Source organism: Nostoc sp. CmiVER01, assembly GCF_034531135.2.
Taxonomy (GTDB): Bacteria; Cyanobacteriota; Cyanobacteriia; order Cyanobacteriales; family Nostocaceae; genus Nostoc.
In genome coordinates this window covers 1-57671 of record NZ_JAVRBU020000024.1, presented here as the reverse complement: position 1 = coordinate 57671, position 57671 = coordinate 1, and the positions used below count along the sequence as shown (strand labels likewise).

Annotated in this window: 48 protein-coding genes and 1 pseudogene (1 of these 49 running past the window's edge); 13 read left to right on the top strand and 36 right to left on the bottom strand. The window is 40.9% G+C overall.

Annotation, left to right across the window (positions count from 1 at the left end; all coding sequences use genetic code 11):
- The 8 genes from RMZ43_RS31625 to ppsA form a co-directional block, all read right to left on the bottom strand.
- Positions 1-1002: the 5' portion of a hybrid sensor histidine kinase/response regulator gene (locus RMZ43_RS31625; RefSeq protein ID WP_322655634.1), read on the bottom strand. 162 nt of this gene lie to the left of the window's left edge; the window shows 1002 of its 1164 coding nt (coding positions 1-1002); it begins with the start codon at positions 1000-1002; its stop codon lies off the left edge, out of view.
- A gap of 118 nt (positions 1003-1120) precedes the next feature.
- Positions 1121-1567 (bottom strand): response regulator, encoded by a 447-nt coding sequence (locus RMZ43_RS31620; protein WP_100900409.1) that lies wholly within the window; start codon positions 1565-1567, stop codon positions 1121-1123.
- Positions 1512-3818 (bottom strand): ATP-binding protein, encoded by a 2307-nt coding sequence (locus RMZ43_RS31615; protein WP_322655633.1) that lies wholly within the window; start codon positions 3816-3818, stop codon positions 1512-1514. The genes RMZ43_RS31620 and RMZ43_RS31615 overlap by 56 nt, the downstream gene beginning before the upstream one ends.
- A 387-nt stretch (positions 3819-4205) precedes the next feature.
- Positions 4206-5744: a dolichyl-phosphate-mannose--protein mannosyltransferase gene (locus tag RMZ43_RS31610; protein WP_322651143.1), complete on the bottom strand. Its 1539-nt coding sequence runs from the start codon at positions 5742-5744 to the stop codon at positions 4206-4208.
- A 331-nt stretch (positions 5745-6075) separates the two neighbouring features.
- On the bottom strand, positions 6076-6627 hold the full coding sequence (locus RMZ43_RS31605) for a GNAT family N-acetyltransferase (RefSeq protein ID WP_322651144.1): 552 nt from the start codon (positions 6625-6627) through the stop codon (positions 6076-6078).
- 147 nt (positions 6628-6774) lie between these two features.
- A complete protein-coding gene (locus RMZ43_RS31600; RefSeq protein ID WP_322651145.1) occupies positions 6775-7134 on the bottom strand; it encodes a XisI protein in 360 nt (119 codons plus the stop codon).
- Entirely contained in the window at positions 7104-7541 is a 438-nt protein-coding gene (locus RMZ43_RS31595) for an element excision factor XisH family protein (protein ID WP_322651146.1), read from the bottom strand. Before RMZ43_RS31595 ends, RMZ43_RS31600 begins: the two co-directional genes overlap by 31 nt.
- 33 nt (positions 7542-7574) lie before the next feature.
- Positions 7575-10055: a phosphoenolpyruvate synthase gene (gene ppsA / locus RMZ43_RS31590; protein WP_322655632.1), complete on the bottom strand. Its 2481-nt coding sequence runs from the start codon at positions 10053-10055 to the stop codon at positions 7575-7577.
- A gap of 189 nt (positions 10056-10244) precedes the next feature.
- Here ppsA and RMZ43_RS31585 point away from each other — a divergent pair, with 189 nt between their 5' ends.
- Complete coding sequence (locus RMZ43_RS31585; protein ID WP_322651148.1) at positions 10245-10652, top strand: hypothetical protein; 408 nt, start codon at positions 10245-10247, stop codon at positions 10650-10652.
- Between the two features lie 158 nt (positions 10653-10810).
- Here RMZ43_RS31585 and RMZ43_RS31580 read toward each other — a convergent pair whose 3' ends face one another.
- The 3 genes from RMZ43_RS31580 to RMZ43_RS31570 form a co-directional block, all read right to left on the bottom strand.
- The gene (locus RMZ43_RS31580) at positions 10811-11545 is read right to left on the bottom strand and encodes a class I SAM-dependent methyltransferase (RefSeq protein ID WP_322655631.1); all 735 of its coding nucleotides are present in this window, start codon (positions 11543-11545) and stop codon (positions 10811-10813) included.
- A 133-nt stretch (positions 11546-11678) separates the two neighbouring features.
- Positions 11679-12419 carry a hypothetical protein gene (locus RMZ43_RS31575; RefSeq protein ID WP_428850947.1) on the bottom strand — a complete coding sequence of 247 codons (741 nt, stop codon included), beginning with the start codon at positions 12417-12419 and terminating at the stop codon, positions 11679-11681.
- 511 nt (positions 12420-12930) lie between these two features.
- Positions 12931-14859 (bottom strand): alpha-amylase family glycosyl hydrolase, encoded by a 1929-nt coding sequence (locus tag RMZ43_RS31570; protein WP_322655629.1) that lies wholly within the window; start codon positions 14857-14859, stop codon positions 12931-12933.
- Between the two features lie 477 nt (positions 14860-15336).
- Here RMZ43_RS31570 and RMZ43_RS31565 point away from each other — a divergent pair, with 477 nt between their 5' ends.
- Positions 15337-16386 carry a hypothetical protein gene (locus tag RMZ43_RS31565; protein ID WP_322651152.1) on the top strand — a complete coding sequence of 350 codons (1050 nt, stop codon included), beginning with the start codon at positions 15337-15339 and terminating at the stop codon, positions 16384-16386.
- Between the two features lie 206 nt (positions 16387-16592).
- On the opposite strand, the gene RMZ43_RS31560 is transcribed toward RMZ43_RS31565, so the two are convergent.
- Positions 16593-16943, bottom strand: coding sequence for a hypothetical protein (locus tag RMZ43_RS31560; RefSeq protein ID WP_322655628.1), 351 nt, complete (start codon positions 16941-16943; stop codon positions 16593-16595).
- Positions 16944-17234: 291 nt separating this feature from the next.
- On the opposite strand from RMZ43_RS31560, the gene RMZ43_RS31555 reads away from it, so the two are divergent.
- Together RMZ43_RS31555 and RMZ43_RS31550 are read left to right on the top strand one after the other, a co-directional pair.
- A complete protein-coding gene (locus RMZ43_RS31555; RefSeq protein WP_322655627.1) occupies positions 17235-19076 on the top strand; it encodes a protein kinase domain-containing protein in 1842 nt (613 codons plus the stop codon).
- Positions 19077-19519: 443 nt separating this feature from the next.
- On the top strand, positions 19520-19738 hold the full coding sequence (locus RMZ43_RS31550; protein ID WP_109012126.1) for a hypothetical protein: 219 nt from the start codon (positions 19520-19522) through the stop codon (positions 19736-19738).
- A gap of 29 nt (positions 19739-19767) precedes the next feature.
- Here RMZ43_RS31550 and ribD read toward each other — a convergent pair whose 3' ends face one another.
- Entirely contained in the window at positions 19768-20991 is a 1224-nt protein-coding gene (gene ribD / locus RMZ43_RS31545) for a bifunctional diaminohydroxyphosphoribosylaminopyrimidine deaminase/5-amino-6-(5-phosphoribosylamino)uracil reductase RibD (protein WP_322651155.1), read from the bottom strand.
- A 225-nt stretch (positions 20992-21216) separates the two neighbouring features.
- Positions 21217-21816 carry an MBL fold metallo-hydrolase gene (locus tag RMZ43_RS31540; protein WP_322655626.1) on the bottom strand — a complete coding sequence of 200 codons (600 nt, stop codon included), beginning with the start codon at positions 21814-21816 and terminating at the stop codon, positions 21217-21219.
- A 188-nt stretch (positions 21817-22004) separates the two neighbouring features.
- Here RMZ43_RS31540 and RMZ43_RS31535 point away from each other — a divergent pair, with 188 nt between their 5' ends.
- Complete coding sequence (locus tag RMZ43_RS31535; RefSeq protein ID WP_322655625.1) at positions 22005-23201, top strand: pyridoxal phosphate-dependent aminotransferase; 1197 nt, start codon at positions 22005-22007, stop codon at positions 23199-23201.
- A 28-nt stretch (positions 23202-23229) separates the two neighbouring features.
- Positions 23230-23428, top strand: a pseudogene (locus RMZ43_RS31530) (hypothetical protein); the annotation flags it as partial.
- 92 nt (positions 23429-23520) lie between these two features.
- Here RMZ43_RS31530 and RMZ43_RS31525 read toward each other — a convergent pair.
- The 6 genes from RMZ43_RS31525 to RMZ43_RS31500 all read right to left on the bottom strand — a co-directional run bounded on the left by RMZ43_RS31525 (position 23521) and on the right by RMZ43_RS31500 (position 34415).
- Positions 23521-26529, bottom strand: coding sequence for a type I restriction endonuclease subunit R (locus RMZ43_RS31525; RefSeq protein ID WP_322655624.1), 3009 nt, complete (start codon positions 26527-26529; stop codon positions 23521-23523).
- A gap of 93 nt (positions 26530-26622) precedes the next feature.
- On the bottom strand, positions 26623-27030 hold the full coding sequence (locus RMZ43_RS31520) for an endonuclease domain-containing protein (RefSeq protein WP_322655623.1): 408 nt from the start codon (positions 27028-27030) through the stop codon (positions 26623-26625).
- Positions 27031-27177: 147 nt separating this feature from the next.
- Positions 27178-28527: a restriction endonuclease subunit S gene (locus RMZ43_RS31515; protein ID WP_322655622.1), complete on the bottom strand. Its 1350-nt coding sequence runs from the start codon at positions 28525-28527 to the stop codon at positions 27178-27180.
- Positions 28524-30599, bottom strand: coding sequence for a type I restriction-modification system subunit M (locus RMZ43_RS31510; protein WP_322655621.1), 2076 nt, complete (start codon positions 30597-30599; stop codon positions 28524-28526). Before RMZ43_RS31510 ends, RMZ43_RS31515 begins: the two co-directional genes overlap by 4 nt.
- 841 nt (positions 30600-31440) lie before the next feature.
- On the bottom strand, positions 31441-33240 hold the full coding sequence (gene modB, locus RMZ43_RS31505) for a molybdate ABC transporter permease subunit (RefSeq protein ID WP_322655474.1): 1800 nt from the start codon (positions 33238-33240) through the stop codon (positions 31441-31443).
- A 272-nt stretch (positions 33241-33512) separates the two neighbouring features.
- Entirely contained in the window at positions 33513-34415 is a 903-nt protein-coding gene (locus tag RMZ43_RS31500; RefSeq protein WP_428850946.1) for a class I SAM-dependent methyltransferase, read from the bottom strand.
- 257 nt (positions 34416-34672) lie between these two features.
- Between RMZ43_RS31500 and RMZ43_RS31495 the strand changes: the two genes are divergently transcribed.
- Together RMZ43_RS31495 and RMZ43_RS31490 are read left to right on the top strand one after the other, a co-directional pair.
- Positions 34673-36184, top strand: coding sequence for a hydroxysqualene dehydroxylase (locus RMZ43_RS31495; protein ID WP_322655487.1), 1512 nt, complete (start codon positions 34673-34675; stop codon positions 36182-36184).
- A gap of 107 nt (positions 36185-36291) precedes the next feature.
- The gene (locus RMZ43_RS31490) at positions 36292-36654 is read left to right on the top strand and encodes a DUF6464 family protein (RefSeq protein ID WP_322655476.1); all 363 of its coding nucleotides are present in this window, start codon (positions 36292-36294) and stop codon (positions 36652-36654) included.
- 105 nt (positions 36655-36759) lie between these two features.
- Here RMZ43_RS31490 and fmt read toward each other — a convergent pair whose 3' ends face one another.
- Positions 36760-37791: a methionyl-tRNA formyltransferase gene (fmt, locus tag RMZ43_RS31485; protein WP_322655477.1), complete on the bottom strand. Its 1032-nt coding sequence runs from the start codon at positions 37789-37791 to the stop codon at positions 36760-36762.
- An 850-nt stretch (positions 37792-38641) separates the two neighbouring features.
- On the opposite strand from fmt, the gene RMZ43_RS31480 reads away from it, so the two are divergent.
- Positions 38642-39967 (top strand): hypothetical protein, encoded by a 1326-nt coding sequence (locus RMZ43_RS31480; protein ID WP_322655478.1) that lies wholly within the window; start codon positions 38642-38644, stop codon positions 39965-39967.
- A 227-nt stretch (positions 39968-40194) separates the two neighbouring features.
- On the opposite strand, the gene RMZ43_RS31475 is transcribed toward RMZ43_RS31480, so the two are convergent.
- From RMZ43_RS31475 to RMZ43_RS31440, 8 genes are all read right to left on the bottom strand, one after another.
- Complete coding sequence (locus RMZ43_RS31475; protein ID WP_322651165.1) at positions 40195-40617, bottom strand: type II toxin-antitoxin system VapC family toxin; 423 nt, start codon at positions 40615-40617, stop codon at positions 40195-40197.
- The gene (locus RMZ43_RS31470) at positions 40614-40889 is read right to left on the bottom strand and encodes a hypothetical protein (RefSeq protein WP_322651166.1); all 276 of its coding nucleotides are present in this window, start codon (positions 40887-40889) and stop codon (positions 40614-40616) included. The genes RMZ43_RS31475 and RMZ43_RS31470 overlap by 4 nt, the downstream gene beginning before the upstream one ends.
- A gap of 289 nt (positions 40890-41178) precedes the next feature.
- Positions 41179-41466 (bottom strand): cell division topological specificity factor MinE, encoded by a 288-nt coding sequence (minE, locus tag RMZ43_RS31465; protein WP_109012000.1) that lies wholly within the window; start codon positions 41464-41466, stop codon positions 41179-41181.
- A 36-nt stretch (positions 41467-41502) separates the two neighbouring features.
- On the bottom strand, positions 41503-42309 hold the full coding sequence (gene minD / locus RMZ43_RS31460; RefSeq protein WP_109012001.1) for a septum site-determining protein MinD: 807 nt from the start codon (positions 42307-42309) through the stop codon (positions 41503-41505).
- Positions 42310-42476: 167 nt separating this feature from the next.
- Positions 42477-43517, bottom strand: coding sequence for a septum site-determining protein MinC (gene minC / locus RMZ43_RS31455; protein ID WP_322655479.1), 1041 nt, complete (start codon positions 43515-43517; stop codon positions 42477-42479).
- 141 nt (positions 43518-43658) lie between these two features.
- Entirely contained in the window at positions 43659-44981 is a 1323-nt protein-coding gene (locus tag RMZ43_RS31450; RefSeq protein ID WP_322655480.1) for a four-carbon acid sugar kinase family protein, read from the bottom strand.
- Between the two features lie 56 nt (positions 44982-45037).
- Positions 45038-45700 (bottom strand): hypothetical protein, encoded by a 663-nt coding sequence (locus RMZ43_RS31445; RefSeq protein WP_322651169.1) that lies wholly within the window; start codon positions 45698-45700, stop codon positions 45038-45040.
- A 205-nt stretch (positions 45701-45905) separates the two neighbouring features.
- A complete protein-coding gene (locus RMZ43_RS31440; RefSeq protein ID WP_322651170.1) occupies positions 45906-46385 on the bottom strand; it encodes a DUF29 domain-containing protein in 480 nt (159 codons plus the stop codon).
- Between the two features lie 396 nt (positions 46386-46781).
- Here RMZ43_RS31440 and RMZ43_RS31435 point away from each other — a divergent pair, with 396 nt between their 5' ends.
- Both RMZ43_RS31435 and RMZ43_RS31430 read left to right on the top strand, forming a co-directional pair.
- A complete protein-coding gene (locus RMZ43_RS31435; protein ID WP_322651171.1) occupies positions 46782-47255 on the top strand; it encodes a hemerythrin domain-containing protein in 474 nt (157 codons plus the stop codon).
- A gap of 103 nt (positions 47256-47358) precedes the next feature.
- Positions 47359-48477 carry a Gfo/Idh/MocA family oxidoreductase gene (locus tag RMZ43_RS31430; protein WP_322651172.1) on the top strand — a complete coding sequence of 373 codons (1119 nt, stop codon included), beginning with the start codon at positions 47359-47361 and terminating at the stop codon, positions 48475-48477.
- A 358-nt stretch (positions 48478-48835) separates the two neighbouring features.
- Here the strand turns inward: RMZ43_RS31430 and RMZ43_RS31425 are convergent, their stop codons facing one another.
- The 3 genes from RMZ43_RS31425 to RMZ43_RS31415 all read right to left on the bottom strand — a co-directional run bounded on the left by RMZ43_RS31425 (position 48836) and on the right by RMZ43_RS31415 (position 51047).
- Entirely contained in the window at positions 48836-49681 is an 846-nt protein-coding gene (locus tag RMZ43_RS31425) for a hypothetical protein (protein ID WP_322655481.1), read from the bottom strand.
- 110 nt (positions 49682-49791) lie between these two features.
- On the bottom strand, positions 49792-50082 hold the full coding sequence (locus tag RMZ43_RS31420; protein WP_322655482.1) for a hypothetical protein: 291 nt from the start codon (positions 50080-50082) through the stop codon (positions 49792-49794).
- A 74-nt stretch (positions 50083-50156) separates the two neighbouring features.
- Positions 50157-51047, bottom strand: coding sequence for an aspartoacylase (locus RMZ43_RS31415; protein WP_322655483.1), 891 nt, complete (start codon positions 51045-51047; stop codon positions 50157-50159).
- A gap of 109 nt (positions 51048-51156) precedes the next feature.
- On the opposite strand from RMZ43_RS31415, the gene RMZ43_RS31410 reads away from it, so the two are divergent.
- Positions 51157-52053: a LysR family transcriptional regulator gene (locus RMZ43_RS31410; RefSeq protein WP_322655484.1), complete on the top strand. Its 897-nt coding sequence runs from the start codon at positions 51157-51159 to the stop codon at positions 52051-52053.
- Between the two features lie 138 nt (positions 52054-52191).
- Positions 52192-52371, top strand: coding sequence for a hypothetical protein (locus tag RMZ43_RS31405; protein WP_322655485.1), 180 nt, complete (start codon positions 52192-52194; stop codon positions 52369-52371).
- Positions 52372-52416: 45 nt separating this feature from the next.
- Here RMZ43_RS31405 and RMZ43_RS31400 read toward each other — a convergent pair whose 3' ends face one another.
- The 4 genes from RMZ43_RS31400 to RMZ43_RS31385 all read right to left on the bottom strand — a co-directional run bounded on the left by RMZ43_RS31400 (position 52417) and on the right by RMZ43_RS31385 (position 56648).
- The gene (locus tag RMZ43_RS31400; protein ID WP_322651178.1) at positions 52417-53706 is read right to left on the bottom strand and encodes a Glu/Leu/Phe/Val family dehydrogenase; all 1290 of its coding nucleotides are present in this window, start codon (positions 53704-53706) and stop codon (positions 52417-52419) included.
- A gap of 216 nt (positions 53707-53922) precedes the next feature.
- Positions 53923-55068: a beta-ketoacyl-ACP synthase gene (locus RMZ43_RS31395; protein ID WP_322651179.1), complete on the bottom strand. Its 1146-nt coding sequence runs from the start codon at positions 55066-55068 to the stop codon at positions 53923-53925.
- A gap of 46 nt (positions 55069-55114) precedes the next feature.
- Positions 55115-55915: a peptidylprolyl isomerase gene (locus RMZ43_RS31390; RefSeq protein WP_322655486.1), complete on the bottom strand. Its 801-nt coding sequence runs from the start codon at positions 55913-55915 to the stop codon at positions 55115-55117.
- A gap of 163 nt (positions 55916-56078) precedes the next feature.
- Positions 56079-56648, bottom strand: coding sequence for a photosystem I assembly protein Ycf4 (locus RMZ43_RS31385; protein ID WP_109012010.1), 570 nt, complete (start codon positions 56646-56648; stop codon positions 56079-56081).
- Between the last annotated feature and the right edge of the window lie 1023 nt (positions 56649-57671).

Genomic DNA, 57671 nt, shown 5'->3' with positions numbered 1-57671 from the left:
CTGAAATAGTCGCTTTTGGTTTTCTTGAGGAATGCCAATTCCCCAATCTTGAACTCGGAAAATTATCACTTTTTCCTGACCAATTAATTCAAAACGCACTATGCCGCCCGGTAATGAATACTTAATAGCATTGCTAAGTAAATTGCCCAAAATGTGCCGCAGTAAGCTTTCATCCCATAGTGTTTCGCCTAATTGCCCAAAACTGGCGAATACCAAAGTTAGATGCTTCTCATTTGCAAGCAATCGAACTTCTTCGACCATTTGGCGGCAAAAAGCTTCTAAATCTAAGCAGATGAGGTCATACCCCAGCCTACCGGAATCAGCTTTGCCAATGAATGTAACTTCATCCAATAGCTTTGCCATGTTTTTGATTGCCGAGCGAATCATTTGTAAATGATTCAGTTTTTTCTCTTTGGTCAATCTTTCATCTTGGTTTTGTAGCAAACCAGCAGCCAAGAGAATAGTATTTAGGGGATTGCGAATGTCATGGGAGAGCATCGAGACAAATTCAGATTTGAACTGGTTAAGTTCATTGGCTTTTACCAGTTCAGCAGTTCGTTCTTCAACCCGGGTTTGTAACGTTTCATTGACTGTGCGTAATGATTCTAAAACCTGCTTACGCTCGATCGCATAGCGTAGCGATCGCACTAACACATCTACATTTACCTGGCGCTTGACTAGATAATCTTGCGCCCCCTGTCGCACTGCTTCAATTGCCAGTTCTTCATCATTTGTATTTGTTAAAACAACAATCGGTATACTTGGCGCTTGACCAATCAGAGGAGGTAGAGATGACAATCCTTGACTGTCAGGTAGAGTTAAATCTAATAAAATCACATCATAATTACATTTACTTAGTTCCTGAAGTGCTTCCCCCAATCGCGTCACATGAACCAGAGTAAACTCTTGGGACTGCGCTTGTGTTAGAAACTCTTGTAACAACCTAGCAGAAGCTAGGTTATCCTCAATTAACAAGATTTTTACTGAGTAGCTCACAACCATAATCTTCGGGTTTCACCCCCTATTGCTCCTCTATCTTGTAATTAATCATTAGTCATTAGTCATTTTTCCCCTTGTCCCCTTGTCCCCTTGTCCCCTTGTCCCCTTATCTCCCACTGCCTCACTCCGATGGTAGCGTCACAGTAGAGAGCCAAAAATCTTCAATACTCTTGACGATTTGAAATAATTGGTTGAGGTTGCGAGATTTAGTGATATAGCAATTCACATGTAAATCGTAGCTGTGAAAAATATCATCCTCATTTTTTGAGGTTGTTAGCACAACAACTGGAATGCGTTTTAGTACTGGGTCAGCTTTAATTTCCGCCAGCACTTCTCGACCATCTTTTTTAGGCAAATTCAAATCCAACAGAATGAGGTCAGGGCGTGATGCATCAGCATATTCACCTTCTTGGCGTAAATAAGCCATAGCATCTATACCATCCCTGACCGTTACCACTTGGTAGGGCACTGAACTATTTTTTAACGCTTCTTGGATTAAGCGAATGTCAGCTTTATTGTCCTCGACCAAAAAGATGGTTTTGTGTCTTTCTCCCGTTTCTACGCTCAAGTTCGCGTCCTCCAACTGGAATCGTAAAGTAGAAGGTTGCGCCTTCACCTAGTTCTGACTCTACCCAGATCCGCCCCCGGTGACATTCGACAATCTTCTTACAGATGGCTAAACCCATACCTGTACCAGTATATTCATCCCGCGTGTGTAAGCGCTGAAAAATGACGAAAATGCGATCACTAAATTTTGGGTCAATGCCAATTCCATTATCCCGAACTGAGAACAACCATGCATCTTCTATTCTTTCTGCTCCCACATGGATTTGTGGCGGCTGGTCACTGTGGAACTTGATGGCGTTACCGATGAGGTTTTGGAATAACTGCATCAGTTGGGTGCTGTCAGCCATGACTACTGGTAAGGGATCGTGGGTGATAGTAGCCCCAGTTTCATTAATGCGTTGACGCAAATTGCCCAACCCCCGCATTAAGGATGTCTCTACATCGTTCATTTGAAATGCGATCGCCTGCATATCTACTTTCGAGTATGCCAGCACATCATCAATCAACGTCTGCATGAGGCTAACTCCCTGCACAGCGTAGCTAATAAACTCCTGGGCATCTTCGTCAAGTTCTTCGCTATAGCGCATCTCTAATAGTTGCACGTAATTCACAACTTGATTGAGCGGTTCTTGCAAGTCATGGGAGGCGACGTAGGCAAACTTTTTCAATTCGGCGTTAGAACGTTCTAAATCTTGTGCTAACTGGGCTAGTTCATCGGCTTGACGCAGCACAATATTAACAATTGCTTTCCGCAGTTCCAATGCTGCTTTAACTTCTACATCTTTCCAAGGTAAAGATGTTAAGCGAACCGTTTCTTTCCACAGTTCAAATGATTTGCGTGGACACAGACGAACATTTCCTTCTGACTGGTTAACTTCAAACGCCTTAGTAGGATCGCCACCCCAATTTACAGTTTGAATTACTTCTGGCCGGAACCACAGAACATAATTGCGCTTGGCAATGGGAATTGCTAACAAACCACTGGCAACATTTTTAAAACCTTCGGCATCTGGATAAATTTGTGGTAGGGAATCTGTACAGAATACTTCTTCTTCAACATTATTCTTGAGCCATTGAACTAGAAAATTCAGGTCTTCTTCTCTAGGCGTTTCACCAACTACCGTGCAATTTCCCCCAAAACACACGGCTGCGCCTTGAGCGTTACCAAAATCTAAAAGATGCTGCGGATTTTTAACTAAACCATCAATAAAGTTTTCTTCTTGAGACATATATTCAATCAAGATTGATTGAAGGTGTGTCAAATTTATCCGGTGATAGTAGTCTTGGGTTTCTTCTCTGGCTGAGATTTCTGCAAATATTACTCGTCCCAAAAATTCGCAAGCTTTCCGCAATTCGTAGGAAACATATTTAGGGGATTGATGGTGACAAGCAATTAGTCCCCAGAGTTTTTGGTCTTTAATTAAAGAGATAGTAAGTGAAGCACCAACACCCATATTATGCAAGTACTCCATGTGACAGGAAGCAGCACTTCTAAGAATGGAGTTGGTTAAATTAATCGGGCGATCGCTAATTGGATTATTGGCGGGGAAAAGTTTTACTGGCTGAGAATAAGCATCCGGGATGATTCTGATCGAATTGGCCGCAAATAATTTTCTCGCTGGTTTGGGAATATCTGACTCTGGGTAATGCAACCCTAAGTAAGGTTCTAGGCTTTCTAGTTTTTCTTCAGCGATAACGGAACCATGCCCATCATCATCGAATTTATATAGCATTACTCTGTCAAATTCCGTTATTTTCCGAACTTCTTGAACGATAACTTGACAAAAGTCCCGGAGATTTGCTGTTTTTTCTAGTTGATTTATAGAGGCTCTAGCTAGATGATAAAAGCTTAAAAACGGAATATTTTCTTGAGTAAGAGCAGGTTCTAACTCCAGGATTAAAAATCCTTCGGTATTACGGTGAAATACTGCATCAAATACTACGTATTCATCACCTTTTTTTCGCACCCAAACTTTGGTGGGATTGATGAAATCAAGATTTTCACCGGATAGCCCTGTTTTAATTCTCTCTATTTGAAAGGGGTCTAGTAAATCTTCTAGTTTTTTGTGCAACATATTTTCGGGAGTAATTCCGAAAATCTTTAATGTGTTAGTGCTAACTTGTAATATTTTTAGCTCAGGCTCCTCTAAGACTAACAGGACACCATGAGGCTGAATTTGGCTAGAAATATGAATCGGTGCCTCTTTCAAGCTAATTAAATTAATACCTGGGAATTGTAAATTTATTTCCATGACGATCCTCCTCTGTTGTCTGGGAGCATCAAAACTAGAGTATCTATAATAACGAAGACTGATGAATATAAAGAAATTATAAATTTTTTAATTCATCACTTTTACTTAGTATCTAATTTCCCATGCCCTAATGTTGCGTTTTGCAGCCTTAGTCTCATCTGCTTGCGCTTTAAAAGTCTAACAGCCGTTAAAGTTACATAGCGATAAGAAATGTAAAAAATATCTGATTAAACAATTCTGTATATGTGTAGCTATGTTAAGATATAGAATTCAGGAGTCAGGAGCCAGAATTCAGAATTGAGTTCGTATAAATGGCGAATAACACAGCGATCACATCGAGCATCTTGATTCTGACTTCTGAATTCAGACTCCTGAATTCTTCTTCAATCAAATCCAAGAGTTGAACCACATTCGCAGCTTATAATCGTGAGGTGAGAGGGGTAAACCCAAATAAATGGGCATCCAGAAAATAAAAGCAGCGAGAATGATAAAAGTAATGGTGACACCTAGCGCCCGGAGTTGTTGATAATAACTGCGAAGGCACTGATCGACAAACCAAGCGATCGCTAAAAATACAAATACTACTGCACACATGTAATGATAGATAAAAACGCACCTTGTCACCTCCACCCAAGGTAATAAATTGGCAGCGTAATTTATAACTAGATATAAGGCAATCCAAGTATCAACACTAAGAGTTTCAGGTACTGAAAAACGCTTTTCTTTCAGCCAAAAAATTACGGGTTGTGACACCAGCATTCCTACTAAAAACAACATAGCAGCAACACCAAACCACCACAAAAATGGATTGCCCATTGCATGGACATCATAAATAACTTGTCCAGCACCAGCAGGCAAAGGCGGGCCCATCACAGGTAAAGGTTCGGTGGTACTTTCAGCCGTTTGATAATAATATGCCATTGGTCGAGTCATCAACGGCCATTTGTACCAGGCAGCACAATAAGGATGCACGTTAGGACTATTACCACCTAGATGTAAATGAAACTTTAAAATTTGCTGATGTACTGCAATAAATCCATAAGTTTTATCTAATTGAAGGTGAGGAATCCAGATGAGGCTGTAAATCAAAGCTGGGATAATTCCTAGATAAAACAGCATCTGAAAAATATTTAGCTGAGTTAGGTTTTGTAGTGGTGTTTGAGATGAGGGGGATGAAGGAGAATAAGTACTAACTCCTACCTCCCCAGCTTCCCCAGATCCTCTACTCTCCCTGTCTCCTGCGTCCTTTAATGAAGAAGATGTAAAAAAGAGTTTTGAGTTAAGAAAAGAATATATTAAATCAATTATCCAAGCTACTATCCAAATGATATAAGCACCTGAAAGGAACCATAAACCGTTCCACTTAGTACCGACTGACGCACCAAAAGCAATGCCAGCAAAAACTAACCAAAAAGAACGTCGCCGATTTTGATTATCTAATGCCAATAATAAAAACCAGTGTCCTAACAAACCGAAAATGACAATATAAATATTACTTAAAGCATAGCGAGATTCAACTAGAAAGATGCCATCACAAGCTGTGAAGAAACCTGCAAGCAGAGCAAAGCTACGCCGATAACTCAATTGATAAGCGATCGCAGCTACAACTAAAGGGATAAATGAGCCAGTCAGGGCATTGAACCAGCGATAAGTCCAAGGCGATCGCAATGATCCTGTCAATCCATTTACTGTATCGTGCCAAAAAGGAATGTGACTGCCAATCCAAATGCCGATGCCGATCATATATTGACTCAACGGCGGATGAGCATTAAAAAATGGCGTATGCGTGAGATAATTATTACCAAATTTTGCAAAGTAAACTTCATCAAATACTAGAGTGTTGAATCGCTCCAGCCCCCAAAACCTTAAGGCGAGTGAGAAAAGAAATACACTCACCATTCCAATTCGGAACCATTTTTTAGTCATTTGTCATTTGTCATTTGTCATTGGGCATGGGGGATTGGGCATTGGGCATAGGGAATAGACAATGAGCCTTTGATACTCGCCGATGAGTCTTTGATACTCGCCGATGAGTCTTTAATACTCGCTGACGAGTCTTTGATACTCATGAATGAGTCTTTAATACTCGCCGACGAGTCTTTGATACTCGTGAATGAGTCTTTAATACTCGCTGACGAGTCTTTGATACTCGTGAATGAGTCTTTAATACTCGTGAATGAGTCTTTGATACTCACCGACGAGTCTTTGAACTCCACTGCTTTGCCCTCCTACCCTCTACTCAAGAACTGCTCCCTTGTTACTCCCTCCATTCTTCAAGTGCATCTAGTTGAAACAGGAGTAGTTCAATACCGTAATACTTGTTTGTTCGCCCCACTGGTTTCATACCCAATCGTTCTGTTACACGGATTGAGGCATGATTTTCTGGCTTCACTACGGCATAAATCACTGGCAAGGTCAAAACACTAAATCCGTAGTTGAGCATAACTCGTCCTGCTTCCGTTGCATACCCTTTACCCCAAGAAGCTCGCCGTAAGTGCCAGCCTACCTCATAATCTTGAGTAGTTAAACCATCTTTGTCGGGCAATTGTTTGAGAAGGATAGTTCCCACAATTGTTGTACTTTCCTTTTCAACAATTGCCCAAGATCCAGTACCATTATTGCGTTGATGCATTCGCTCTATACCTTCAATCAAGCGCTGACGCTGTGACTCAACACTTGCGGGGCGAGAAGATTTACCAAGAAAGTGCGTAACTTCAGGGTCATTATAAATTGCAAACGCTTGTTCGGCATCGCTTTCGGGTATCCAACTGCGAATGAGCAAGCGTTCGGTTTCCAAAAGATTTGTCATTTTGCTTTTGGCTAAACTAAATTGCCATTCTGCAAAATACTAAGATACTTATGGTTGAGCAGTCAAAAGTTTTCTAGAGAGTTACACAAACAAAATATGGCGATCGCTATCCTATAGGCAATTATCCAGAAGTTTAACTACCGTTGGCTATGCAATCGCAAATTCTGAATTTTTCCGCAGTTCTTCAGACCGAAATCCTAATACAATCCGATCCTTCGGCACACCAGCCTTAACTAGTTCCGTTGCTAACCCCTCTTCAGTGCCATCACGTTGAATCCAAATTTTGTCATCTATAATATCTATGTGAATTAGACAGCCGTGAACACGACGCGTTGCAGTTGGAGAGAGTTCTGGCACTGGCTCTCGACCAAGAATCATTACCAAATATCGATCCTGTTCTTTATCAAAAATAGTTTCATGCTGAATATTGCCGTAAGAGTAAGGAATCTTTGTATGTTCAGTAAGAATGCTGCAAATTAGCTGCCTGTATTGCTCCAGATTAGCCATCGGACAATAACCTCTTGCTTTGCATTAAAAACGATCAGAGGAATTTTGTAGTCTTCCAATATAAGTTTACCAAGCGGCTCTTCCTCAAAAATATCAGTAAAAACATCCTCATGAACAGCGATATACAAAACCCTATCTGGATAATTGCGGGACATTACAGCAAGGTAGGTAAAGTACTGACCAATCGCCTGTTCTAGGTCTGCTACTTCTGAGTCACCACTGAAGGTTTTGATTTCTACAGCAATCTTCTGCGTTCCTTTTTCGGCGATGAGCAATTTTTCGGCTGCCAAATCCACGTAAAGATCCTTTTTTCCCCACTTCAAATGAAATGGATCGTCGGTAATCCCCCAGCCATCTTTGATTAGGGCATTTTTGACGTTCTGATGGTAGCGGTCTTTAGCTGGCATAAATTACTCAAATTACGAATTACGAATTACGAATTACGAATTACTACTCTCGACTTTTGCCACTTCCAGCATTGTCTTTAAAACCGAATCTGGATTGAGACTAATCGAGTCAATTCCTTGTTCGACCAAAAACTGGGCAAATTCTGGATAGTCGCTGGGTGCTTGTCCACAAATGCCGATTTTGCGATCGCATTTTTTCGCTGTTTCTATGACCATTTTTACCATTCCTTTCACAGCTGGACTGCGTTCATCAAACAATCTGGCTACCAACGCCGAATCTCTATCTATCCCCAATGTCAACTGAGTTAAATCATTAGAACCAATCGAGAAGCCATCAAATACCTCAGCAAATTCCTCAGCCAGAATAACATTACTAGGCAACTCGCACATCACATAAACCTGCAAGCCGTTAACACCCTGCTTTAAACCATTTTTTGCCATCTCTGCTAAAACCAACCGCCCTTCATCGGGAGTACGACAAAACGGAATCATCGGGATAACATTTGTCAAACCCATTTCTTCCCGTACCCGCTTGATAGCATCACATTCTAGGGCAAAAGCTTCTCTGTAGCCTTCATCATAGTAACGCGCTGCCCCCCGCCAACCCAGCATCGGGTTTTCTTCGTGGGGTTCAAACTGTCGTCCACCTAACAAATTGGCATATTCATTACTTTTGAAATCTGACATTCGCACAATTACTGGCTTGGGATAAAATGCCGCCGCAATTCTACCAATGCCTTGGGCTAATCTATCTACAAAATACTGGGGTTTATCGTCGTAAAGTGCAGTAATTTCAGCAATTTTAGCTTTGGCAAATTCATCTTTTAATAAATCATAGTGAATCAATGCCATTGGATGAATTTGAATTTGGTTAGCGATGATAAATTCTGTGCGTGCTAAACCTACCCCATCGTTAGGTATTACCGATAAACTCAATGCTTCTTGAGGATTACCCACATTCATTAAAATTTGAGTGTGGGTACGGGGTAAGTTTTCTAAAGGAACTTCTTCTACTTCAAAAGGTAATAAGCCTGCATAAACTTTTCCTTCTTCCCCTTCAGCACAAGAAATTGTTACCTCTTGACCAGGTTTTAAAATTTCTGTAGCATTGCCGCATCCCACGATCGCAGGTACACCCAATTCTCGCGCAATAATTGCTGCATGGCATGTCCTACCACCAGAATTAGTAACAATTGCACTGGCGCGTTTCATAATTGGTTCCCAATCGGGGTCAGTTCTCTCTGTCACCAAAACTTCCCCAACTTGGAACTGTTCGAGTTTCTGAACATCTAAAATTAGGCGGGCTTTCCCTTGACTAATCGCTTCCCCAATCGCGCGTCCGGTAACAAGGGGGAGTGGGGATTGGGAAGATTTTTCCCCATTTCCTATTCCCCATTCCTTATTCCCCAATACCAACCGATAACTCCGCAACACATTTCCCGTCTTCTGCGACTGCACGGTTTCGGGACGCGCTTGCACAATAAAAAGTTGATTAGTAATTCCATCTTTTGCCCACTCGATATCCATTGGAGTGGAAATACCGTGGACTTGGGAATAATGGTCTTCAATTAAACATGCCCAATTTGCTAGTTGTAAAATCTCTTCATCATTTAGGGCAAATTTACCTCTTTCTCTGGGCGGAACAGAAACATTTTTCGTAAATTTTGAGCCGTCATCATAAATCATTTTTAGTTCTTTACTACCCAATTTTTTATCAATAATTGGGCGGAAACCAGCTTTTAAAGTTGGTTTAAAAACATAATATTCATCAGGATTTACAGACCCTTGGACAACGTTTTCGCCTAAACCGTAGGCGGCTGTAATCAGTGCAGCATCCTTAAATCCGGTTTCTGTATCAATGGAGAACATCACCCCAGAGGTTGCTAAGTCTGAGCGCACCATTTTTTGCACACCCACAGCCAGAGCAATGCTAAAGTGATCAAATCCTTTGGTGTGACGATAAGAAATGGCGCGATCGGTAAATATGGAAGCAAAGCACTTGTGACAAGCTGCTAAAACTCCTTCAACGCCGACAACGTTGAGGTAAGTTTCCTGCTGTCCAGCAAAACTAGCATCTGGAAGGTCTTCGGCGGTGGCGCTAGAACGGACTGCAACATCTGTCTCTGCGTTGTATCGTTCACAAAGACTTTGGTATGCTGTAGCGATCGCCTCTCGCAATTCTACAGGAAATGGAGTGTGGATTAATAGCGATCGCGCTTTTTTCCCCCGTTCTCGTAAATTTTTGACATCTTCAACATCCAAGTCAGCGAAGAGTTTGCGTAGTTTTGCTTCTAAACCTGCTGATTTGATGAAATAACGATAAGCGTAAGCAGTAGTGGCGAATCCAGTAGGAACATTAATACCTTTGGGCGTTAGCTGTTGAATCATTTCGCCCAATGAGGCATTTTTACCACCAACTATGGGGATATCAGCAATACCAACTTCATCAAACCACAAGATGAGCGATCGCTCTTGGGAAGATAGAGATAATGTGCTTTTAGATACTGTAGCCATTAGTATTACCTTTTAAGTTTATACTGAGTTTGTTAGTACGTAAGCGCTAGTATATTTTTTCTATATTCAATTTTAGATATTACAGCTACTAGCGTGATTTTGTATTGTGCAATTAAATGCCAAACTATAGTCTATAAATAACAATTATTCGGGATAATAGCTGTATCGTAATATCGGATGCAATGCACAATGGCACAACTAGAACGACTGCTGAAAATGGCAGAAGATGAGCTAACAGAGTACAGCACTGATGCTCGTAAAATAGAAAAACTACGGCGCAAAATAGGTTTGTCAGTGTCCGCAGCTGAACAGAGGCAAATCAAAGAGGCATTACTCGCTAGTAAGCAATCTTCTAATATGATTACTCAAATTGTGGAAGAACAAAGACAAGCAGCAGCTTTACCATTTTGGGGAATTGCTGGATTGGGTTTGTTATTCGGAATTTCTTTAAATCAACCTATAGGTTTGTTAGCTGCTATAGTTGGAACTGTATTAGCTTTTAGAATTCAGAAATGGGGTTGGCAATTACAGGCAAGTCGTCTATTGTTACAAACATTGGAAGACATTGAAGCGCGTATTGCCCAACCGAATAAGTAACAAAACAGATACATTTTATAAAGACATTTCTCTATAATTATGTATTTTAATATACAAAATTATCGACTAGTTACTTGATTGACACCTCGCAATTACTTAACAATTCCTTTGGGATCACCATAGCAAAAAAAATTAGATATTAGATTTAATTCAGATATTTATTCATATAATTTGCGTGCAATAAATGCTACATGACCCTTTGACAGTAGGTATTTACCATAACTATGGGTTGTTTCAACTTCAAAGCCCACGCGCTGGAGTTCACTTTCAACAGTTGTCGCTTCGTATAACCGCAAGTAGTGTACTTCGTCAGATCGTCTATAGTGTTCCCCTAGCTTGCGGAAACTGATAATTCGACGAGTCAAAGTTATTTGTTGATCCTCTTCCTTTTCAACGAGTACTACCCAATCATCTCCTTCAGTGAACCCTTTACTTGTGGTTCCCTGTGCGACTTGTCCTGTTGTTGCAATGTCGAAAATGAACACACCCCCAGGAGTTAAGGCATTATATATGCGGTGGAAGAGTTGAACAAGAATTTGGCGATCGTTGTCTGAATCAAACAGGTAGCTGAGACATTCACCAATCGATGTGACAGCATTACACGGTGGAATATCTGTTTTGAATAGTGAATCGATTCGAAATTCGGCGTCCGGCACTCTTGGTCGTGCAATATTAATCATTGACTCAGAAATATCAACTCCGAGAACATGATAATCAGCCTTGATGAGTTCTTGCGCCCATAAGCCGCTACCGCAACCCAAGTCAACTACTAGTCCATTATGTATTTTATTTTCAGTCAAGATTTCTAAGATACTGGGAGCGGATTTGAGAGCGAAGTCACGGAAACCGTCATCATGAATAAATGCGAGGTCTTCTTTGTACCACTCATTCATAAAATTTATATCTGTATTCAAGAAACTATTTTTTTAACAAATAGTAAAATTTTTGGTTATGCTTCTTTTTAGATTGAGGGCTATTTTTAGCATGTACAAAAATTGTTTGGATTACAAAAATTATTATCCTTACTTATTGCCTCTTCACAGCAATTGTATAACTAGGTAAATGTGAGGCATCTGTTTGAGTTTTCACAAGTCGTAAGTCATTATCTATATATAAATGCTCAAACACTTGAGAAGCTACTAAGGATGTTTTTGGAAATCCATTAGCATGATTTATTTCTATATTTTCTAATTTTAGAGCTTTAGGCGAAACCCCTTTCGAGGCGTTCAGTTGGACTTTATTGTTAACTACATGAGTAAACCAGTTGTAGACTGATTCTAAAGTTAAAGGAATTTCTCTATTTGTAAAAGCCTGAAATCTATCAATATTTTGAAGATACCATTTACCATTTTGAACTTCATATTTTTGGATCAGCATGAAATCATAAGCTGGTAATCTTGATTGAAAATTATCGGATAAAGACTGCTCTTTTCCCATTATATAACGAGCTACACTGGCACAGTAACCATCATGCTGAAAAATTTGGAAGGACTGCTCTTGTATTCTTTGTGGTAAACTTTCATGAAACGATATTGTAGACCAGATTGGTGTCCAAACACCTACTAAAAGCCGTAATTGCTCTGTAACACTAAAAACAGGATTCTGTTGGCTCAACTTTATAAAATAGGGAAGCAATTCAGTTTTATAAAATTTTATTTCGTCATTTAAAGCTTTTGAATTTCGACCTTGAACCCGTGCCAATATTTCATTTTTAAATTTTAGTTTTTTTGGAGCACTTAATTGATTTTTCAGTAAGAGGTCGAACATTACCATTTACCTTTTTCTCATTTTTTTTAGATAACTTGGTTGCTAAGTATTAAAAACTGCTGAGTTTAGCGCTCATAAAGCTATCATCTATTCTTTTATCCTGTAAAAGCTAAAGCCTTTTTACCCCTCTTTTTAACAGTTTTTGGGTGCTTATCTGCTTGATATTAGTTATTTTAACTCACAAAGTGGTGTGATCCAGATCACTGTAAACTAAAATATAAGAATTCAGGAGTCAGAATTCAGAAGTCAGAATAGTTAAAGAGTCAACAGAATATTTGAGAATGAAGAAAAAATAAATTTCCAATCAGATTAAATTTCTTACCCATTCTGGCTTCTGACTCCTGGGTGCTGAATTCTGACACTAAAATATATATTGAAACTACTACACTATGGCGCACAGTGCAGTTTTATGCGCTTATTTGTGTATTTTTTGTTACTTAAAATTTGTAAATAATAAAAAGTGAAGAATCAAAATTTTAATCCTTCACTCTTCATACTTTATTTGATATTTCTACGATTCTCTTCCCGAAGCCCAGGTATCACGCCATTTTACAGTGCCTTCTTTGGCAATCACCCAACGACGATTTACCAGATTTTCGCGCAGAGGCGATCGCCCTTCCCGCCACATGGCATATTTATAAGCAATTAGCTTACCAGTACTCTCATCAAAGGGAATCTCAGCAGACCAAGTATTGGTGTTGATGTACTCTAAGGGATATGCTTTGCTGATATCCCAATTACCCAACTCTGGGCAATCTCCTGTCACCACAATGATTTCACCAGGTTGAGTCTGCACACCATTAAGTTGAACGCGCACAATTGTTTGTGCTTTAATCCGTTCGCCAACGTGGCTGAAAACAAGCACTCCGCGTTCTTCTAATACCAGATCATAAATCTTGCCGTCTTTCACCTCATACTTGTTGCGAGTTACCACGCAAGTATGTTCTCCATCGGGCAATTCTGTTTCTACTTCTGGTAGAGTAACTTCTCCTCCCCGGTTTAAAGCTACAAAACACACAGAGTCACGATAGCGGCGTACATAACAGTAAATATCTGCTGTTAAGTATTTTTGCCAGTGGCTACCCATTGACACGGCTGGATTTAGTCGCCGTAAGCCAGACAACAGTCTGATGCAACGATAAATCTCACTATCAGTATCCCAATTTTCCATCATCGGGCGGTTATACGGATCGTTACCGCCATCGGTGTCGTTATGCAGATATTGTTCTGTACCGTAATAGATACAGGGAATACCGCGACAGGTCATAATTAAGGCGATCGCAACTTTCAACATCGCTGGATCGGGGTTCAGCGATTGAAAGCGGGACATATCATGATTATCGATGAAGGTAATTAGTTCTGTTGCCCCTTTGTAGCGATAATCTTGGTCAAAAATGTATTGAATTGTCTGGAATCCCATTTCTGAACCTTGCGCTAGTGCGGCTCGAATTGCTACGCACAACCCAAAGTCTAGAAGTGTCATGCCTGAGTGGTTAGCAAATTCCACCGAGCGATCGTCAGTAGGATTACTATAAATCCATTCACCAAAAATGAATACATCTGGTTTGTGATTCGTCATATCACCAGTGAATTCTTGCCAAAACCAGATAGGCATGTGCTTGACAGTATCCACCCGCAGTGAATCTACACCCCGGTCTAGCCATTGTTTAATGGCTGATTTGATATACTGACGATATTCAGTATTGTTTTCATTAAAGGTTGCTAAACCAGATAGTTCACAGTTCTGTACTTGCCAATCGTCTTCCCAGTTTTGCACTTCGCCATAGTGGTGATACCAATGATTCACATCATCATTGAAATCAGCAATTTTAACACCATCATCATACAATTCACCTTTACTACCGCTAGTATCAGGGCTGCTATGGTTGCAGACAATATCTAGCACCAGCTTCATATTCCGCTTGTGCAGTTCTGTAACTAACCGATCAAAAGTCGTATTTTTTTCTTCTTGCGTAGCATTTAAAGAAGGATTTTCTCCATCAGCAATGTAGCGAGGATTAATCCGCTTAAAGTCTTTTGTCCAATAGCCATGTAGAGCGGCATTTCCAACAAATAACTCTTCAACCTGCTCAAACAGTGGAGTTAACCAAATGGCTGTCACTCCCATGTTTTTGAGATAATCTAATTTATCGATGACACCTTGCAAGTCACCACCCCAGTACTTACCCCAATCTTGTCTAGTTGGATCGTACAGTTCTGAGTTTGCACCTTCGCTGTTATCTGGATCGCCATCATAAAAGCGATCGACCACAAGAAAGTAAATGGTTTCCTGACGAAATTCAATATCTCTGGTGTAAAGAAACTCTAAATCAATCTCAGTGTCTGTTGTTGGTGTTTCTATAATAGCTTCTACTTTTTCTTGTGCAGAATCAACTTTATATTGATCTGGTGAAAACTGAGATGGAGGAGTTTTTACCATAAAAGAACTCAAAATTTAATGTGATTCATACTTGTAGACTAACAGTACAACGTTTTGAGTATTGTGTGTTGCTACAAACTTTGGTATTGTGACATCTGTCCCACGGTGTAAGTATCTATCATTAGCTAGTTTATAATTCTATCGATAGATATAATTCATCTGCTAGAGGATCAAAATAAAGGAATATAGCAGTTATTAACGATAACTGCTTGATAACAAAAATTTACAATATTTGATTAAGTTGACTTGCGGTAAATATTAAGCCTAACTTGTGTTTAAGTGTATATTCGATAACAGATTTTAGAAGACCTTACTCTTTGAAGATTAACTGTAAATAAGATTTTGTTATACCTGACCAATAGTGAGTAAACTACCTGTTAGCTAACTTTTTGTCTAGAAGATTCGCTCCATTGGTACACTGACCATTGTCACTTTCAATCTGTTATTACTATCAAGGAACTAATTCAGGTAGCATTTATGACCAAATATGACAAGGTTTTTAACTCACCAAAGACATCAGAGGAATCACTGAGTCCAGAGGAAGCGGTGGCAGCGATCGCAACTGTCACTGCGATCGCTGATTCATTGATTGAAGATGTTGATGCAGATAGTCTAGCGGGTATCCTTTGGGAATTCGAGGTTTTTGAGGAATACTCAGAAGATGAAATCACAGAAATAGTTGATAGACTCATCTCCATTGCAGAAGAAGAGGGAATTGGGCCTTTGTTTAATGTCGCCAAAGTATCTCTCTCAGATGAATTAGTGCTAGATGGTTTTGCTGCTGGGGTAATAGTACTTTTAGACGATGATCTCGCCATCCCGAAATCGAAACAAGCTTACCTCAAAAAGCTACAAGCAGCCTTGGAACTTGAAGATGAAGAAGCAGAGGAAATCATTAAGGAGGTAATTGCAGCCTTTAAGGAAGCAGAAAATGAAGAATATGCAGACGACGAAGATGAGACAGTAGTCATAGAAGATTTTAGCGAACAGATATATCAATCTCCTTTAGGTAATTTTGCTGTGCCAATTCCGGTTGAGCCGGAGCAGGGAGGTAGAATCCAAAGTCAGGAAGGAGTCGTTGGTTTTTCTGATGACATTGGTACTCTATTGAGAATCGATTATTATCCTTTCCCTCTAGAACAGTTAGAGGAACTGGAGTCTGTTGGACAAGAAGAATATTTACAAACAATTTTAGTAGACAAGTATGTACCCCAGGCGATTTTTGCCAATGTCCCAGATGCTTCTGTGGAGTATACCGAATATTTAGAAAATACTTTGCGAGGCGCTTACTATGCATTAATCGATATGCCCAAAGGTTCAACGATTTCTAAGCAAGAAAATAATGGAACTGCGATCAGATTAGACGCTTACCGGGGGCTGCTCACCTTTATCAGTGGTGAATTTTTGTATATAGTTAGTAGTCAGCACAGCTTTATGAACGGCGAAACTCCGAATTCCGTTGAAGAAGAAGCTGAAGACATTAAGGAGAGTATTTTAGAGTTTGTTGAAACTATAGAGTTTACTTAGCGCATAAAGGGTTGGCTTTGTCACCCGCCTGGAACTAAACTTCAAGGCTACAAGCTAAAGTCTACTTCAGTAGACTAAGGAATGTGAATTAAATAACATCTAAATATAGTTTTTAACTTCACCCTGCTTTTGACAAAAGTCAAATCCCCTCTCCTTAGTAAGGCTACGGTGTACACACAAGTCTAATTACCCCCCTTAATCCCCCCTTATAAAGGGGGGAAACCGGAAAATCCATCCAGTTCCCTCCCCTTTATAAGGGGAGGGTTAGGGTGGGGTAAAACCTTGGTCAATAAACTATTTCGTTTTCGGATGAACGCAACAAGCAAATGCGATCGCTCAACAAGCAAATTCTGTCGCTCAACAAGTAAATGCCATTGCTCAACAAGCAAATTCTGTCGCTCAACAAGTAAATGCCATTGCTCAACAAGTAAATGCCATCGCTCAACAAGCAAATGCGATCGCTTAACAAGCAAATTCTGTCGCTCAACAAGCAAATTCTGTCGCTCAACAAGCAAATGTGATCGCTCAATAAGCAAATGCTGTCGCTCAACAAGCACGGGACTTACGCATTGAAAACCTGAAATCTCGATCCCCCCTAACCCCCCTTAAAAAGGGGGAATCTTAAAAGCCCCCAATTTATCGAGGTTGGGGGATCTCTTGTGCGTAAGTTCTAAAGCAAATGCGATCGCTCAACCTAACTTTTCACGGATGTGGAAAAGGGGATAGACTTTTGCAAGAGGTTTAGTATCCATAACTCATTAACTCATGTGATGTACATTTGAAAAGGGCGATGTCTGACGACAAGCCCAGAGGCAAAATGTCTCCGGCGTTTACGCTTGTGATTTTTCATGACTTTAACCCTGCTAAACAATCGCTATCAAGTTATTCAGGTAATCGGTGCTGGTGGGTTTGGCGAAACCTTTCTGGCAGAAGATGTCCACATGCCTTCTCGCCGTCGTTGTGTAATCAAGCAACTAAAACCGATAACCAATAATGACCCGCAAACTTACAAAATTATCCAACAACGGTTTGAACGGGAAGCAGCAACCTTGGAGTTTTTGGGTGAAAGTAGTAACCAAATTCCGAAACTCTACGCCTACTTTTCTGAGAATGGGCAGTTTTACCTCGTCCAAGAATGGATTCACGGGCAAACCCTAACAAAAATTGTCGAAGCCAAAGGATTTGAGAGTGAAACTGCTGTTCGCCAAATTCTTTTGAGTCTGCTTTTAGTTTTAGATTATGTTCACAGCAAAGGCATTATTCACCGGGATATCAAGCCTGAGAATATTATTCTCCGTTCTGTTGATGGCAAGCCAGTTTTGATTGATTTTGGTGCAGTCAAAGAAACAATCCGTTCAGTGGTGAATTCTCCAGGATACCCCACGCGATCGCTTGTGATTGGTACACCTGGTTATATGCCTAGCGAACAAGCCGTTGGCCGCCCAGTTTATGCCACTGATATCTACAGTTTAGGCTTAACGGCGGTTTATCTGCTGGCTGGCAAACACCCGCAAGAACTACAAACTGATCTCAAAACTGGAGAAATACTTTGGCAAGATCACGCTCCTCATGTCTCTTCCCAATTGGCTCAGGTACTCAATCAAGCAATTAAGCCTCATGCTGGCGATCGCTACAGCACCGCTAGTAAAATGCTACACGCTTTGCAGTCTGCTAGTAATATACCTACTGAGTTAATTGCAAATACTCCCACAGTTGGTTTTTCTTCCACGACATCAAGACAAACTCAAGCCTTATATTCACCGCAAAAAAATTCTGCGACTGCACCGTCTTCTTCTGGTGGAAACTGGCAAAAACCTGCTGTGATTGTTGGTAGTTTACTCATAGGCGGTTTGCTTGGTGCAATGGCAATTTCTAACATCACTCGTCAGCCACAACCAGAAACAACCACTGCCACAAATCCCACCCCCTCGCCAGAATCTTTGCCAACTCCTGCATCTAGTGAAACGCCCGTTTCTTCCCAAACTTCTCCAGTCCCAGCGGCCTCACAACCAAAACGGCGAGTAATTCCCGATCTTTTGCCTACCTTTAATCCTCCAGTTGTATCCACACCACAGCCAGAAAAGGAACCTATAACTTCAGATACTCCAGCACCAGTTGTATCCACACCACAGCCAGAACCAGAGAATCAAGCGATGCCTACTTTGGGCAATTCCAGCCCAGTTTCCACACCAGAAATGCGTTCCACGCCACAGAAGAAGCCGCGTAGTAAATTAGCTGCCACTACCAGCAAGCAAAGTGTTCCCGCATTTCCTACAGGTACACCAAGGAACATCGTAGAAGCTACCCTCGGCAAACCAAATCAAGATTTAAGAGGCGCATGGGGCAAGACTCGTGCTGTCGTTTACAAACTAGTGCCAGACAAAATTGACCTTGGCTACTTATTTGATCGTAATTCTAAAGTACTGCGTCAAACTGAGGTATCTTTTGCCGAATCAGTAGACCCCCAAGTAATGGAGACTACCTTGAATGGAATGTTAGGTGGACAAGCCACTGAAGATATAAAGCAGGGACTCAAACAAGTACAACAGCGTCAATCTGATAATTTTAGTTTTAAAAATGGCTCAGTTAAGGGTCAGATTATCCGCCAACAATGTGATTTTATTTACATTAGCATTTGGGATGAAAATTTACATGATTTTGTGAGTCCATCTACAGCCAAAAGGTGTTAACTTCCTGGGAAAAATTGTCCTCAAAATTTAGATTTTTGTATCCTATAAGACAAATTTAGGATTTAATATAGTTAGTTATTAGTCATTAGTCATTAGTCATTAGTTAAATTATGAGTCGTAACTAAGTAAGTTGGTGCAAATAAATTGAGCCATGTTAAATAATGTAAAATTATTGTAATCGATTGCGTACTAAGGACTTCAGTCCTTCTTTTAGGACTAAAGTTATTACTACAAACCTTTAATTATTTATGCCATTTTACTTAATAGCCAATTTCCAATACCATTTTCAAAACTAATTATCAAATTCTTAATCATCATAAAGTTATAAATACCATTATTAACTTTTTAATAATACTTGTCTCAAGTTCTACATTCATGTCGTAAAGTGCGATGGTAATTGTGTAATCTAAAGACAGCAAAGCTAATTATTCAATTGAGGTCTGATGACTCCTACAATCATGCGTCAGCTTTGGTCAGTGGTTGAAACTGCCCAAGCCAAGCTCCTCTTACAACTGGATGATGCTAGCTTGGTGCAGTGGTTAGTGAAACAAACCGAAACACAAGTGTTGTTAGATTCTAACGAAACTGATTATTTGTGCCACTACATTCAATCTCGGCTAGCTCTTATACGTGATATTGCCCATGAACGCCAGTGTTCATGATAGCAAAATCACGATAAATTAATTGATAGTCAAGTGTTATTACTATTGACTATTGGCTTTTGGGGAAAATAACCTTCTACTAAGCAATCAGAACCGACTACACGCCAACGAACACGTTCTAAAGACAACGCCTCAGTCATGGTAGTAAAACCTAAATCGCCCACAGGTGTGGGAGCAATGTTACCACCAATGATTTTTGGGGCAATAAATGCCAAAACTTTTTGTACTGCTCCTTGAGCGATCGCACTAGCAGCTAGGGTTCCACCACATTCCCACAAGACGCTAGAAAAACCGCGCTCATACAAGTACGCCATAGCCTTATCTGGTGTAAGTAATGTTAATTCCACCACCTCCACTCCCTGCTTGAGCAACAGTTCTTGGAAGTCGGGATTAGCACCCTGCTCTGTCAACACCAAAGTTGGAGCATCCGCAGTTTGCCACAGACGGGCATTTTCCGGTAGTTTGAGATGGCGACTCATCACCACCCGCAGGGGATTATGTGCATCCACCTGACGGGTGGTTAAGTAAGGATTATCTTGTCGAACTGTATTACCGCCGACAATTATCGCATCGCAAGCCGCCCGCAGCTGATGTACTTCAGTGCGGGCTTCTTGGCTTGTTACCCAGGCGCTATGACCAGAGGTAGTAGCAATTTTGCCGTCTAAAGTCATGGCATATTTTAAAATTCCTAAAGGTCGTTTGTAGAGAATGCGATACACAAAAGCTTCATTTAGCTGATGACAAGCTGCTTCTTCTACTCCTACTAACACCTCGATCCCCGCCGCACGTAAACGGGCAATCCCACCTCCAGCTACCAGAGGATTGGGATCAACCATACCCACTACCACTTTTGCCACTCCTGCTTGGATCAATCCTTCTGAACAAGGGGGAGTACGTCCGTAGTGATTGCAAGGTTCTAGGCTGACGTATATTGTTGCACCACGAGCGCGATCGCCTGCTGCCCTCAAGGCAAACACTTCTGCATGAGGCTCACCTGCACGAGGATGAAATCCCTCGCCGACAATCTCGCCATCCTTGACAATCACCGCTCCCACTAACGGATTTGGCGAAGTCCGTCCTAAAGCACGGCGAGCAAGTTCCAAACACCGCAGCATCATGCGAGAGTCAAAGTCACTTCCGATCTTTTCCTTTGGTGGTGAATTCAATCCAACTGCTGACTCCACTAGATGTATATCCTGAGTGTAATTTGCTAAGGATGCATCTGCTTGAGCGATTACTGGGGAATTATCCATAATTTTAGGCAACACTGTAAATATTCTGCACGCGATCGCACAGCCTTTCCACAGGAGAATCGCGCTTGCTCCTGATAATTAAACAGAGTCAAATCTAGGCGCTATTATTTAGCTGTCTTAATTTGTATCAGCGTGTAATATTCACAATTATTCTTACAGCCTTTTTTATCTATTTGAACCACAATCTTCTGTAGGGTAGCACAGCTAGCTGTGCTACCCTACCATTTACAACGTCGCTACAAGTTCCTTTAAGCGATCGCGTCCATCGCGGAATACTGGCCAACCATCCCCCACTAGCACTGCTTCTACCCGACTCAGTTCTGCTAACCTACGAACAGAAGCAACAGCCTCCTCTCGATTCAGCAGCTTGTCATCTGGTAAAATTGTTAAACTACCTGCTTTGCGTGCCCTGACTAAATCCCCTGTAATCAAAGTTGTCTCCTCCAGTAACAGAGCCAATTCACCGGGAGTTTTTGAGCCTTGGAGTTCAATTACTTTTAGCCCAGGTACGAACTCTTCACCGTCAGACAGCCAGCGATCGCAAGGTATAGGGAAAGTATCTTTTTCTGCAACAGGGCCGGCTATTTTAGCATAAGTTTGATCGGCAATATCTTTACTTGCCCTGACATGCTCGGAATTCGTCAGCACAATCCAAACTACACCACCGAGGGATTTTAGATGATTCCAATCATGGTTTGATAGGGCTACTGGGTCAATCAAGATGTTGCCATCTGGGCGAATCCAGGCAATCCCATTGAAATCAATATTTCTTGCCGGATTGAAATTAGACCAGCTATAGAGATCGGGACGGTGCAAAGATTTCATGATGATTCTGGATCAGTACTTCAGTAATTGACTATTAATATCAATAATTAAGTATATAGATTATAAGGTTGCATTCCCTCTGAATCTGGAATTTGAGTATACTACGATAAATTAATCGATATTATGGGTTTTATCTGGTTTACAGGAATTTACAGTTAACGGCAATAGAGATCAACCGAGGTACAGGGATGAGTGAGATTGTGCGCCAAAAAATATCAGCGAAGGCAGAACAGTTTACAGAGTCGGTGATTCGAGAAATGACGCGGGTGGCACTGCAATACGATGCGGTGAATCTGGCGCAAGGGTTCCCTGATTTTTCCTGTCCCTTGGAGTTGAAACAGGCAGCAAATGATGCAATAGAGGCAGATGTCAACCAGTATGCCATTACTTGGGGCGATCGCCCATTTCGTCATGCGATCGCCAACAAAGTCCGTTGGTATCTCGGCTTAGATATCAATCCCGAAACCCAAATCACCGTCACTTGTGGTTCCACAGAAGCAATGGCATCTGTGATGTTAGCGACAGTTGATCCCGGTGATGAAGTAATTGTATTTGAGCCATATTACGAAAACTATGGCCCCGATGCGATTTTAGCTGGTGCTATACCCCGGTATGTGACACTGCATCCCCCAGATTGGACATTTGATGAAGCACAGTTGCGTCAAGCTTTCAATGCCAATACCAAAGCTATTATTATCAACACACCCCACAACCCCACAGGTAAAGTTTTCACCCGTGAAGAACTCACCCTAATTGCTGAACTTTGTCAAAAATGGGATGTGTTAGCGTTCACTGATGAAATTTATGAACATATTCTCTATGATGGTACTCAACATATAGCCCTAGCAACCCTTCCCGGTATGGAAGAACGCACCGTTACTATTAATGGTTTATCCAAAACTTATAGCGTTACCGGATGGCGAGTCGGCTACATTCTGGCAAACCCCGAATTAACAGGAGCCATTCGCAAAGTCCATGATTTTCTCACCGTTGGCGCTCCTGCACCATTGCAACGAGCCGGAGTTGCTGCCATGCAACTACCACCATCCTATTATGAAGAACTAGCCAAACTTTATCACCAAAAACGAGACAGCATTTTACAGATTCTAGATCAAGTTGGCATTCCTTATTTCGTTCCCAAAGGAGCCTATTACATTCTTGCAGATATTTCCAAATTCGGCTACAAAACTGATGTTGAATTCACTTACCATCTAATTAAAGATATTGGTGTTGCTGTGGTTCCCGGTTCCAGCTTTTTCAGCCAACCAGAAAAAGGACATTCATTGATCAGATTTTGCTTCAGCAAAAGACCTGAGACATTACAAGCAGCGAGCGATCGCTTACTCAAATTGCAATCAACTCTACAACCAACATCCTATCACTAATTTCTTCTCTCTGCGCCCTCTGCGGTTGGTTATGATGAGCGTTTCTGAGTTCATGGGACGCACTTGTATGCTGTGTGCAATAAATGTGCGTAGGCGTAGCCCGTCGTAGACATCGCACTGCAATGGCGTGTGAGATGATGAGCGATGACGCGAAAATGATGGAATGTGCTGCTACTTGTCGCAAATGTGCAGAATCTTGCAGAAGTATGCATATGATGCCTGCTTAATTTCCCTACCTCGCAGAAGTTTCTCTGCAACCTAATATTAAAGCGCCCAGACTCGAAGAGCCTGGGCGCTTGAAGTAATTTAATCATTTTTGTTAGCTCAACTCTTGTGTCAACCTTGTATACACTTTCCTTAGCATCCAGTCCTTTACTACTTCACCAAAATCTTTAAAATCTATGATTTTGGTAAAAATATCCTGATTTAAATCCATTCGCTCAATCAGCTTTGTCAGAAATACATCCTCAAAGCCATATTTAAAGTTCTGAATTGAGTTACTTTTGGCTTGTTGTGATAATGTCTTATCCTGAACTAGTGCTTCTTCAATTTGGCTGAAAAAATATTTGTCTGCTTCAGTAAAATCAGTTCTAAATCTTTTGTTGAGAATATCGATAATCTCTGAAAGTTTAGCCTGTTCTTCTTTATCTCTTGGTATCCCAGCTTCGGTTATAGGTTGTAGAGATAACTCTGTATTTTTTTCTAAGACTATCTGACCTTCTCGGATTTTTTGTAGTCGATAATATTCTAGTGCAACTTCGTCAAGAAGTTTAAAAGCTTCGCTTTGGCTAAGTTTTGGTAGTTTGGTTTGCAAAATGCGAGTAAAAGCATAAAATTTTTCTAGCTCTCCATCTGCAAATGGCATAATCTGTGCCAAGAATGCATATAACCGGATAAAAGCGGTTAGACTATTTTTAAATTCATCTTGCTGTTCTTCACTTAAACCTTTAAAACGGTCTACAGCAGGATCAATAAAGGAATGCAGTCTACTTTGATCTTGATTATTTACCTTTTCCTGAGACTTAAAAAATATCTTGGCAAAAGCATCTACCTCACTAGACCAGATAATCTGGTAGCCATCTAACCTATTTTTTAAATCATACAGTCTGTTAGGATCTGTTGTTGCTATTAGTGTTGTTTGTTCGTAATAAGGCTGGAAAGCATCAATAATTTCCTGCTCATCATTAGCAAAATCTAAAACAAAAGTGTCTTCTTTGCCGGGACAAGTACGATTTAAGCGAGAGAGGGTTTGTACAGCTTTGACACCAGAAAGTTTTTTATCTACATACATGGTGTGCAATAATGGCTGATCGAAACCAGTTTGATACTTGTCTGCTACAATCAAGAGTTGATATTCAACCGTTTCAAATTTTTCGGGTAATTCTTTTTCACCAAAGCCGTTGATATCAGATTCAGTATACTCGATATAAGTTTCTCTATCAGTAAAAGCAGTAAAGGCTACTAATGCTTTGATGTCTGCATAACCTTGTTTCTGTAAATAGTTGTCAAATTCTTCTTTATAGCGAATTACATGGGGTCGAGAAGCTGTAACCACCATTGCTTTAGCTTTACCGCCAATTGTATGCATCACACATTGGCGAAAATGCTCGATAATAACTTGAGTTTTTTGGGCTAGGTTGTGTGGATGGAGTGATAAAAATTTAGCGATCGCTCGACTGGTTTTCTTTTTGCTAATATTAGGATCGTCTGCGATCGCTTTACTGATTTTGAAGAAAGTTCTGTAGGTTGTATAATTTTGCAACACATCCATGATAAAACCTTCTTCAATTGCCTGCCGCATGGAATAAAGATGAAAGGGTTCTGTTTGCCCTTGGGCGTTCATCTGGCCAAAGTCTTCTAAGGTTTTTGGCTTGGGTGTGGCTGTGAAGGCAAAAAAGCTCAAATTTGGTTGTTTACCACGGGCACGCATCGACTTGCGGATGTTATCTTCAATATCATCTTCCTGGTCAACCATGCTTTCTTGCTTGGCTGAAAGACTCAAATCGTTGATAGAAAGCACTTCTTTCATTTTCTTGGACGCTTCGCCACTTTGAGAACTGTGGGCTTCGTCCACAATTAGGGCGTAATTACGTTTAGGTAGTTCACCAATCTTGTTTTTTTCTAAGATTTCCCGAATTTTATCTAAGACAAAAGGAAATTTTTGTAAGATAGTAATGATGATGTTAGTGCCAGAAACCAACGCTTCAGCTAGTTGTGCAGAGTTTTTATCAATTTTTTGCACAACTCCTTGCTTATGCTCAAACTGGTAAATCGTGTTTTGAAGTTGCTGGTCTAATACTTTTCTATCAGTGATAACGATAACTAAATCGAAAACTCGTTGATCTTGATCATTATATAAGTTAGCAAGTTGATATGCTAACCAGGCAATAGAATTACTTTTGCCACTACCAGCAGAATGCTGAATTAGGTAATTTTGTCCTGTCCCTTTAACTTTGGCATCTGCGGTTAGCTTGCGAACTACATCTAATTGGTGAAACCGAGGAAAAATCAGGCTTTCTTTTTTGGCAGATTTGTGATTTAGTTTAATGTTTTCTTGCTCTAGGTGCAAAAAACGACATATAATATCCAACCAACTGTCTTTTGCCCAGATATCATCCCAAAGGTAAGCGGTTTTGTAACCCTTTGGGTTGGGTGGGTTGCCTGCACCTTTGTTATAGCCTTTGTTGAAGGGTAGAAAACGGGTGTTACTGCCATCAATGCGCGTAGTCATCCAGATTTCATCGGGGTCTACGGCAAAATGCACCAAACAACGCCGCTTGAATTGAAATAACAAATCTCGGTTATCCCGGTCTTGAATATACTGGTGCTTGGCTTTTTCTATATTTTGTCCAGTGAACTGGTTTTTTAGTTCTACTGTGGCTACTGGTAAGCCATTAATACTCAGCAGCAAATCTAGGGAGTTTTGATGATTAGCACTGTAATGCACTTGACGAGTCACAGTCAGGATGTTTTGCTCGTAAAGTGCTAAAGTATCGGGGTTTAGATTGCTAGCAGGTTTGAAGAATGCCAATTTGAAGCGTACACCGTAGTCAATGATCCCATAGCGCAGCACGTCTAACATCCCGCGATTTTCCAATTCTTGGCACAGCCGTTGGATGAACTTAGATTCAACTTCAGCACCATGAATGTCTGTCAGGTTTTGCCATGCTTCTGGCTGAGAAGTCTGAATAAACTGGAAAATAGTGGTTTTATCGAATGCTAACTCACGGCTAAAGTTGACAGCATCGCCTAATTGATAGCCACCATTGTGAATTAGGGAGTCAACTATAGCAGTTTCAAAAGCGTGTTCTGTTATTTGGCTGGTCATTGTATCGAAGTCCTTTTCTAGTTGGCTTTGAGAAGGGTTGCCCTCATCCCCTAACCCCTTCTCCCAAATGTGGGAGAAGGGGAACTGGAAAATTTACTCCCCTCTCCCGGAATCGGGAGAGGGGCTGGGGGTGAGGGCTAATGCAGCCTGAAGAATCAGATATAAAACTTTTTCTAACTGTTGCATAACCTCTTCATTGTGGAAACGCAAAACTTTATAATCGTAAGTCTCTAAATATTTTGTTCTGTCTGCATCATAGTCTGTCTGATTATCATGGATTGCTCCATCTAACTCAATAACTAGTTTGCAAACTGGACAGTAAAAGTCAAGAATAAAACGCCCAACTGGGTGCTGACGGCGGAACTTGAAGCCACCTAATTTACCTGCTCTTAAAGCTTGCCATAGTTGCTTTTCAGCTGGCGTGAGTTTTTTCCGTAGTTGTATAGCTGCGGCTTCTATTTCTGGTGTAGTACCTCGAATTCTAGCAGATGATTTGGGCATGAAATTTTGAACCGTGATTTTGCATGTGTCTAGGTTATTTTGCCCTCGTCTGCTATTTTTTCCTTCACCCCCTGCCCCCTCTCCCGACCGCGGAAGAGGGGATGAAAGAAATCAAAATTTTCTCTTTAATTCAGTCCACGCAAAGAGTCATGCAGCAACCTCCTCCTCGACATCTATTTTGCCTGTGATTGCTGCTGTGATGAGAGATTGGCGATATTCTTGGAGTTTATTTATCTGCGTATCTATAGTCATAATTAGCTTATCAAACAAATATTTCTTAAACTCAATGTATTGAAATATTTTTATTTGTTCTTCTTTAGGTGGCAAAATAATTGGTAGTGTTGAAAGAATTTCTGTATTAAGGTTATCCATTGTTGATCCCACAGACTCTAACGATAGCCAAGAGGCAACCCAAGGAATACTTATAAACAAGTTAAGGTAGTCTGGATCAACTTTTATTTTGCTAAAACGAACCTGAATACATCCTGTACCACATAACCAACCATTATTATTTTTGTTAATCACTCCACAGCGTCCCAATTCTCCACGCCTTGCAAAAACCAAATCTCCAATCAGCAATTTGTGCCTACTCAAACGGATCGCTACTTCTTGGTTAACTGTTTTCTGATAGTCAGCAATTATGTTTCCGCGCTGAATATTGATTGGATTGACGAGTGGAATCCCATTTTCTACATATTCTGAAGCATGTAGCTGACTGCCAAAAGGCCCTGTTTGAATAGTGGTTGAGAGAAAACCTAAACGGCTGACTTCCCAATGCTCAGGAATTTTGTTAATCCAAGCAATACCAGAATCTTTCATTGGGACGTTTGGGTTTAACCCTTTAGTCACAGCTTGATTGATAAGGGCAGTACGTTTTTCTTCGAGGAGTTGGATGAGGCGTTGTTTTTTGGCGATGAGGGTGTCAATTGCTGCGGTTTTGCGGTCTAGGAAAGAGGCGATCGCTCTCTGTTCATTAGTTGGTGGAATAACTATTTGAATGTCTCTAACATCTCCGCAATTAAGATGAGGGTGTAATGCACCAGTTTGTATACTTTTGAGTGAATGTAAACCATAAACAGAGTTAAATAACCAAGAAAGATAGTTTCCAGTAATAATATTACCTTTAGTACTAACGATGATTAAGGCATGACAGTTGGCACCGACAAATTCTGAGTTGACGACTGTTACGTTTCCAACACCACCTGTTTGAACGATAAGAACATCTCCCTCACCAAGTATTGACTTTGAGTGATTCTGACTCCATTCATAGGTAACAAAATACTTGGGTTCAAAAACTATCTTGTTTTCTTTGATATGAAGAGATTGTAAATAAGGTATCCCTTCATTTACAAAAATTTCCCGTGTTGCACCTACGTAGCCATTTGTTATCTTATTTGACAGAGTGGCAATTCTCATTACTTGCCAATTAGCAGGTATTTCTCCAATCCAAGGAATACCCGAATCCTTGACGGGCGTTGACTGAATTCTTACAATCAAAACAGCACCTCCTCTAACATTCCCCGAATCTCTTCTTCTAAATCCTTAATCTCCTGCTCAATCTCCTCCAAAGGTCGCGGCGGCACATATTCATAAAAATGCCGTGTAAACGGTATTTCATACCCAATTCTCGTCTTACTCTCATCCACCCACGCATCCGGCACATGGGGTAATACTTCCCGCTTCATGTACTCGTTAATATCATCCTTTAACGATACATTTTCATAATCTCTCAAATCTGTATCCGGTTCAGTATTCCCATCTTTATCAGTACAAATATCAGCAGTTTTATCGCGTTCAGCTAAAGCATTCATAATCACTTTTTTCAACGGCGCTGAAACTTTTACATCAGCCGCTTTGAGTGCATCCGTCAAATCTTTTTCAAATTCATCTCGATTTTTATAAAGACAATCTGCACCCAAAGTTCGCAACGCCTCTTTAATTGATTCCTGTAACTCCTTCCCTTCCTCAATCTCTCGTAAAGCCACCCCACCCCGTTTTTTAGATTCAGCTAAATTCATAAACCCGGTTTCATTTTCTAACTTAACTATACGTTCATCACTAACCTGAAAATTGAGCCTGAGCGGACGTTCTACCGTAATTCGCCAATAGCCAAAATCTTCGTTATCAAAAATCTTACTAACAATGACATCCTGTTCTTTGCCATCCACCTCAAGTTTGCGTTTGGTATTGTGTTTAAACTCGCCATAAATACGGGTTATCTCCTCGATTTGATTGGGCTTACCATCTTCCCCATTGCCAATTTCATTACGCTTATTTCCCAAGCTGCGACTCATTTTTTTGTAATAATGAATGGCATTGATTAGCTGTATTTTTCCTTTACGCTCTGGGGCTTTATAATTAGTGATAATCCAAATATATGTATAAATTCCGGTATTATAAAATAATTTGTCAGGCAGTGCTGTAATAGCTTCTAACATATCGTTTTCAATAATCCATTTGCGAATATCACTTTCGCCACTGCCAGCACTTCCAGAAAAAAGCGGTGAACCGTTAAATACAATAGCAATTCTAGAACCGCCATCATCCCGCTTCATCTTAGAAATCATGTGTTGCAGAAACAGAAAAGAACCATCTGATATTCTGGGTAAACCTGCTCCAAAGCGTCCATCAAATCCTTTCTTCTCATACTCGTTTTTGACGGATGTTTGTACTTTCTTCCATTCCACACCAAACGGCGGATTAGATAACATATAGTCAAAAGTTTCGTGTGCCAAACCGTCAGTAGTGAAAGTATTGCCAAACTTAATATTGCTGATATTTTGACCTTTAATCAACATATCAGATTTACAAATTGCGTAGGATTCTGGGTTAATTTCCTGACCAAAAACTACAGTTTTAGAGTTTTGGTTAAGTTCTTTAATGTACTCTTCTGCTAAAGACAACATCCCACCTGTTCCACAGGCAGGGTCATAGATAGTTGTCACAATACCTTCTTGAGTTAGAATATTTCTGTCATTGAGAAAGAGTAAGTTGACCATCAGCCGGATAACTTCACGGGGTGTAAAATGTTCCCCTGCGGTTTCATTAGATAATTCTGAAAATTTGCGAATCAACTCTTCAAAAACATAGCCCATCTCCATGCTGTTTACTTCATCTGGATGAAGATTGATGTCAGCAAAGTTTTTGACAATTAAAAATAGTATATTTGCTTCATCTAAACGATTAATTTGGTCAGTAAAGTTAAAATATTCAATGATTTCTCTTCCAGCAATAGAGAAGCCATTAATAAAGTTTTTAAGATTAGCAGCTACATTATCTGGATCTGCCTTGAGTTTTTGAAAGGTAAACTGGCTAATGTTGTGAAAAGTTACGCCAGCTTTCTGATTTAGTAACGGCTCTGGATTTTTCAGATTCATGGACTTTAGTTTGGTTTCGTAAAATTCCATGACTGCTGCTTTTGTTGGCTCTAGAACACAGTCCAAACGGCGCAACACTGTAAACGGTAATATAACTTTACCGTAGTCAGCTTGCTTATAATCACCGCGTAAAAGTTCAGCAATACTCCAAATAAAACCGGCAAGTTTTCTTACTTTTTCCGTTCGGGACATTAAAAACTCCAGGGTAGACTAATCAACTGTAATGTATTGCAAGCTAGCTCACTCACATTTTGCACCAGACGACTGGAAGTTCCAGTTATACAGACAAAAAAACCGCCTCTGCGGGTTTGAAGCTATTGCTTGCCATAATCATCCTATGTATGGTCAAATAACTAAACCTCATCTAAGTTGAGAACCGTAGTTTTCGCCCTCACCCTAAATCCCTCTCCTATGTATAGGAGCAACTGTGTACACACAAGTCAGAAAAACTTCATCGACCAAAGAATTGCAGTGCGTTACGCTGGCGTGACAAAGCTAAATTATTGCAATCATGGCGATGACTACAGTGGTCACTGAGCTTTGTCGTACCCCTATTCTTAAGCAAGCTAGCAAGAGCGTCTCGTAGAGAAGTGCGGGCTATGCGAACCCATTTGTTATTTCGGGGTACTCATTTGTTATTTCGGGGTACTCATTTGTTATTTCGGGGTACTCATTTGTTATTTCGGAGTACTCATTTGTTATTTCGGGGTACTCATTTGTTATTTCGGAGTACTCATTTGTTATTTCGGAGTACTCATTTGTTATTTCGGCATGTCCATAACGCACCCTACGAAACTACTAGAATTGAAACATAATGCTAGTCATACTTGTGTGTACACCGTAGTATATAGGAGAGGGAGTTTGAAATTCTAGCTCCCCTTCTCCCAAATCTGGGAGAAGGTGTTGGGGGATGAGGGCAAATTCTTTTCATCAGGTAAGAACTACAGGTTTCAAGATAGACGTGGTTTAATCTATCACTGCCGCCAAGTTTTCCATTATTACAGCTTCGCTGCGTTCCTATACATCTCTGCATTCACTCCATCAAAATTAACCGCAGAGGATCTAAACGCACATACCAAGGAAAAGGCTGATCTTTCATAGTCGCCCATTTTTCTTTGAAGACTTCAGCTTGCAGATGATAATCTTGAGAATTCTTGCCAGCCGAATGTAGTTTGAGAAATAATGTCATCCGATGAGGCGTTTCATTTGTTCGTACTATCCAGCAGGGAAAAGTATTTTCCTGTGATAAGTCGTTGGTAAAAATGAACTGATGGGCACGAATGCCGATGTGGGATAATTCGCTTTTGACAGGTTCAATTACTTGCAGAGTACAACCCCAATCAATCGCTTCTACTTGTTGCGATGACTGGAGAACAGCACGGGAGAAGTTTTTGCATCCGGTAAGTTGGGCGACGCTCACAGTACTAGGATGCTGGAAAATATCATATTTGCTCCCATAATGAACGGCTCTACCATGCTCCAATACCAACAGATTTGGGCAAATCCGATAAGCTTCTTCCATATTATGGGTGACAAATAGAGTCACACCTTGATAGCCAGCAAGAGTTTCTGTCATTTGCTGCTCTAATTGACTACGCAGATGGGTGTCAAGTGCCGAAAACGGTTCATCTAAAAGCAGCGCTTCCGGTTGACTTGCCAATGCTCTTGCTAAGGCTACCCGTTGTTGTTGACCTCCAGAAAGTTGGTGCGGATAGCGATCGCCTAATCCCTGCAACTGCATGGCTATTAGTTGTTCCTCTACCTGCACCCGAATACTCCCAGCCGATAATCCTTTGGGCAAGCCGAAAGCGATATTTTGCGCCACACTCATGTGCGGAAACAGAGCGTAATTCTGCACTAAAAAACCGATGCGGCGATCGCGGCTGGGTAAATTAATTCCTTGTTCTGAGTCAAACAAAACTCTGCCATTTAAAACTATGCGCCCAGTTGTCGGCGTTTCTATCCCCGCAAGGCAGCGCAAAATCATGCTCTTACCTGCTCCAGAACCCCCTAACAATCCCAAGGGTTGCTCATCAGTAGTGAAAGCAACTTTCAAATCAAAGCTAGGAAGTATTTTTTCAATGTTGACAAACAATCCGCCAGATTCAAAACTAATGTGCGGAGTATAAAGATTTTCTCCCCCTGCTCCCCCTGCTCCCCCTGCTCCCCTCCTCTTCTCCCTCAATTCTTGCCAGAAGTTAACTGCAATAATTCCAGATAGAGAAATCACCATAATTGCGATCGCCCAGAACCACGCCTCATTCATTGCTCCCCCTTCCACAGCAAAATAAATTGCCATTGGGATTGTCTGCGTTTGTCCTGGAATGTTACCAGCCAACATCAGCGTCGCTCCGAATTCTCCCAAAGCACGGGCGAAAGCGAGCATTGTGGCGGCTGCAATTCCGGGTAATGCTAAGGGAAAACTGACGCGCCAAAAGATTGTGGTTTCAGTTGCACCAAGGGTTCTGGCTACTCGTAGCAAATTACCATCTATTTGTTCAAAAGCTCCCAATGTAGTTTTATACATTAAAGGGAAAGAAACTACGGTAGCTGCGATCGCTGCACCATACCAAGTAAAGACGATACTGAAGTCAAAAGCCTCCATCAGTTTCCCTACAGGGCCATTTTTGCCAAAAAATAGCAGCAACAAGAAACCAACAACCGTAGGTGGTAAAATCAGTGGCGCAATAAAGATACTCTCAATCAACGATTTACCTTTGCCACGATATCCCAGCATCCAGTAGGCAGCAGCGATACCCAAGAAGAATGTGATAAATGTAGCAAGTAACGAAGTTTTGAGTGATATCCAAAGAGGCGATAAATCCAATGGCATAGTTGCAGAGGGAAGAATTAGCTCAACTAATTCCTAATTTACCAACTTTAATCAAAACATGTTGGTAAAAGTTGGTACATTACATTTATTGGAAAAATAAAAGCACAACAATGTTGTGCTTCTGTAGATCCTTTGTATTCAGTTCATTAGACCCTACCTCCAACCCCTCCTCGCTTGCGGAGAGGGGAGACAAAGCGTAGCTTTGGCGGGGTGGGGTTCAAATTGTTTGATTTATCCAAGAGGTCTATTGTGACAAAAAAATACTTTTTTAATTAGTCCAGCTCAGTGCTGTAGGCGCTAAAACCATAAGCCAAAGTTTCTTTTAAAGCATCTGATGGCTTAAGGCTTCTATTGATAGCATTAGCAAACGGCACTGGGATTCCTTTAATGGTTTCCGGCAAAATTGCATATTCTTGCGTTGGTTCGACACTGTATTCGGGACACTTAGCTTTTATCCCAGCAGTCGCTAACATTTCATTTATTTCAGCAGATGTATATTGCTTGAGATAAACTGGATTTCTCACAAATGGATTTAGCCTTCTGATAAAATTATGGATAATATGAGAAGGACAAGACTTGTTGTGAAAGGAATGATTAAAAACGAAAATTCCACCAGGTTTTAGTACGCGAGATATATCAACCAGCAAATTTCTTAATTGTGCATCTGGGATATGCATAAAGACGCAGTTAGAAATTACCAAATCTATAGAATTATCTTCTAAAGGCATGATTTCAGCCGAATTACAAATTAAGTTAAATTCAGCTTCAGGAAAAAAATTGTATTCATGTTTAACCTTGATTAACCGCCGTAACAACGGTTCAGAAATATCAATTCCATAATATTTTTCGCATTTTAGATTTTTAGCTTTAGATAGATGTAAAGGTGCGCGACCATAACCACAACCAATCTCTAAAATAGAACCAACAGATTTATTCAATGGAAATTTGTTCCAAGTACCTCCGGGTGTGCCAGTTAATAGCGTGTAATCTTGCTTGATGGGCGATGTCTCTGCGAGTTTTTCAACTTTTTGGGAACCATAGTATGTTTTACCAATTGCGTCCCATCTTTTTTTATGTTGAGTGTTATTCAATTGTTCATAGTCGTTAGGAAAATAAATTCCATCTCGTAATTCAAAGTCATTCAAACTGGATTTTAGATTTGCTAATTGAGACATTATGATTATTCCTGATCAATAGTTAAGTCTGTTATCTGTTATACTCTTAACTCAGCATTAACCGCAAGCAATTTGTACTGAATTACTCCACTTTAGCCTTTCTCAAAGTCTATAACTGTTTTTAATTCAATGGAATATGGTTCGTAGGGTAGCACAGCTATGCTACCAAATGCCCCCTGCTCCCCTGCCTCTTTGGTTATCTGATGAGAACGGCAAGTTCGTATACATTAGTTGATATGCAACAATTGGAGGCTGGGATGGTAGAAGGGTCACAACAAAAACGGGTAGTAGTTGTAGGTGCTGGCTGGGCTGGTTTAGGAGCAACCTACCATTTGGCAAAACAAGGCTATGATGTGACGCTTCTAGAAGCAGGCCCCTATCCAGGTGGATTGGTGGCAGGTTGGCAAACAGCCGCCGGAAAATCTGTTGAAGCTGGTATTCATGGCTTTTGGTATCCGTACAAAAATATTTTTTCCCTAATCAATGAATTAGGAATTAATCCTTTTACTACTTGGACTCGTTCTTCGCAATATTCGCCAGCAGGTTTGGAAGTTGAATCACCAATTTTTCAAGACTTACCACGACTCCCCTCGCCATTGGGAACATTTCTCTACACTCAATTTAAGCGGCTGCCACTAATTGACCGTATCAGCGCCTTACCTTTACTTTATGCTGTTGTTGATTTTGACAACTCTGATGCAGCTTGGCGGCGCTATGATTTTGTAACTGCCCGTGAATTGTTCAAAGACTTTAATGTTTCTGCAAGACTTTACCGCGATGCTTTTGAACCAATGTTATTAGTGGGCTTGTTTGCCCCTGGTGAACAATGTTCAGCCGCCGCAACTTTAGGAATGCTTTACTTTTTTATTCTGGCTCATCAACCAGATTTTGATGTAGTTTGGTGTCGAGGAACTGTCGGAGAAAAAATATTTCGTCCTTGGGTGGAACGTATCGAAAAAGCTGGTGTGCGAGTATTACCTAAGCGTCGAGTTACAGATTTAATTGTTGATAGTAATCATCGAGCCAAGGGTGTGGTTTGCGGTGATGAAGTGTTTGATGCTGATGCGGTGATTTTTGCGGTTGGAATCACAGGGATGAAGAAAATTGTCTCAACTAGCCCTAGTTTACAAAGCCATGAAGAATTCCGTAATTTAAGCAATTTAGGAGCAATTGATGTTTTAGCAACGCGACTATGGTTTGACCGCAAAATTGATATTCCTCGTCCTTCTAATGCTTGTTTTGGATTCGACGTAACTACAGGTTGGACGTTTTTTGATTTGAATGCTCTACATGATGAATATCGGAATGAACCAGGAACGGTGATTGAAGTTGATTTCTATCACGCGAATCAGTTTCTCAATTTGAGTGATGAGGAGATTTTAGCAATAGTTCAGGGTTATTTAGCAACTTGTATCCCAGCGTTTCGGGAGGCAAAAATAATTGATAGCAGTGTAATTCGGCTACCGCAAGCGGTGACTCACTTTGCACCTGGTAGCTATCGTTATATGTTGCCCGCTAAGACAAGTTTTGAGAATGTGTTTATGAGTGGGGATTGGATTGTGAACCGTCATGGTTCTTGGTCACAAGAAAAGGCTTATGTTACTGGTTTGGAAGCGGCGAATCTAGTGGTGTCTTATTTGGGAGAAGGTCAGCCATCTGAGATTTTAGCTGTAGAAGAGGATGAACCGCATATCCAAGTGGCGCGATCGCTCAACCAAACTTTCCGCGACTTGAGCAAATCTATCCTACCTGAATTTTGGTTGCCCTAATTCGTAAGGACGCGAAGAGTTAATCATTAATTGTAATCTAAATTCGGTAAGCTAAAGAAAGCTATTGCGATACCATCCTTATAATGTAAATCAAATCACATAAGCTTATGGAGCCAGACTCTTTACAAACTGAGGTGATTCTGACGCATCCGCGTGAGTCTCTCGGTAAAGTGCAACTTGATTGGACACCTCAACCCGGAAACTATCTCGATTTTGAAGGTAAAACCTACGCGGTTTTAGAACGCCGCCATCGATATCAACTTAAAGGTGGGCGCTACCGCTTGCATAACATTGCCATTTATGTACAGTCTGCTAAACGGCCATCTGAGAAAAGTTTGGTAGCAGGACGTTGGGTAATTGGTGATGCCACCTGCTCCTATAATGCTCATTCAGAAATCATGCGGTGTGCAGTCAACCCAGACGGCCCTTGCGAATCTTGCCGCTTTTATGAAAAGTTAGAAGTCATTTAATTTTAGATTTTAAATTTTAGATTTTGGATTTTTCCTTTAATCCAAAATCAAAGTTGTGCTTCCAGCGCACCAAAGGTGTGACCAAAATCTAAAATTGACAACCCCTCAATTACCCGCACCAAAAACTTCTCCTACAGTTAAGCGGGTACCATTAACAAAATCCCATCCCGACTGGGGACGTTTACCAGCTAGCTGAACCTCTCGCAACAGCAACAAACCTTCTCCAGTCTGGACGATCGCTCCAATTCCTTTAGCAAGGCTGACTACAACTCCTGGTTTGTCTAATATATTTGACAAATTCGGCAATTTATGCACTAACTCTTGTAATTCTGGTGGGAGATCGCGTAGACGCGGAGCGGCTTGTCGCCAGACATCGCTTACAGAACCAAGGGGAGCAGAAGCGGTGATTTTCAGCAGGTTGTTACGAAAGGTAGCGGTGCAGTTAGGGTAAAAGCCTCTGATTTGATTGTGTAATTGCACAGCACTTTTTGACCAATCCAAACCATAATCTTGTTTTTGAATCAGAGGTGCATAAGTAGCTGCTAAATTATCTTGGGGAATTGGTTGAATTTCCTTACGTTCCAACTTCAACAGAGTTTCTACCAATAAATCCCCACCGATCGCAGCTAGTATGAAGGCTAAATCTTGGGCAGTATCTAATAATCCAATAGGTGTAGTTGCTATTTGTAGCATTGGGCCGGTATCCATCCCCACATCCATTAACATGGTTGTGATCCCCGTTTCTTTCTCACCGTTGTACAAGCACCACTGAATCGGCGCTGCACCCCGATATTTGGGTAAAATCGAGCCATGCACATTAATACAGCCCAATTTTGGCATATTTAAGATTTTTGACGATAATATCTGTCCATAAGCGACAACAACAAACACATCTGCATCTAACTGTTTGAGTTTGGTTAAAGTTTCGGTGTCTTTTTTCACCCGTTCGGGTTGCCATACTGGTAAGTTGTGAGCAGTAGCGATCGCTTTTACTGGCGAAGGCGTAACTTTATTTCCGCGCTCCCGGCGTTTATCTGGTTGGGTGACAACTGCCAACACCTCAAATTCTGCATGATTCAATAACTTTTCTAATGTGGGTACAGCAAACTGCGGTGTACCAAAGAATACAATTTTCATTAATAATTAGTTGTGAATCGTTAGTGATTAATTAATGGTAAATAATATTGGCTGTTTGGTGGTACAATATTTTCGTATTGGTGAAACGAAAGGCTATCTTAATTAACTTAATAGTTAAGTTGACAAGTGTAATAACTAGTATCAACTGCATCTACCTTTAGTGAACCTAATAGTTTAGTGGTGTCTCGTCACGATCCGCTAGAGCATCTACCGAGTAAGTTTTGTTGTGTTCCCGATAACTTGCACCTAATTGCCGTTAAATGCAATTGGGTTTCTAAAAAAGTATTGCGTCTTCTAACTATTTCTGTAGTTAAGATTGCAGTTTATAACTTTAGGTTGCTGACAGCAGTATTTTCTGAGTATTATGTATTGTGCGTCTGCCTTAAGAGTTTTTCACATAACGCCTCACGTTTACCATTATGAGGGTTTGCCCTCTTATATTAGTGTGTAACCTGGCTTGTTTGTAGTGTACTAGCGATCGCTAGTACGATCCCCAATAGCCGATTTATTTCCTCTTGGTTGCCAGCGTTATCACACGCTGAATATTCCTTTGACTAACACCTGTTTTTGGTGTGGTTAGGTATAGCAACAGCAAGATTATATTTGTGTAGTAATTACTGACTTGTCAGCATATTTACTATACTCACATATTCTTGTACAAAAACATCCAGTACCTGAGTAATTAAAGGTGTTGATAATGATATTTAATTATTTTGTAAAACTCTGCAAACTTTGAAGAAAATATCTCGTCAAAGTTTTTAGTTTCTTGTTATACATATAATTACCGCCTGCCCATTGCTGCATAGGTATTGCTTCTCACATAGCTACCGCCCCTCTAGAGAGTCTACAAATGCTTAAATCCCTTTTGCTGTCAGGATGGTTCCGCGCTCAACCATTTCTCAATTACGTTGTCGTTGCAATACTGCTTGCACCCTTACTAGGGGCATCGGCTCACTCGTTCCAGGTAAAATCCGAAGTATCTAAACTAACTTCGATGACTGGAGATTCTGACTCTGTATCAAAGGAAATAGCTGTAGTTGGGGAACCTGAGATAGCTGAAATATCAAAAACAGAGCAAATCGACTCTTTAATAGAAGAATTAGACTCTGTACCAACACAAAGTACTACTGTCCAGGAACCGCAAGTATTACCAGCCGATAAAATAGAGTCTTTGGCTCAAATACATAGTTTTGTGTCAAGCAACAATTTAACTATTCCTGATTCTTTAGCAGCAGTTGAACTCGCACCATTAACAGATGTTCCTGTTAGTCAACTTAATTTAATCCGAAAACTCAAAGCTGCTAATATCAAGTCTTTAAAAGGACAAGAAAATTCTCTCTCTAGAGAAAAGTCTTTAACTGAATCATTGACAGCAACTCAAGTAGCACCAACTCTTACAGAATCACAACCAACCACAACAACGGAAATACCTGTTTCTGAACCAAACAATGAGTCCCAAGCAGAACAAATAGATCCTATCGGTAGTCCTCATCCTATTCCTTGGAAGTGGATTACAGCGACTCAAGAAGCTATTGGTTCCAAGGGGGGTTCGGGAGTGCGCCACTACCGCAGCGTACCTGTGGTTTCTCCAGATGGGAAATATGCAGTTTATAGCCGGGTGCAACTAGAAGTAAAACCAGAAATGTACAACAGCCGTGTAACTAGCGTACTGTTTGTCCAAGATATGCACACTAAGAGGTTGTGGGTGATGGCTTCAACTACTCCTGTTAGCGATCCTTTATTACAGGTAAAGGCTCTAAAGGGTGCGTCGTCTGAAGAAACTGATCCGAGTGGTAAAATTGGGGTATTAGTTCCGGTTAGCTGGTCAGAAAAAGGCGATCGCTTCTTAGCACGAAAGTTTGAAGGTATATTTAATACAGGCGATTCTACAGATAGTGCAGTGATTTGGGATCGGCAAAAAAATCAAGCTAACACAGTTGCTCCTGCTAATGCTAAGGAGGAGGAACATGACAAAATTGCAGTATTGTTAGGTTGGAGTAAAAGGCAACCGGATCATGTGTTGTTCCGTGCAGGTGAATTAGGTGAGGAAAACTGGCCATTAATGCAAGTTGCTAATGATGGCAAAACTGTAACTACAACAGATGAAGATCAGCCAATTACTTTTGGTAAAAAGGTTACAGAAATTTGGGCAGGGCCACAAGTAGCCTACCGATAATTTATTAAATATTTTATATACTCCCGTTGTCGTCACTGCTGATAACGGGATTTTTTATTTATCGGAAATTTGGGTTCTGAATTGTGCGTAGGCTAGCAAAAACAGCAGGCATTGTCGGGCATTGTTACTTAAGGTAGGACTTACGCACACTCTACGAATTCTCGGCGCTCTTGGCGTCTTGGCGGTTCGATAAATTAAGCTTTTTAGCAATTTTTGTGTAAGTCCTATTAAGGGTAGAAAACTCGTTCAAATGGTTGGTTACGATAACGTCGATAAATATCAAAATCTTTATCCAGTGTGGCGATTGCAGCAACATTCAGGCGTTCAGAAATTGCTACAAGGGATAAGTCCGAAAAATCTGCTGGTAAATCAGCGTATTGGGCATTCAGTTCAGCAATCCGAGAAAAATCTTGAGGCGTAAGCGATTCACACTTATAGATGTGATTCGCTAGGTGGAACAGAAACTCATTTTGCACTTGCCAGTCAGAGGCTAATAGCCACATTACTTCAGTGACACAACCTTCACTCGTCAACAATCGACTAGTGCATCCAGCAAAAAATTCAACCACTCGATTGTGATGTGAATCTGCTGAGTCGTAAAAGGCAACCAATAAACCTGTATCTACCAAAATTGTAGAATGATAGGTCATGATTTCTGTTGGTGGCTCTGCTGTATCCGCGATGCAATAACTGCTCTCCGAACATCTCGATCTGACAAATTACCAACACAGAGCAAATGCTGGGGAATTCCTCCCATACGCTCTAAAATGCTTTGCTCAGATGGCTGGCTTTTCTCACCATCAGATGTAGAATTTTTTTGATCCTGTCTGCCTTTTATGAATAGCAAGAAGTCTAGCACTTCTTCGACTAGAGAATCGGAAACCTGCCCAATTTCCTGAATTAGTTGCTCTCTGGCTGTCACAGGTTATCTGCCTCAATACCAATAAGACTTCATTTATTACGTTAACAGCCTTCGAAGAGAAATTACATTGTAAGAGTTCAGGTAAAGGCGGAGACACGGAGTGGCTTGTCGTCAGACATCGCTCCCACGCAATAAGTCTCTGAAGAGAATAATTCTCGTAGTACTCAATTTATAAAGCGTATCGTAGAATACGCCCACAAATATCAACTAAAGTTAGTATGCTTTGCCACAATTAAAGATAAGTTTATTATTTTTTAAGCATTTTTACTTAAAAATAAAATTATGGAGACTAATCACCCCTTTCCCATTCAGGTATGGCTCCTTTGACTCGGCGAATGGGCAAATTAGCAATTAAAGCTGTCGTTCGTTGGTTGCTTTCTAAGGAGAACTCTAAGCCCTCCGTCTCAACTTCGACATAGCGACAGACTACATCTAAGATTTCTTTCCGCATTTTTTCCAACGTTTGAGGGTCTATATCAGCGCGATCGTGAGCAATCACCAATTGCAGGCGACGTTTAACTTGAGTTCGACTGCTATCAGAGCCGCGAGAAAAAAGTCGTTCTAGAAGTTCAATCATTACGAATAGGTCTGGCGCGGAGACTGGAAAAGTAAGTTAAACAATCTTTGTCCTGAACAACCTTCGTATACGGGCGAAGATGCTGTCTTGGGACGAGTCGATCTCCAGAAATTCGACACTTTCCCCTTCTAATCTACGAGCAATGTTTTCAAAGGCTGTGGCAGCTAAAGAGGGATTTTCCGCTAACACTAAGGGTTCGCCGCGATTGGTAGATACAATAACACGCTCGTCGTCAGGGATTACCCCGATCAGGGGGATGGCGAGAAGTTCCTGAACATCTTGCACTGACATCATATCATTTGCCTGCACCATTGCGGGTCTTATGCGGTTAATTATTAAATGAACACGCTTGATACCTTGTGCTTCTAGTAAACCCACTACCCGGTCAGCATCACGAACTGAGGAAATTTCTGGGGTGCTGACAATTAGGGCTTCTTTTGCTGGGCCGATCGCATTTTTAAATCCATTTTCAATACCGGCAGGGCTATCAATGATTACGTACTGGTATTTTTGCGCCAGTGCATTCACTAATAACTTCATCTGTTCCGGCGTGACTGCATCTTTAGAGCGATTTTGGGCTGCCGGCAAAAGTACGAGATTGGGTTGGCGCTTATCTTTGACCAAGGCTTGTTCTAAGCGGCACTCTCTGGCTAAGACTTCTACCGCAGTATAGACTATGCGGTTTTCTAGCCCTAGCAGCAAATCCAAATTTCTCAGACCAAAATCCGCATCAACCAAGGCAACTTGACGCCCCATTTTGGCTAAAGCCATGCCCAGATTTGCTGAAACTGTGGTTTTACCCACTCCTCCTTTGCCGGAGGTAATCACTATAATGCGAGTCATGATAGAAATGTGGTCAATAAGGGTTCAGAAAATATAAAACAGTAAATTGCAGTATAAAGTATGAAGTATCGTATCAAGTATGAAGAAATATCTGTTCTTCCTGATAAGGGCGAGGCATGAATGTTTATCTTATTTCATCCTTTATACTTCATTCTTTAAGTAAATATTTATTGTTCTTGATTGCTCTTAGTAAATTGGTTTCTGGAAAAATCAGTAGCCCTAGCGATGCGAATTCCTTGAGGCGTAATATGTGCCACCTCTGGAGAAAACTGTATTGGCGGTTTTTCTGGTGCCCTAGCTACAGCATCTGCGATCCGTAGTTGGGTTGGTTCCATTTGCAAGGCCATAATTAGACACTCACGATTGCCTCCAGCACCAGCATGAGCGATTCCACGTAGACGACCCCAGATGATAATATCTCCATCTGCAATTACAATACCACCTGGATTTACATCTCCCAAGATAATTACTGTACCAGGATGACGAATTTCTACTCCAGAACGGACTGTGATTTCTAAATAAAGGGCATCTTCTTGGGGTATGGCTGTAGCTGTTTGCTCGGAATTCAAAGAAGTTACGGGCTGGAGTTGTTCTACAGAATACCCCGATGTGACGGCAGCGATCGCAGTTTGCCGCCGACTAGTCGAGACTGATATTAGCCGCAGTTGCACATCACTCAAAGCCTCGGCGAGTTCTTGGAGTTGTCTGGCATCTACTAGGCGGTCTTGTGCCATTAGATGCACAGGTGTATTAGATACTCGAAAGCGATCGCCTGCATTTAAACGCTGTCTTATTTGTTGCCAAATATCAGACCAACTCAGTTCTGAAGCAGATATTTGAGATTCCGGAGGTAGAATTAATAACAGCCGTCCCTCCTTACTTTTTAACTGGACTTGACTATTATCATTTACGCGATACCCTGATATTGCTGACTCATTAGGATTTAAATCAGTAAGAATAAAATCTGATGCCGGCTCAGTATTTGACTCTACATCTGGGTTCGCAGGATTTGACTCTACATCTTCAAGAATAGTATTTGATTTTAGATAAAGGAGGACGGATTTTAACTCCGCATCAGGGGGGATAGGATCTGACTCTACATCAGAAACAGTAGGATTTCCCTCTACCTCCGAAAAGATAGAGTTTGGGTCTGCATTAGGAAGTGCAGAATTTGACTTTAGATTGGGAAAAGCAGAATCAGAAGTCATGAAGTACTAGCCAAAAGACAAAGGATACACAGATTTTGGATTTTAAATTTTAGATTTGTATTACCCACGAGGGCTGAAAGCGCGTAACAAGAAGTTAGTCTGGCATGAACCAAAAGATTATTTAATCTCAAATCTTAAATCTCAAATTGGCACAGTCAACCTCTGATAAACTGTCCCCAAGGCATCAGCATCGCCGACATTACCGGGAAACAGTACCACAGGTAAATCAGGAAACTGGGGATGATCGGATGGCGTTAACACCATTGAACAACCAGCTAAAATTTGACCGAGTAAACGGGCTGAAGTTAAAGCTAATCCATCACTCAAAACATCATTAGAGGTAATACCACCCTTGCTGATTAAGAATCCTATATCAGATGGTAAACTGCGGACAATATCCATCAATAAACCTGAAACTTTTTCCCCAAACTCCAATCGTGTCTTGGCATCTTTAAAATTCAGTTCCTGACGGCTAGTATAAACCACTGGTGTTTTGCCAGCCTTGTGTGCCGCCCGTGTACTTTCTTGAATTTCAGTTAGCAATGCCGCAGATTGATTTGCATCATCAAGTAATCGTGCTACATTCACTTCAATTCCCACCGTTCCTTCTACTTGCAATAGCGCCTCTAATTGCTGGGTAGTCTTTTTCACATGGGAGCCAACGATCACTGCACCTGGTTTGCCTTGGCGCACGTACTGCGCCATATTTTCGGCGGCAGTGGGTTGGGGTGGTAAAGCGGCTAAAGCTGTTAAAATACTTGCTGCACTGCGAAATAGAAAGCGTTTCCCTTGACTTGCTGCTGCTAATATGTCTACTGCAAAGCGGTTGAGATCAGCTTGAGTTTCGCCATCGACGACAGCGCACTTATTACCACTCAGTTGTAACAAACGTTCCAAACTACCAGCGCGAATATCAGCTAGGAGAAACCTTTCTACAGCTTCGGCACTAATTCTTCCTTGAGTCTTTTCTTCGACGTACTTGGGTAAGTAACTGTGATGGTAGCTGAAGACGGAATCACGGGCAAATTCAGTTTCATGGACTGGGGTGGGTACACCATCGATAATCAAGTAATGAACGCTGTCGCGGGTGATGCGTCCGCCTTCAAAAAAAGCTGGTACGAGAAAATGAGCATCAAAAGGGCCGAGTTCTTTTGCGATCGCATCAGTTTCAATGGGATAATGTCCCCGCAAAGTAGAATCAGAACGGCTGACAATCAGAAAATCTTCAATTCCTTCCGCATTCAAAGCTATTTTCAGGTTATGGCAAACTTCTTTAGTTACAGATGCAGCTGACTCTGGCGTTAGCGATCTAGTATTAGTTAGCACAAAGAAAATCGGCGAATCATCCTGCAACCCGATGCGTAGAGTGTCCACATCCCAGTGCATTAGCAGCAAGCAGCTGTGGACTGTTTGAGAACCCGTAGGGTCATCATCCAGGACAATTATTTTTGGTTTGTTGCTCATTTAGGTCAACGGGGCGATTGTTTTTTAAGAAAGCCATCAGCAAAGAAAAACTCTACTCAGCCTTTGTGCAATTTTCTGATTTCTGCTTGCACATCGATCGCAATTTGCAATGATTGATTTAGCAGTTGAGCATATTCGCCTGCTTGACTACTAACTTGTAAAGCTTGCAGACTGGCTAAATTATTCACAAATAACTCTTGGTTATTAGCAAGCAATTTTTTATTATCCCGCAAAATTCGTTCTGTTTTCAGAGCGCGGACTAAATCTTCTCTAATTAGTTGCAAGGCGGCGATTACTTGATCTCGGTCACGGAAACTGCTTTCTACGTTTCCTGATGCTGCCAATTGGTCATTAATATCTATAGCAGCAACTAGGTCATGATATTTATCAACTTCGTCTAAAAGTATTGTCAGTCCTTCAGGACAGGTCAACTGCCGCCACAGCCATCGCCCCACTAATATCGGCATTGGCACTAAAATTAGTAAAAGAATTCCTAGTCGAATTGAAGAACCAATTGTTGGCAGAATAATAAACGCGTAAATAAAACCAACAATTATTGGCGTTAACGCTAGCGTTACCAGCAATTCATTGACAAAAAACCCTAATCGCTTCTTCCTATCTCGCAAAACAGAGGGGCGAAAAACGTCTTCTGGATCAAACCCAGTCAAACGTCTCAGTTCCCCCTTACTAATTTCCAAGCCTATTAAGTCCGGCTGCACGGCTGGATAACTCCTATGGAAGCCCAAGTTGCGTATTTATTTTAATCGGGTTTGGTAGATAAGGAATGGATGGTTACGTATAGTTATGATAAAAAGCAGATTGTGCAACACGATTAGATCAAGCTAAAAAGCATTTGCACTTATTTCCTGCTCTATTTTGGATACAATGCAGTACTTAATGTAGGCGATCGCATTTAAGCGCACATCAAGTTGAGTATTGTGACTCAGGAAACCAGTTTTCATCTAGAATTTGTTCTAAAGAGCCAAGCAGTGCAACAGGGAATGTATCAATAGGAAGTTGAGAGCGATCGCTTGCTTCTTTTCTTGCATCTTGATAACATTCATCAAATATTTCTAAAATATAAGGCTTAAGACTAGGACTATCTTTGAGAGCTTTTTTAATCTCTCTACGAAAAGTCCTGATTTCTCCTTTCCAATGTCCTTGATTACGTTCTCGTTCTTCATCCCAACACTTGAGTTTTAGTAGATGTTCAAGAAGCTTAATTAATAAACTTTCAATTGCTCGCTTCTGGCTCCTACCTATACTTTCTAATTCTTCTAACAGATTATCTAAATCCACAGATGAAAACTGACCAGCACGAAGTTGATTGATAGTCGTCCTCAGCCAAAGGTAATAATCTTGGTCGTATAAAGTCTGAGCTTTTGGTTCTATTTGTATCACCATACACTTTGCTAAATTCCTATTTTTTGGTTTAGTTTGGACTTGATGATAGTTTCACTAAATCTTACCATTCTTGAGTAAAAACAAGGCTAGTTAGCCTTTATCGTGACGTGTCTTCATACAATATTTTAACGTAGGCGGGAATCTTCAGTTGGCGTTGCAGGTTTGCATTTGAGTCATAGCCTTGGGCTGCTAACGCCACATACTCAGTATCCATCATGCCGAGGTTATGAATTTCAGTTAGGATGCAACACCGAAAATATTCCTTAAGTTTAAACTAAAGCTTACTGAAAGAATGAGGTTTTTATTTAACAAGCCGTTGAAAATAGACGAGATCCCATTCATCAGCCTCAAGATTCTCAGCCTTATAAAAAAATTGATTATTACTGAAGGAGAAAAATGGCTAAAACTAAAGCAAATGATATTCTTTCATTAATTGAAGCAGAACATCGCCAAGTTGAAAAACTTTTTGCAGGAGCAGAAAAAGCTAAGGGTGCAAAATTGGTGGAGCAATTCAATCAAATCTATATAGCATTGAACTTACACGCTAGAACTGAAGAAATAGTCTTCTACCCAGCTTTGCGAGATTACGAACAAACCGAACAATATGTTGAAGAAGCTGAAGAAGAACATGAAGAAGTTTCAGTGATTTTAGAAGAGATTAAGGCTCTTAAGCCTACTGACCCTGAGTTTAAAGAAAAAATGAGCGAATTGAAGGAAGCTGTTGAGCATCATGTAGAAGAAGAAGAAAGCGAAATTTTTAGTGCTGTGCGCGAATGTATGAGTGCTGAAGAACTAACTGAATTGGGCCAAGAATTTCAGGAAACTAAAGCTAAATTGATGCCAGATATAGAAGCTGCATTAGCAACGTAATGAGGCAATTATCTCTAAATAGGTTGCATAAACAGTCAACCATGATTTGCACATAATTAATCAATTGAAATCACCAAAGTATTCTTCATCAGGGAGTAGAAAAATGACTGCTACAAATCAGAAGCGCAAAATTCGTTATGCAGTTGTTGGTTTAGGTTGGTTTGCCCAAGAAGCTGCCTTACCTTCCTTTGCCAACGCCGACAATTCAGAATTAGTGGCACTGGTTTCAGATGATCCTACTAAAAGCGAAGAAATAAGCAAAAAATATGGTATAGAGCATACTTACTCTTACGAAGAGTATGAAGACTGTTTGGCAAGTGGAGAGATTGATGCAGTTTATATTGCGTTGCCTAATCACTTGCATTGCGACTACACTGTGCGGGCTGCTAATCAGGCAATTCATGTATTATGTGAAAAGCCGATGGCAGTAACAGAAGAAGAGTGTGAGGCAATGATTAAAGCTGCCAATGACAATAATGTAAAGCTGATGATTGCCTATCGTTTGCATTTAGAAGAAGCAAATTTACAAGCAGTGGAAATTGTGCGTTCAAAGCAAATTGGTGAACCACGTATTTTCAACTCGGTTTTTACTCAGCAAGTAGAAGAAGGAAATATTCGTTTACGAGATGTTACAGGTGGCGGCACACTCTATGATATTGGTATCTACTGCCTTAATGCTGCGCGTTATCTATTCCAAGATGAACCAATTGAAGTATTTGCTGTAGCTGCCAATAACGGAGAACAACGCTTCAGCGAAGTGGAAGAAATGGCTAGCGTTATTTTGCGTTTCCCGAATGAGCGATTGGCAACATTTACCTGTAGCTTTGGAGGTGCAAGTGTTTCAACCTATCAGATTGTAGGTACTCAAGGTGATTTACGAGTAGACCCTGCATATCCTTGGCAAGGAGAAATCAAGCATTACCTAACAATTAATGGTGAAACTCAAGAGCGTACCTTTGAGGGTCACGATCAATTAGCAGCTGAATTTACCTACTTCTCTGATTGTATTCTCGAAGATAAAGACCCAGAACCATCAGGTACGGAAGGGTTGATTGATGTTTCGATCATTCAAGCGCTTTACGAGTCAATTGAAACAGGTAAACCTGTGCAGATCCAAACTAGCGACCGCCACCAACGCCCCACATCGGATCAAACTATTGAGCTTCCTCCTAATGACGAGAAGCCGGATTTGATTCATGCTGCTGCACCTTCTGGACAATGATTACTAATACTAGTTCTTGGTGAGTTGCACAAAATCAAGCTTGATGAGATAAAGAATGTACTAAGTGGATAATTGTTAGATAACAGACACTTAGTACTAGTCATTTTATAGCGATCGCTTAACAAAAATGCTCGCTATTGATAACATATAAGGGCACAACAATAATATTGTGCCCTTATATGTTTTTTATTCAATTAAAAACTGCTGTCTATGTCGGCGTGAAATGAGCAATCGTACAGAAACTTACGCTGTGCGATTCGTTCCTAGATTAATAAATAACCTGGGGTGAAAACGCCAAGGACAGAACCTTGAAAATTTTCATAACTGATTTTCGGATGAGGGTGAAAATGCTGCCTAGTTATTGTCTGATGTAGTCTGTAGCCCTTCGATACGCTTCAGCCTCAGCTTGTAGCCGCCTTATGACAGTCGCAAAATCATCATAGAATAATACCCAACCATTGTTAGATGTAAAAACTATAGTTGTTAATTGCCCGAAATTTGCGTATATATTCCTGATTGTAGGAATAACCTGTTGTGGAAAATTTTTACTATTAGCGATTCGGTTTCGGTCATCATAGATAAGAATCCATTCCCCATTGTTAGTGAATGTTGTATAGTCAATACTTTTGTCTGCTTCGTTTATATCAACTAGCTTATTAATAAGTGCCTGTGGAATATTATGCCAAGAAGCACCTTTATTGCCAAAGAGAATTACCCAACCTCCATACGGTGTAAATGCAACACTCTTTATCGTTTTTTTCTGTTTATTTATTTCTAAAAGTTTATTAGTAACGTCTTGTGGAAAATTTGAACTCTCATAAAAACCATAATCGTTATAGATAACTATCCACTCCCCCGAAGGTGTAAACGTAATGCTATTTATAATTCCACGGTTTTTATTTATCTCGTTCAGGTCTTTGAGAAGTTTTTGTGGAAGAAGATACGTAGAATAACCATTTATACCAAATACTATTCCGAAACCTCCATTAGGAGCAAACACAATTTGATTAATAGCTTTTTTTTGCTGAGTTAATGTTTTGATATAGCTAGTTGCTAGGGGAGGAATATTGGATGTGTAGTAATCAGCCCAAGCCCGTGAAGAACTTAAGCCAATAGTAGATAAAATGCCTACTACTATTGATGTACTTGCAAAAAACCTAGCAGTTCCTTTTGAAATGTGCTGTACTAAAAAATTATTAGACATATGACTCTGTTTCTAATGTTGGGGTGATCAAGGAGAAATCTTTTAACTGCAAAAGTTTGATCGCACTTCTTGGAGAAGAATTATTACTTTACTATGCTTGTGTCCTTAACCTAGAGTATTGGTACACGTACCGCTTTACGATGTACAATAAGCATGTGATAAACCATCTGCCAATGGTTACTATTAGGGTAATTTGCAAGTACATCACTTATCATTTGCCGATTTTGATTTCTTATGACAAAAGTTTGGTCTGCTAGGGATTTTTGACTAGCTACAGATAACACTGAAAATACTAATACACGAACTATTGCAGTTTTGCGAACTAATTTGGTAAACATCATGTAACTTGTCTCTTTATTTGCAGAGAGCAGAATCGTCAGAGCTATGTTTGTGTTTTTCATAATAAATGATTCCCGTAATTTATCTAGGGTAAGAGGAGATCAATATTCTAATTGCACTGCCTATTACTTTTTACCTAGACAGTAATTTGTTGCTTTTTGGCTAAACACACGGCAACACCTTTCTCATAATAAGCTGCTTCATTGATGAAGACTGGGTAAACTGTTGATTTCCCTTCATAAGCAATAGTTCTACCCTCAAAAGTTAAAAAAATCGGCTCCCCAGGATTGAGAGGTTCATAATCTTTAAACTGTAGATTTGGGTGAATCATCGCTTGAATATCTCCATGCTCGTTTCTGGGATAATCAATAGTCCCTACATGTTGATAGAGCGTGAGCGTGTCGTTTTTTAGTGGAATTGAACCTTGGTTTAACGCCTCTACATAATCCAAAATTTCATAAATCAGTTTCTCCGTTTTCTGAAACAAATCTGCACTTAACACACCTTGAGGTACTGAACCAACTTCAACAGCAAAACCCAATTCACATTGGGAAATTAAGAAAGAATCTTCTTCATGAGATTGAATATAAAGAACCTTCACCAAAGGATTTATCGAACTCAGATATGCTGCTAATTGCAACAAGAAAGGATCAAGCTTAATAAGAATCAGAGTTAATCCCATGTTTGCAGTCGTGCTGTGCAAATCCACAAAAATGCTTGTCTGCGATTTATTTTTCGGTTTGAGGATTTCGATAATCAGTCTTGCCTGCCTATCTTCATTGCTCCTGAGTTCCAGGTTTTGCAGGTCTTCCTTGTTGAAGTTGCGGTTTAAGTCTTTGTCGATGTAACGCCTGCCTTCTGCAAAGGCTTCCGGATTGCCCAACAATGTTAGTGTTTCAAAGCTAGGTCGTTGAATTAGGTGAGGAAATTGCTCAAAGAGTTTAGTTATATATATTCCTGTTAGTTCATTCCCGTGGATTCCACCAATAATTACGGCCCGGTGGATTTTTTGGCTGCTTTGGTTCATGTATAGTTACTCGCTCAATACTTGTAAATGCATAATAAAAGTAATACTATGCTTCTGCAAGCTTAAATTTGCATAAGATTAGATAAAATTGGCATAGTGCTTAATACGTATGGAGTTAGACAAGCTAAAATACTTTACTGTTCTGGCTGAAGAACTCAACTTCAGTCGAACTGCTGACCTCTTGGATATCGATCAGCCATATCTGAGCAAGCATATTCGTCGCTTGGAAAAGGACTTAGGATTTGAACTGTTTGACCGAGAGAGACGACCACTCCAGTTAACATCTGGGGGAAAAGTTTTCTTTGAAGATGCTTCTGAGATTATTAGGCAGGTTGAACGGGCGAAGAGACGAGCATACAGAGCTAGTCTTGGTGAGGTAGGAGAGTTGACGATCGCACTTAATAGTTCAATTACTAACAGTGTTCTACCAAATGTACTGCAAGCTTTTCGCTCCCATCGTCCTGATGTCGAGCTAATTTTATGTGAGTTAGCATTGAATGAGCAAATACAGCAGTTGCTTGATTACCGAATTGATATTGGTTTTGATTTTTTGCCCAATGATAATCACCCAGATTTAGAGTCTATAACCATTTTGTCAGAGCCACTAGTGATTGCTTTACCTGAGTCACATCTACTAGTAGCTAAATCTCAAATTCCACTCAAGGCATTAGCGAATGAACCTTTTGTTTTACCTTCACCAAAAGTAATCCATTTCTATAATCAAATTATTAATTTTTGTGAACAGGTTTTTGGTCATGAATTAAAAGTTGTCCAACAAGCAACTTGGATGCTGACCGTATTGAGTTTAGTTGCGGGTGGAGTCGGGGTGTCTTTGCTGCTAAAAAATGCCCAAAATATTCAGCGTCAGGGAGTTGTGTACAGACCAATTGAAGGAAATAACCTGAAAATCAGCATTGTTGCGCTTTGGCGGCGTGACGACCAATCTGCTGTTTTAAATGAGTTTCTAGAGGTTCTCAAAGATATAAGCCGCAGATGGGAAATGTAAGAAAGGTCGTGGAGAATTTGCGAACCAAGGTTGCTCAACTAACTCCAGAAATTGCTGCTTAAGGAATTTATATTGCTTTATGCAACAGTCCACCCATCTGTTCGCTGATGTGATGTGAGTGCTGAGGATATCCGCATTATGTTTCGAGCAGATCGAGGACTGGGGGAAGTGGACGGGATGAGCATTGCCTTGGTTGGAAGTGGTTTTCGTAAGTGTAGGCAAACCGTCCACACTTTGTCTACAACGTGTCTACAGAAAAGTTCCCGCTACTTCAATGAAAGCGATCGCAGTATTGAAAGTGGCTCATTAAGTCCTTAACGTAACTTTCTGCACAGTTGCTCATTTCTACCCCATGCCTAAATCTTAAGGATAAAGACCTCTGTCAGTCAGCGCCTGAGCCACTCTACCTACCCCTAAAGTATAAGCAGCTAATCGCAGAGGAATTTGCCGTATCTCCGACTGCTGAATCACCCGATGGTAAGCTTGTACCATCAAATGCTCCATTTCGCGGTTAACGCGTTCCTCATCCCAAAATACATAGGAAAGACCCTGCACCCACTCTAAATAACTGACTACTACACCGCCAGCATTCGCCAATATATCGGGTAGCACTGTCACACCCCGCGCCTCTAACGCCAAGTTAGCCTCAAGAGTAATCGGCCCGTTAGCTGCTTCTGCGACAATTCGTGCTTGCACTTGATTCACATTTTCTTCAGTGATTTGGTTTTCTAAAGCCGCCGGTATTAAAACATCGCAGGGCAAAGTTAATAAATCTGCATTGCTAATTGGTACAGATTGCGGGAAACCCATAATACTCTTACGATTTTCAGCAGCATAGACTTTCAACCTGGGAATATCAAGACCGACTTCGGAAAATATTCCTCCAGCACCCGTTGAAACAGCAATAACTTTCGCGCCTGCTTGATGTAATAATTCTGCTGCGGCACAGCCAACGTTACCGAAACCCTGAATAGCTACTCGGATACCTGCTAAGGATTTACCTTGCTGTGCCAGCGCCTCACGGACAATAATCATCACGCCACGTCCGGTTGCCATTTCTCGTCCCAGCGAACCACCAATAGAAAGCGGTTTTCCAGTTACAACCCCTGGTACAGCATGACCGACATTCACAGAGTAAGTGTCCATCATCCAAGCCATCTCACGGGCAGAAGTACCCATATCTGGAGCAGGAATATCTACAGCAGGCCCAATATCTTTAATCAACTCGCTGATATAACGGCGGGTGATTCGCTCTAGTTCGCCAACACTGTAGCGTTTCGGATCTATGGGAATGCCACCCTTCCCACCACCGTAAGGTATACCTAACAAAGCACATTTCCAGGTCATCAGCATTGCTAGAGCAGATACTTCCCGTAATGTCACTGCTGGATGGTAACGGGTTCCACCCTTGTAGGGGCCTAAAACATCGGAGTGTTGCACCCGGTGTCCAGCAAGAACCTGTATTTCCCCATTATCTAATTTCACGGGGATGGAAACCGTCACAACCTTACGCGGGTGGCTAAGAATTTCTAGCAAACCCTGATTTAAATTTAATTCTTTAGCTGCCGCTTCTAAGTAGCTACATGCTTGATCAAATGGGCATATATGCGCTGGAGAAGCAGGTTCTGGCAGCAACAGAGATTTTGAAATCATAAAATTTTCTCCTAATCACGGTATCTTTACGAACCGGATATCATCTGTATTTAGCTTATCCTTTTTTTTAGGGAAATAAAATTTTTGTAGTTTTTGTTACAGTTTTATATTTTATATTCTGCTATTGCTACAAAAGCAGGATAATTATATATCAAGAGCAAAAACTTAAGTAAAACTTATATATAACGTCAGTCAGATAGTTAAAATGACAAGTTTTTACCTTGCTAGTGCGATCGCTGCATTCTGTCCTCCAAAGCCAAAACTGCAACATAGTACTTGCCTAATTTTACTTAAACGTGCAGATGTAACGATATCTAAATCAAACTCCGGCTGCTGAAATCCTACACAAGGTGGTAATATTTGATGCTTTAAGGCCATGAGAGAAAAAGCCACACCTAAAGCTCCAGATGCTCCTAATGTGTGGCCTGAGCTTCCCTTGGTGGAACTAACTGCCACCCCTTGGGGAAACAAACGCTGGATTACCATGCTCTCCATTTGGTCATTTAGCTGGGTAGCTGTGCCATGAGCATGAATGTAATCAATATCAGTTGGTGAGAGGCAACTACGTTCTAGACATTGTTTGATAGCAGCGATCGCACTTTTGCCTTCAGGTTCTGGTGAATTACCATGATATGCATCGTTAGTTAAGCCAAAACCGAGAATTTCACCATACACTTTTGCTTGACGCTGTTTTGCCAACTCTGCTGATTCCAAGACAAACACAGCTGCGCCTTCGCCTAACACTAAGCCTTGCCGGTGCAAATCAAAGGGATAAGCCCCAGTTTTTGCCAAAGCACCCATCTGCTGAAATCCAGCTAAAGTTAGGGGTGTAATCGGCGCTTCTATTGCGCCAGCGATCGCCTGTTGACATTGCCCAGTTTGAATAAGCAAAGCTGCTTGAGCAATCGCCCAAATTCCAGTTGCACAAGCTGCCATCGGTGCTAAAACTATACCTGATGCACCGATTTGTCTTGCAGTAGCGATCGCGTTCATGTGAGGTAATGTATCTAGCCAATTTCCAAAAGAGGACACGGACAAATTCGCTACATCTTTATACATTTGCTGCGCCATGATTTCCCAAGACGCTTGATAAGAGCGACTCGATCCAATGACTACAGCACAATCAGGTGCATGTGAAACTAAGCCAGAATCTTGTAAAGCAGAAGCTACAACCATCTGAGTTAACATTGTCAACTCAGATGGTTGTTGACCAATCAAACCTAGAGGAAGTGGTGTAAATTCTGGAAAAGGTTGATGTAATCGAATTCCAGATTTACTTGCTAGCAAATTTTGCCAGCTATCTTCTAAGTTTCCACCCAAGGCGGAAATTAAACCAATACCAGTGACAACAACCTTTGTCAATTTAGGAGTTAGTAGTTATTTTCCCCCTGCCCCCTGCCCTCTTCCTCTACTTCCCTGATATTTTCAGATTTTCAGCACCTTGTGTGACTTTAGCGGAGTCAATGCGATCGCCTTGCTTAATTTTGTTTACTACATCAAAGCCTTGAGTTACATTGCCAAACACAGCATAGTTACCATCTAAGAACGGCAAATCTGCTAAAGCAAAGTAAAACTGGGCAGAGGCGGAGTCTGGTGCTTGCGATCGTGCCATCGCTACTGCACCCTGTTTATGGGGTAATACGACAGGTTGAGCAGTAGCATCAAAGGGTTTATTGTAAGTCGGAGTATCTGAACCTTTCGCCTTAACCTCTAAAGGTATATAACGAGCATTTCCCGTTTTTGGGTCAATATAACTACCAGTTCCCAGTCTATCTGCTGGAACTTTCGGGTCTTTACTTTGTGGATCGCCCCCTTGAACAACAAATGGTTGGGGTTCCCGTACAACTCGATGGAAAACTAAACCATCGTATACACCCTTCTGTACTAAATCTATGAAGTTGCCTGCTGTAATAGGGGCATCAGTGCCATCTACTTCGATAGTAATCGGCGAGCCTTTAACCGTAAGTACCACAGTAGCCTTGCCATCGAGACGTGGTAAATCTGCCAGTCCAGGAATACTCTCACTATTAGTTTCAGATGAAGATGTTGCTTCAGTAGTTGTCTTGCTGCTTGCCTCGCTTGTGGTCGAGGTAGCTGTCGAGATTGGAGAAGACGTATTAGATGCGACTTGCTGTGTTGAACATCCACCCAACATCAAAGCACTGATGATCGCAATAGAAAGCAAAAATTGTGAAATTTTTAACCGCATTGCCTGTTACCGATTTAACCAGAGTATCTTATCGTTTCGAGGGGTATTGGGAATGGGAATTGGGAATGGGGAATTGGGAATTGGGGATTGAGCATTGGTCATTAATCAATAACTCTTCTTCCCCTGCTCCCCCTGCTCCCCCTGCTCCCTCATCCCCACTTCCTTACAGTCCTTCTAATGACACTCCTAAAAAGCGGGCTAATTTTGCACCTTCTGTTTCTAACTCTGTTAAAGATAACGGTTGTCCAACCCGTGTTAAGGGTATATCTCGCCGACCCTTAATGCGTAGATAGAGGGCGCGAAGAGGATTAAGACCTTCTTTGACGGCTATTCGCACTGACTGTACATCTTCTATGCGACCGTCAATCTCAATTCGGCGGTTTTTGCCAGGAAATCCCCAACGGAAGATTTTAATTGTGCCAGTTTCCTGATTAAATTCGTTGTAACCGCCTCCTACGTCCCATAAAATTACTAGCCACAGATATGTGGCTAATAGCAAGCCAGCAGTGCCATATAAACCCATCACCAATCCTTGGGGGACGAATACCAGTTGAGTTGGATCGGAAACTATGAGTAAATTAACTTTTAAATAACTGGATATTCCAGCCAATAAAAAGCCGCTTGCTCCCAACGTAACGATAGTTGCCCAGCAGTAATTACTGAACCGACGAGAACCGAGAACATTTTGATGCAGGAGGCGATCGCCTTTGTTAATCGTTGTTGATGCCGTCATTTAACTACCATTGCCCCGTGAGATACTCGCTGTCACATACTTGCACACTTAATGCTTTGGCATATAGTGTGTACTTCTGTACCAATCCGGCTATTGCTGAGGAGGCACTGAAGCTCTGTTTTAAGTCCACGGTATACTTTACCGTAGACGAGGAATTTTTTACCCTGTACCCTATAAATTTTACTGTCCCGGATGATGCCTTACTTGCACTATGGGACAAACCACTAGTACCGCAAGGCAGAAGTCAAAACTCAAAAGTGTTATGGAATAAGCTTTTCAAGGCTTTTCAATGATCTGCTTATTTCCGTTGTGCTGTACTAGTACCTTCCCCTTTGTCCAACGTTTCACATAGTTTTTTCAGAGGTGTATCAACGACCGTGGCGGCGAAGTAACCATACACATTTTACCAAACATTGTTGACAACAACTCAACTGCGCCCTTCCCTGTTCCTGCTACTTGTATAATTTGTTAGGGCATTAAGTCCTAAATTTATTCACTCAATCGCTGATAAAAATTATTTCTCCCCTGCCCCCTGCCCACGTCCATGTAGACTAAATTTTTTTACATTTCTGAGAAAAGTTGTGTCAAATTGTAAAATTTCTGATATTCATATTATTTATAAGGTTTGTGTTTCATAACTGATTTGCTTGGTGTGTATCAGGCAAAAACCCTGAGTAGTATGATAAGTTAAGAATCATTAAGTTACCACAAGCTAGATTACTAGCCGATGGTACGTGTAATGGCATAAAGAAAGAGAAATGCTGATCTCATTAATGAGTATTTCTCTCAGAATCTCAATTGCTTTGACGCTGTTGAGATTGTCAAAAAAAACGTTAATTCCTCACGGCAGTCGGTTACACTGGCTCTCCGCACTGTCTTAGAAACGTTGCAATTTTAGTAAAAAGAGGATTTTAGTCCGATGACCATCGCAGTTGGACGCGCCCCTAGTAGAGGGTGGTTTGACGTATTAGACGACTGGCTCAAGCGCGATCGCTTCGTATTCGTAGGTTGGTCAGGGATACT

Coding starts and splice junctions, on each gene's coding strand:
- RMZ43_RS31615 (WP_322655633.1), bottom strand. CDS start 3,818: ATGGAAATAAATTTACAATTCCCAGGTATTAATTTAATTAGCTTGAAA.
- RMZ43_RS31610 (WP_322651143.1), bottom strand. CDS start 5,744: ATGACTAAAAAATGGTTCCGAATTGGAATGGTGAGTGTATTTCTTTTC.
- RMZ43_RS31605 (WP_322651144.1), bottom strand. CDS start 6,627: ATGACAAATCTTTTGGAAACCGAACGCTTGCTCATTCGCAGTTGGATA.
- RMZ43_RS31600 (WP_322651145.1), bottom strand. CDS start 7,134: ATGGCTAATCTGGAGCAATACAGGCAGCTAATTTGCAGCATTCTTACT.
- RMZ43_RS31595 (WP_322651146.1), bottom strand. CDS start 7,541: ATGCCAGCTAAAGACCGCTACCATCAGAACGTCAAAAATGCCCTAATC.
- ppsA (WP_322655632.1), bottom strand. CDS start 10,055: ATGGCTACAGTATCTAAAAGCACATTATCTCTATCTTCCCAAGAGCGA.
- RMZ43_RS31585 (WP_322651148.1), top strand. CDS start 10,245: ATGGCACAACTAGAACGACTGCTGAAAATGGCAGAAGATGAGCTAACA.
- RMZ43_RS31580 (WP_322655631.1), bottom strand. CDS start 11,545: ATGAATGAGTGGTACAAAGAAGACCTCGCATTTATTCATGATGACGGT.
- RMZ43_RS31575 (WP_428850947.1), bottom strand. CDS start 12,419: ATGTTCGACCTCTTACTGAAAAATCAATTAAGTGCTCCAAAAAAACTA.
- RMZ43_RS31570 (WP_322655629.1), bottom strand. CDS start 14,859: ATGGTAAAAACTCCTCCATCTCAGTTTTCACCAGATCAATATAAAGTT.
- RMZ43_RS31565 (WP_322651152.1), top strand. CDS start 15,337: ATGACCAAATATGACAAGGTTTTTAACTCACCAAAGACATCAGAGGAA.
- RMZ43_RS31555 (WP_322655627.1), top strand. CDS start 17,235: ATGACTTTAACCCTGCTAAACAATCGCTATCAAGTTATTCAGGTAATC.
- RMZ43_RS31550 (WP_109012126.1), top strand. CDS start 19,520: ATGACTCCTACAATCATGCGTCAGCTTTGGTCAGTGGTTGAAACTGCC.
- ribD (WP_322651155.1), bottom strand. CDS start 20,991: ATGGATAATTCCCCAGTAATCGCTCAAGCAGATGCATCCTTAGCAAAT.
- RMZ43_RS31540 (WP_322655626.1), bottom strand. CDS start 21,816: ATGAAATCTTTGCACCGTCCCGATCTCTATAGCTGGTCTAATTTCAAT.
- RMZ43_RS31535 (WP_322655625.1), top strand. CDS start 22,005: ATGAGTGAGATTGTGCGCCAAAAAATATCAGCGAAGGCAGAACAGTTT.
- RMZ43_RS31525 (WP_322655624.1), bottom strand. CDS start 26,529: ATGACCAGCCAAATAACAGAACACGCTTTTGAAACTGCTATAGTTGAC.
- RMZ43_RS31520 (WP_322655623.1), bottom strand. CDS start 27,030: ATGCCCAAATCATCTGCTAGAATTCGAGGTACTACACCAGAAATAGAA.
- RMZ43_RS31510 (WP_322655621.1), bottom strand. CDS start 30,599: ATGTCCCGAACGGAAAAAGTAAGAAAACTTGCCGGTTTTATTTGGAGT.
- modB (WP_322655474.1), bottom strand. CDS start 33,240: ATGCCATTGGATTTATCGCCTCTTTGGATATCACTCAAAACTTCGTTA.
- RMZ43_RS31500 (WP_428850946.1), bottom strand. CDS start 34,415: ATGTCTCAATTAGCAAATCTAAAATCCAGTTTGAATGACTTTGAATTA.
- RMZ43_RS31495 (WP_322655487.1), top strand. CDS start 34,673: ATGGTAGAAGGGTCACAACAAAAACGGGTAGTAGTTGTAGGTGCTGGC.
- RMZ43_RS31490 (WP_322655476.1), top strand. CDS start 36,292: ATGGAGCCAGACTCTTTACAAACTGAGGTGATTCTGACGCATCCGCGT.
- fmt (WP_322655477.1), bottom strand. CDS start 37,791: ATGAAAATTGTATTCTTTGGTACACCGCAGTTTGCTGTACCCACATTA.
- RMZ43_RS31480 (WP_322655478.1), top strand. CDS start 38,642: ATGCTTAAATCCCTTTTGCTGTCAGGATGGTTCCGCGCTCAACCATTT.
- RMZ43_RS31475 (WP_322651165.1), bottom strand. CDS start 40,617: ATGACCTATCATTCTACAATTTTGGTAGATACAGGTTTATTGGTTGCC.
- minE (WP_109012000.1), bottom strand. CDS start 41,466: ATGATTGAACTTCTAGAACGACTTTTTTCTCGCGGCTCTGATAGCAGT.
- minD (WP_109012001.1), bottom strand. CDS start 42,309: ATGACTCGCATTATAGTGATTACCTCCGGCAAAGGAGGAGTGGGTAAA.
- minC (WP_322655479.1), bottom strand. CDS start 43,517: ATGACTTCTGATTCTGCTTTTCCCAATCTAAAGTCAAATTCTGCACTT.
- RMZ43_RS31450 (WP_322655480.1), bottom strand. CDS start 44,981: ATGAGCAACAAACCAAAAATAATTGTCCTGGATGATGACCCTACGGGT.
- RMZ43_RS31440 (WP_322651170.1), bottom strand. CDS start 46,385: ATGGTGATACAAATAGAACCAAAAGCTCAGACTTTATACGACCAAGAT.
- RMZ43_RS31435 (WP_322651171.1), top strand. CDS start 46,782: ATGGCTAAAACTAAAGCAAATGATATTCTTTCATTAATTGAAGCAGAA.
- RMZ43_RS31430 (WP_322651172.1), top strand. CDS start 47,359: ATGACTGCTACAAATCAGAAGCGCAAAATTCGTTATGCAGTTGTTGGT.
- RMZ43_RS31425 (WP_322655481.1), bottom strand. CDS start 49,681: ATGTCTAATAATTTTTTAGTACAGCACATTTCAAAAGGAACTGCTAGG.
- RMZ43_RS31420 (WP_322655482.1), bottom strand. CDS start 50,082: ATGAAAAACACAAACATAGCTCTGACGATTCTGCTCTCTGCAAATAAA.
- RMZ43_RS31415 (WP_322655483.1), bottom strand. CDS start 51,047: ATGAACCAAAGCAGCCAAAAAATCCACCGGGCCGTAATTATTGGTGGA.
- RMZ43_RS31410 (WP_322655484.1), top strand. CDS start 51,157: ATGGAGTTAGACAAGCTAAAATACTTTACTGTTCTGGCTGAAGAACTC.
- RMZ43_RS31405 (WP_322655485.1), top strand. CDS start 52,192: ATGTTTCGAGCAGATCGAGGACTGGGGGAAGTGGACGGGATGAGCATT.
- RMZ43_RS31400 (WP_322651178.1), bottom strand. CDS start 53,706: ATGATTTCAAAATCTCTGTTGCTGCCAGAACCTGCTTCTCCAGCGCAT.
- RMZ43_RS31390 (WP_322655486.1), bottom strand. CDS start 55,915: ATGCGGTTAAAAATTTCACAATTTTTGCTTTCTATTGCGATCATCAGT.
- RMZ43_RS31385 (WP_109012010.1), bottom strand. CDS start 56,648: ATGACGGCATCAACAACGATTAACAAAGGCGATCGCCTCCTGCATCAA.